42 protein-coding genes (1 of these 42 running past the window's edge) are annotated in these 57671 nt (G+C 38.2%); 11 read left to right on the top strand and 31 right to left on the bottom strand.

Going from position 1 to position 57671, the window contains the following annotated elements; genetic code table 11:
* The 3 genes from LUA86_RS18885 to LUA86_RS18875 all read left to right on the top strand — a co-directional run.
* Positions 1-446: the final stretch of an ABC transporter permease gene (locus LUA86_RS18885; RefSeq protein ID WP_231465698.1), read on the top strand. Its footprint begins 2092 nt before the window's first position; 446 of the gene's 2538 nt are visible here — the last part of the coding sequence; its start codon lies off the left edge, out of view; its stop codon occupies positions 444-446.
* Between the two features lie 91 nt (positions 447-537).
* The gene (locus LUA86_RS18880) at positions 538-1779 is read left to right on the top strand and encodes a PQQ-dependent sugar dehydrogenase (protein WP_231465696.1); all 1242 of its coding nucleotides are present in this window, start codon (positions 538-540) and stop codon (positions 1777-1779) included.
* A gap of 163 nt (positions 1780-1942) precedes the next feature.
* Positions 1943-3208, top strand: a complete 1266-nt coding sequence (locus LUA86_RS18875; protein WP_231465694.1) for an Hsp70 family protein — start codon at positions 1943-1945, stop codon at positions 3206-3208.
* A gap of 231 nt (positions 3209-3439) precedes the next feature.
* On the opposite strand, the gene LUA86_RS18870 is transcribed toward LUA86_RS18875, so the two are convergent.
* Complete coding sequence (locus tag LUA86_RS18870; RefSeq protein ID WP_231465692.1) at positions 3440-4585, bottom strand: serine hydrolase; 1146 nt, start codon at positions 4583-4585, stop codon at positions 3440-3442.
* 107 nt (positions 4586-4692) lie between these two features.
* On the opposite strand from LUA86_RS18870, the gene LUA86_RS18865 reads away from it, so the two are divergent.
* Positions 4693-5601 carry a DNA adenine methylase gene (locus LUA86_RS18865; RefSeq protein ID WP_231465690.1) on the top strand — a complete coding sequence of 303 codons (909 nt, stop codon included), beginning with the start codon at positions 4693-4695 and terminating at the stop codon, positions 5599-5601.
* Between the two features lie 6 nt (positions 5602-5607).
* On the opposite strand, the gene LUA86_RS18860 is transcribed toward LUA86_RS18865, so the two are convergent.
* On the bottom strand, positions 5608-6093 hold the full coding sequence (locus LUA86_RS18860; protein WP_231465688.1) for a hypothetical protein: 486 nt from the start codon (positions 6091-6093) through the stop codon (positions 5608-5610).
* 98 nt (positions 6094-6191) lie between these two features.
* Positions 6192-7046 carry an NAD(P)-dependent oxidoreductase gene (locus LUA86_RS18855; protein ID WP_231465686.1) on the bottom strand — a complete coding sequence of 285 codons (855 nt, stop codon included), beginning with the start codon at positions 7044-7046 and terminating at the stop codon, positions 6192-6194.
* 94 nt (positions 7047-7140) lie between these two features.
* Between LUA86_RS18855 and LUA86_RS18850 the strand changes: the two genes are divergently transcribed.
* Entirely contained in the window at positions 7141-8241 is a 1101-nt protein-coding gene (locus LUA86_RS18850) for a DNA alkylation repair protein (RefSeq protein ID WP_231465684.1), read from the top strand.
* A gap of 3 nt (positions 8242-8244) precedes the next feature.
* On the opposite strand, the gene LUA86_RS18845 is transcribed toward LUA86_RS18850, so the two are convergent.
* From LUA86_RS18845 to LUA86_RS18825, 5 genes are all read right to left on the bottom strand, one after another.
* Positions 8245-8700: an NUDIX domain-containing protein gene (locus LUA86_RS18845; RefSeq protein ID WP_231465682.1), complete on the bottom strand. Its 456-nt coding sequence runs from the start codon at positions 8698-8700 to the stop codon at positions 8245-8247.
* A gap of 366 nt (positions 8701-9066) precedes the next feature.
* Positions 9067-11145: a glycoside hydrolase domain-containing protein gene (locus LUA86_RS18840; protein ID WP_231465680.1), complete on the bottom strand. Its 2079-nt coding sequence runs from the start codon at positions 11143-11145 to the stop codon at positions 9067-9069.
* Positions 11146-11300: 155 nt separating this feature from the next.
* The gene (locus tag LUA86_RS18835) at positions 11301-11819 is read right to left on the bottom strand and encodes a DUF2911 domain-containing protein (RefSeq protein WP_231465677.1); all 519 of its coding nucleotides are present in this window, start codon (positions 11817-11819) and stop codon (positions 11301-11303) included.
* Positions 11820-11854: 35 nt separating this feature from the next.
* Positions 11855-13627: a sodium:solute symporter gene (locus LUA86_RS18830; protein ID WP_231465675.1), complete on the bottom strand. Its 1773-nt coding sequence runs from the start codon at positions 13625-13627 to the stop codon at positions 11855-11857.
* Positions 13628-13647: 20 nt separating this feature from the next.
* Complete coding sequence (locus tag LUA86_RS18825; protein ID WP_231465674.1) at positions 13648-16116, bottom strand: PIG-L family deacetylase; 2469 nt, start codon at positions 16114-16116, stop codon at positions 13648-13650.
* Between the two features lie 496 nt (positions 16117-16612).
* Between LUA86_RS18825 and LUA86_RS18820 the strand changes: the two genes are divergently transcribed.
* The gene (locus tag LUA86_RS18820; protein ID WP_231465672.1) at positions 16613-18196 is read left to right on the top strand and encodes a M1 family metallopeptidase; all 1584 of its coding nucleotides are present in this window, start codon (positions 16613-16615) and stop codon (positions 18194-18196) included.
* A 226-nt stretch (positions 18197-18422) separates the two neighbouring features.
* Here LUA86_RS18820 and LUA86_RS18815 read toward each other — a convergent pair whose 3' ends face one another.
* From LUA86_RS18815 to LUA86_RS18800, 4 genes are all read right to left on the bottom strand, one after another.
* The gene (locus LUA86_RS18815; protein ID WP_231465670.1) at positions 18423-18899 is read right to left on the bottom strand and encodes an acyl-CoA thioesterase; all 477 of its coding nucleotides are present in this window, start codon (positions 18897-18899) and stop codon (positions 18423-18425) included.
* A gap of 307 nt (positions 18900-19206) precedes the next feature.
* Entirely contained in the window at positions 19207-21339 is a 2133-nt protein-coding gene (locus LUA86_RS18810; protein WP_231465668.1) for a glycoside hydrolase family 97 protein, read from the bottom strand.
* A 137-nt stretch (positions 21340-21476) separates the two neighbouring features.
* Positions 21477-22730, bottom strand: a complete 1254-nt coding sequence (locus tag LUA86_RS18805; RefSeq protein WP_231465666.1) for a DUF2130 domain-containing protein — start codon at positions 22728-22730, stop codon at positions 21477-21479.
* Between the two features lie 251 nt (positions 22731-22981).
* Positions 22982-23362: an OsmC family protein gene (locus LUA86_RS18800; RefSeq protein WP_231465664.1), complete on the bottom strand. Its 381-nt coding sequence runs from the start codon at positions 23360-23362 to the stop codon at positions 22982-22984.
* A 474-nt stretch (positions 23363-23836) separates the two neighbouring features.
* Here LUA86_RS18800 and LUA86_RS18795 point away from each other — a divergent pair, with 474 nt between their 5' ends.
* A complete protein-coding gene (locus LUA86_RS18795) occupies positions 23837-24202 on the top strand; it encodes a YtxH domain-containing protein (RefSeq protein ID WP_231465662.1) in 366 nt (121 codons plus the stop codon).
* A gap of 49 nt (positions 24203-24251) precedes the next feature.
* A complete protein-coding gene (locus tag LUA86_RS18790; protein WP_231465660.1) occupies positions 24252-25001 on the top strand; it encodes a YdcF family protein in 750 nt (249 codons plus the stop codon).
* Between the two features lie 82 nt (positions 25002-25083).
* Here LUA86_RS18790 and obgE read toward each other — a convergent pair whose 3' ends face one another.
* The 3 genes from obgE to LUA86_RS18775 form a co-directional block, all read right to left on the bottom strand.
* Complete coding sequence (gene obgE / locus LUA86_RS18785; RefSeq protein WP_231465658.1) at positions 25084-26079, bottom strand: GTPase ObgE; 996 nt, start codon at positions 26077-26079, stop codon at positions 25084-25086.
* A 178-nt stretch (positions 26080-26257) separates the two neighbouring features.
* Positions 26258-26827 (bottom strand): adenylate kinase, encoded by a 570-nt coding sequence (locus LUA86_RS18780; RefSeq protein WP_231465656.1) that lies wholly within the window; start codon positions 26825-26827, stop codon positions 26258-26260.
* A 323-nt stretch (positions 26828-27150) separates the two neighbouring features.
* A complete protein-coding gene (locus LUA86_RS18775; RefSeq protein WP_231465654.1) occupies positions 27151-28218 on the bottom strand; it encodes an SDR family oxidoreductase in 1068 nt (355 codons plus the stop codon).
* Between the two features lie 147 nt (positions 28219-28365).
* On the opposite strand from LUA86_RS18775, the gene LUA86_RS18770 reads away from it, so the two are divergent.
* From LUA86_RS18770 to LUA86_RS18760, 3 genes are all read left to right on the top strand, one after another.
* Complete coding sequence (locus LUA86_RS18770; RefSeq protein WP_231465652.1) at positions 28366-28947, top strand: Crp/Fnr family transcriptional regulator; 582 nt, start codon at positions 28366-28368, stop codon at positions 28945-28947.
* A gap of 578 nt (positions 28948-29525) precedes the next feature.
* Complete coding sequence (locus LUA86_RS18765; RefSeq protein WP_231465650.1) at positions 29526-29819, top strand: putative quinol monooxygenase; 294 nt, start codon at positions 29526-29528, stop codon at positions 29817-29819.
* 1338 nt (positions 29820-31157) lie between these two features.
* Entirely contained in the window at positions 31158-31547 is a 390-nt protein-coding gene (locus LUA86_RS18760; protein WP_231465648.1) for a hypothetical protein, read from the top strand.
* 181 nt (positions 31548-31728) lie between these two features.
* On the opposite strand, the gene LUA86_RS18755 is transcribed toward LUA86_RS18760, so the two are convergent.
* The 16 genes from LUA86_RS18755 to LUA86_RS18680 form a co-directional block, all read right to left on the bottom strand.
* Entirely contained in the window at positions 31729-34104 is a 2376-nt protein-coding gene (locus tag LUA86_RS18755; protein WP_231465646.1) for an alpha-L-rhamnosidase C-terminal domain-containing protein, read from the bottom strand.
* A gap of 13 nt (positions 34105-34117) precedes the next feature.
* Positions 34118-35392: a right-handed parallel beta-helix repeat-containing protein gene (locus LUA86_RS18750; protein WP_231465644.1), complete on the bottom strand. Its 1275-nt coding sequence runs from the start codon at positions 35390-35392 to the stop codon at positions 34118-34120.
* A gap of 6 nt (positions 35393-35398) precedes the next feature.
* Positions 35399-36037: a ChbG/HpnK family deacetylase gene (locus tag LUA86_RS18745; RefSeq protein ID WP_231465643.1), complete on the bottom strand. Its 639-nt coding sequence runs from the start codon at positions 36035-36037 to the stop codon at positions 35399-35401.
* Between the two features lie 25 nt (positions 36038-36062).
* Entirely contained in the window at positions 36063-36992 is a 930-nt protein-coding gene (locus LUA86_RS18740) for an alpha/beta hydrolase (protein WP_231465642.1), read from the bottom strand.
* A complete protein-coding gene (locus LUA86_RS18735) occupies positions 36989-38995 on the bottom strand; it encodes a polysaccharide lyase family 8 super-sandwich domain-containing protein (protein ID WP_231465641.1) in 2007 nt (668 codons plus the stop codon). The genes LUA86_RS18740 and LUA86_RS18735 overlap by 4 nt, the downstream gene beginning before the upstream one ends.
* On the bottom strand, positions 38996-39964 hold the full coding sequence (locus tag LUA86_RS18730; protein ID WP_231465640.1) for a glycoside hydrolase family 105 protein: 969 nt from the start codon (positions 39962-39964) through the stop codon (positions 38996-38998).
* Between the two features lie 123 nt (positions 39965-40087).
* Positions 40088-40984, bottom strand: a complete 897-nt coding sequence (locus LUA86_RS18725) for a DUF5017 domain-containing protein (RefSeq protein ID WP_231465639.1) — start codon at positions 40982-40984, stop codon at positions 40088-40090.
* A gap of 27 nt (positions 40985-41011) precedes the next feature.
* Positions 41012-42817, bottom strand: coding sequence for a RagB/SusD family nutrient uptake outer membrane protein (locus LUA86_RS18720; protein ID WP_231465638.1), 1806 nt, complete (start codon positions 42815-42817; stop codon positions 41012-41014).
* Positions 42818-42838: 21 nt separating this feature from the next.
* Positions 42839-45967, bottom strand: a complete 3129-nt coding sequence (locus LUA86_RS18715; RefSeq protein WP_231465637.1) for a TonB-dependent receptor — start codon at positions 45965-45967, stop codon at positions 42839-42841.
* Between the two features lie 559 nt (positions 45968-46526).
* On the bottom strand, positions 46527-47444 hold the full coding sequence (locus LUA86_RS18710; protein ID WP_231465636.1) for a DUF4886 domain-containing protein: 918 nt from the start codon (positions 47442-47444) through the stop codon (positions 46527-46529).
* Positions 47445-48377: 933 nt separating this feature from the next.
* Entirely contained in the window at positions 48378-49112 is a 735-nt protein-coding gene (locus LUA86_RS18705; RefSeq protein WP_231465635.1) for an IclR family transcriptional regulator, read from the bottom strand.
* Between the two features lie 696 nt (positions 49113-49808).
* The gene (locus LUA86_RS18700) at positions 49809-51287 is read right to left on the bottom strand and encodes a RagB/SusD family nutrient uptake outer membrane protein (protein ID WP_231465634.1); all 1479 of its coding nucleotides are present in this window, start codon (positions 51285-51287) and stop codon (positions 49809-49811) included.
* A 37-nt stretch (positions 51288-51324) separates the two neighbouring features.
* On the bottom strand, positions 51325-54327 hold the full coding sequence (locus tag LUA86_RS18695; RefSeq protein ID WP_231465633.1) for a TonB-dependent receptor: 3003 nt from the start codon (positions 54325-54327) through the stop codon (positions 51325-51327).
* Positions 54328-54839: 512 nt separating this feature from the next.
* Entirely contained in the window at positions 54840-55589 is a 750-nt protein-coding gene (locus LUA86_RS18690; protein ID WP_231465632.1) for a LamG domain-containing protein, read from the bottom strand.
* Between the two features lie 7 nt (positions 55590-55596).
* Entirely contained in the window at positions 55597-56832 is a 1236-nt protein-coding gene (locus tag LUA86_RS18685) for an MFS transporter (RefSeq protein WP_231465631.1), read from the bottom strand.
* 43 nt (positions 56833-56875) lie between these two features.
* Complete coding sequence (locus LUA86_RS18680) at positions 56876-57556, bottom strand: hypothetical protein (protein WP_231465630.1); 681 nt, start codon at positions 57554-57556, stop codon at positions 56876-56878.
* Positions 57557-57671: the final 115 nt, after the last annotated feature.

The following is a 57671-nucleotide window of genomic DNA, read 5'->3' as shown; positions in this document are numbered from 1 at the left end:
TTTCTGTTATCGATTTAGGTTTGGTGCTAAAATTATTAGATGAGATACTAAGTAAAATTGGTTTTGTTATCCAATTTATGGCGGGTTTTAGTATGATTACCGGCTGGATAGTTCTTGTATCAGCTGTGCTAACCAGCAAAAACCAACGTATAAAAGAAAGTATTTTACTTAGAACAATGGGAGCAAGCAGGAAACAAATATTAGCCATAAATGTAATTGAATACTTTTTTCTGGGCTTATTGGCTGCATCAGCAGGATTAATGCTATCCTTAGCAGCAAGTTGGGGCTTAGCTAAATTTAGCTTCGATGCGAACTTCATTCCTCCGTTTTTGCCTACGGTTATATTATTTATCAGCGTAATTGCGTTAGTAGTTATAACAGGGTATTTAAGCAGCAGAAGCATATTAAATAAGCCACCACTCCAGATTTTAAGGAATGAAAGTTAATTAAACCGAAATAATTTCAAACTTAGAACCTTTTAGTAATCTGTGTGTTAGATAATTAACATCATTTATGTTAAACCTAAATTTGAAAAACATGATGAAATTTAAACTATACAGCTCATTGGTTGCAGGCGCTATGCTCATTTTTAGCTCTTGCTCTAAAGTAAGCGATGGCGGCGTTGAGGAAACCGGGCCAGAGCCAGCTCCCGGACCTGGTGTAGAAACCAGTGCACCCAACACAAACTACAAACCAGCATTTAGCGGACAAACAAGGGTTGGTAAAGTTGCCACCACCACAGCAATAAAGGGTACAGCAATAGCCACTACCCTATCTTCTCCATGGGGTATTACGGCTTTGCCTGATGGAAGATTATTGATTACAGAAAAAGGTGGAACGATGCGCATTGCAACTACCACCGGCACAATCAGTGCAGCCATCACCGGGCTTCCGGCTGTTAATGCTTCTGGGCAAGGCGGTTTATTGGGCTTATGCATCGACCCACAGTTTAGCACCAACAGAATGGTTTATTGGGTATTTTCGCTTAGTTCAACCGGCGGAAATCAAACAGCGGTAGCCAAAGGCCGGCTTGCCGATAACGAAAAAACCATAGAAAATGCTACCATCATCTATCGTGCAAACCCGGCTTATAATGGAACATTGCATTATGGCGGCCGCATTTTGTTTGATAGAAACGGAAATTTATTAGTTAGCACCGGTGAACGTTCTGATTTGGCAACCCGACCGCTTGCGCAATCTGTTTCGGCTGCCTTAGGTAAAATTGTTAGAATTACTACCAGTGGCGCTGCTGCAGCAGGAAACCCAACATTTTCAGGCTCGGGTGCATTACCAGAACTATATAGTATTGGTCATAGAAATCCGCAAGGCTTGGCTATACACCCTACAAGCGGCGATTTGTGGCAAAGTGAACATGGGCCACGAGGAGGCGACGAATTAAACCGGATTGTACCAGGCAGCAATTATGGCTGGCCAACCATTACTTATGGTATTGAATATAGTGGAGCAGCAATTGGCTCTGCAATACAACAACAAGATGGATTACAACAACCTGCATATTATTGGGACCCGGTAATTTCGCCCAGTGGAATGACTTTTTACAAAGGAAACCGCGTACCTGAATGGCAAAACAATCTTTTTATAGGCTCTTTAAGTGGTACACACATTGCCAGACTTGTAATTGAAAATAATCGGGTAATTAGTGAAGAAAGGTTATTGAGCAGCGAAGGTCAGCGTTTTAGGGATATTGCCCAAGGCACAGATGAAGCGCTTTATGCCATAACAGATGGCGGAAGATTATATAAAATTGATAAGCAATAAAGTTTATTTAATTTTCTTTTAAGGATTTTTTACAGCTGTCCAATGCCGGGCGGCTGTTTTTATTTACAAGCTTCTACAAAACAAAATTAGGTTTGAGAATCGCTCAATTTTTCATACTTTCGCAACCCCCGCCGAAAAATCTGTAAAACAAACCTTCTACACAATGAGCAAATACCTGTATGGAATCGACTTTGGAACAACGAATTCCGCTTTATCTATTTACGATGAACAAAAGGCAGAAATTATTGATACCATAATAATTCCTTCGCTCATTTACTTCCCGGAAAATCATGCATTGGCAGGAGAACAAAAATATGTTGTAGGCGAAAAAGCCATAGAAACCTATCTAGAGGACGGTATGAAGGGTCGTTTCATCAAATCCATAAAGCAGATTTTATCAAGAAGCAGTTTTACAGAAACCCTAATTCAGAATAAGCGTTACAATGCTTCTGACCTGGTTGCTATTATCCTCACTGAATTAAAATCCAGAGCCGATAAAATTACAGCAACAGATTGTAAAAAGGCAGTTATCGGCAGACCTGTATTTTTTGATGATGATAACACCCAAAAAGATACGCTTGCCCAAAGCCGGCTAAATAAAGCTGCTGAAAAGGCTGGTTTTGAAGAACTTCGTTTTCAGTTTGAACCGATTGGCGCTGCATTTGCCTATGAGAAAACCATTCAACACAAAGAAAATGTTTTGGTAGCCGATATTGGTGGTGGAACAACAGATTTTACTTACCTGGTTTTAGACCCGGCAAAAGTTGGTAGCCAGGATAGAAAAAACGACATGATGGCTACGGGCGGTATTTATATCGGCGGTGATAGTTTTGATTCGGCATTTATGTGGGAACAAGGAACACCACACTTCGGTAAGAATACACAGTATGAGGCCAGTCCGGGGAAAAAATTGCTGGTTCCAAAATCGCTGTTTGCCAATATTTGTACCTGGGATAAAATGAACTTTTTTAATGGTTTAAGAATAAAAAAAGACATTGAAAATTATTACTACTATTCTGGCAATAACCCGGAATTTAAAAATCTGATTACCTTGGTTGATAACAATCTAGGCTATTCTGTATTTCAAGCTATTGAACGTACCAAGATTGAACTTTCCTCGCAAGACAAAAGCAATTTCAACTATAAAAACTTAGGGATTTCTATTGATGATTGGATTACTTCATCAGATTATAATGCAATTATTGATAAAGATTTGAACCGGATTAATACATACCTCGACGAGTTCTTAAGCAAAAACAACATTAATCCAACCGAAATAAATAGTTTGTTTTTAACGGGCGGAACATCACTCGTTCCGGCGGTACAAAATTTATTTAAAACTCGTTTCCCGCATATTAATTTAAACTCTGGCGATAACTTTAAAAGCGTTGCCAAAGGTTTGGCCTACAGTGGTTACCTTTTTAATTAGGTTAGAGTTGCTTTCGTTATTCTGAACTTGCTTCAGAATCTCTTTTTAAGTATTACGTTTAGTTTTTGGAAATGTAAGCGCCGTTCTAATAGCGACCATCATTCCCGCCAAACCCGCCTACAGCTGGCAGGCACTTTACTTCTCCCGATGAAGTATGGGGATTCGTGTTCGCTTACATCGGGTTTAGCGACTAAGGTTGGTGAATAAAACCTTTCAATATGTCGTTGAGCGCTATTTAACCAAATTACTATATACACAGTTTATTGCTTCCCTACTAAAATCTGGTATTCCATCGGTGTAAAGTGGGTTGCAGCCATTGGTAATAATCACAATACCGAAATCATTCTTTTTCGAAAAAAACATGGTGCTGTATAAGCCATAAGCAGAGCCTGTATGACCGGTAAGTTCTATACCTGGAATCAGCGTGCTGGTTTTTCTTAGGGCTAATCCGTATTCTTCTGGTTCGGAAACTTTGGTTTGCATTAATTTTGAACTCTTTCTGGAGATAATGGTAACCCCATCCGATTTTCCAAAATTCATATGCATTTTCATGTATTTCGCTAAATCAAGGGCCGATATTTTCATTCCGCCAGTTGGCGAAAAAATAGGCGTTGAATAACCCATAACATACTGGCTGATTTCGGTTCTTCGCGGCGCATAAGCTTGTGTAGCTTCTGTAAATACATTTGTTGCTGCATTGTATTCGTACAAGCTTGCAAAGCGAGTATTATCCAGTGAATCTACGCAGTAACCGCCATATAATTTCAGTGGGTTTGAAATATGCTTTTTAACATATTGGTCGAAACGTTCGCCTGAAATTTTTTCAATCAACGTACCAATCATATTATAATTTAGATTGCAATAATCATAAGTGCTTCCAGGTTCGTTATTGCTATAACATTTAGCCCAATCAGGGTTTTTATCCGGATTAATAACATTTAAACTCAAATATCCCTGACTATCATTAATACCTGATGTATGCGACATGACCATTTTAAGCGTAATTACTTTATCCGGGTACTTAGGATTTCTAATTTTAATACCCATCAAATCACCAAAATCATCAGATAATTTTACCTTGCCAGCCTCAACCAATTGCATAATGGAGGTTGCAGAAAATGATTTTGAAATGGATGCAATGCGAAATATGCTCTGCTCATTCAATAATTCGTTTCTTTCAATATTTTTTAACCCATAAGATTTACTGAAAGCAATTTCATTATGTTTCACTATTGCGATGGAAACACCAACAGCTTTATATTTATCCATAATATCTTTGAATTCGGCTTCAAATTTTGGATTTTGAGCCGATGCCATTTTCGCAGTGAGCAGGCAAAATAAAATCAGGTTTAAGAAACGAATCAACTTTGTTTTCATTAGAACAGGTTTTAAAGATTTAATTGTGGTAAAAAAGCTTCTATTATGGAAAGCCCGGATCAATCTATTTTTATAACTTGCGAGATAATTAAGCAGCATTTACAGCTTTGCCAAACGAAATTAAATCTATAACAGCCAAACCATTTTTAAAATGGGCAGGAGGAAAAACGCAATTAATTCCTGCTATTGAAAGCCTGTTACCCGAAAATATAAAAACTTTACAGGATTTAACCTACGTTGAGCCATTTATTGGCAGCGGTGCAGTATTTTTTTGGTTTATTCAGAAATTTAAAATCAAACACGCCATCATTAACGATGTTAATACCGATTTGATTAATGTTTACAAAGTGATAAAGCACACAGCGGCAAAGCTTATTAAGCAACTCGAAAACATACAAACTCAATACTATTCGTTTTTTAATGAATCAGAAAAAAAAGCATTTTACCTAGATAAAAGAGCAATTTTTAATTCGAGAGCCACAACAGATATTGAGCATGCCGCCTTATTTATTTTCCTAAATAGAACTTGTTTTAATGGCTTGTACAGAGTTAATAAAAAGAATGAGTTTAACGTGCCTTTCGGTAGATATGCCAAGCCAAAAATATGTGATGGCGCAAACATTTTGACCATAAGCGGTTTGTTGCAGGAGGTTACCATTTTGAATGGCGATTACGAAAACACGCTGAGTTTTGCCGGCAAAAATGCCTTTTACTATTTCGACCCGCCCTATAAACCCATCAGTAAAACAGCTTCTTTTAATGCCTACGCTAACGGCGGCTTTGATGATGCGGAACAAATAAGACTGGCAGAGTTTACAGAAAAGCTCACTACAGATAATAAATATTGGTTGTTGAGCAACTCTGATCCTAAAAACATTAATCTGGATGATGTTTTTTTTGATCAGCTTTATGACAGACCATCAAATACAATTGTTAGGGTACAAGCCAAAAGAATGATTAATTCGAATGCCGCGAAACGTGGTGCAATAAATGAAATTTTAATTGTGAATTATTAATCGCAGTTAAAATCCATGCGCTTCCATTATCACGTCCAAATCTCTCCATTTTTTGCCTTTCGAAAAGTTTGCTGCATAAGCTGGTGTATGATTCTGAATTAAAACCTGGTGCATACCCAAACGTTTAACACGCTTCTTTAGAATGGCGTTGGCTTTGTTTTCTTCAGCAATCATGCCTGCATAAATTACGGTAAACCAAATATTTATTTCCAGCTCATCGGCAGGGTATTCTTTTGCAATCGCATCAATTAACCTTAAAATTACCTGACTAATATTTTTATCCGTGAGCGTGTAAAACTTTATAAAATCGCTGTAGATTTTTTGAGTTGTGTATTTCCTACCCAAAACCTGCAATCGCTCAAAATACTCCGTATCCAGAGGTGCGTACCTACGTTCAATTGGTTTAGAAAGGTACACGCACCAATCATCAAAAGTTCCTTTATCAAATTCGATGCGTGTAGTATTGTTAATTTGTTTAATTAGCCTGGTCATTTCCCGAACGATTTTTATGTAATATCGGGATGCAGAATAAAGCTAATTATTTTTATAAAGTTTTCAATACTTATTTAATTATTTCTGAGGCACTTAAGTTATGATTTCATTGCTTTAAAAACAGCGATAATATCCTCATTTTCATATTCCGGAGCTGCTTTTTCAAATGTATTTAAAGCTGTTTTTGCTAAAGGTGTATTTAAACCTTCATTTTTAGCCAGATTTAAATCTTTAACAATGTGCTTTAAAGCAAAAGCGGCATTATAATTATCGTTTAAAATTGCTTCACCTTTTATTTTACTAAAGATATTCCCTATTGCACTATTTTCTATCAATGTAAGTAAGCTTTGAGTATCTATATTTTTAGATTGAGCGAACAAAACTGCTTCCGCCAAACCTTGAGCATGTAGTGCTAATAAACCGTTAATGGCAAGTTTTGCATTATTCCCAGCGCTTGTTTCCCCAACCAACATTGCTAGTTTTCCTAGTTTATCAAATATTGGTTTTACCTCATTAAATGCTGCTTCATCGCCGCCAACCATAATAACCAAAGTACCGGTTTCAGCTTGCTTCACACTTCCAGATACTGGCGCATCCAGATAAGTGCCATTTTTTGCTTTACAAAGCAAAGCCATTTCCTTGCTTATGCCAGGCGAAACCGTACTCATATTTACAATAATTTTATTGCTTAAATCCTGCTCCAATAAGCCCTCGGCTCCTGTAAAAATTTGTTTAATTGCTTCATCATCAGAAACCATTAAAAAAACAATATCGTTTAGTTTTAATAAATCAGCTGGACTTGCAGACACTTCCACACCCATATCTAAAAGGCTTTGTGCTTTATCTTTATTACGATTAAACACCGTAAGTTTATAACCTGCCTTAATCAATTGTGCCGACATTGGTTTACCCATATTGCCTAAACCAATCCATCCGATATTTAATTTTTCCATCTCACAAATATCAACAAAAACTCCATTGATTGTGCAAAAGCTTTTTTAAACCTGAGTAAAATTATAAGTTACTTTGTGGCATATTTATTTAACAATGAGCTACCTTTTAAAAGATTTATATTCTCCTAATTTCTACGAAAAGTTATCAAATGTTTTAAGCAAAACATTGCCTGGTTTTGATAAAAATAAGTTTATAAAAGCAATCTATAGTCCGGATTTTGAATCGAAAGAATTAAAGGAACGGATGAAGCATACAACAAAGGTTTTGCATCATTTTATGCCGGAAAGATTTGCCGAAAGCAGATTATTTTTAGAAGCCATCATTAAACAGTTGAGAATGGAAGGCATTGGAGAAGATTCATTAACTTATATGTTTTTGCCTGATTACATTGAAAGCTATGGTTTGGAAGATTTTGAAAATGCAGTGAAAGCTCTGGAATTTACCACCCAATTTACAAGTTGCGAATTTGCCGTTCGTCCGTTTATTTTGAAATATGGGGATGCGATGCTTGATGAAATGCTAAGATGGTCTGAACACGATAACCATAAGGTTAGGCGATTGGCAAGCGAAGGCAGCAGACCGCGTTTACCCTGGGCGATGGGTATTCCGTTCTTAAAAAAAGATGTTTCAAAGGTATTGCCCATCCTCGAAAATCTTAAAGCTGATGCTTCAGAATACGTTCGCCGAAGTGTTGCAAATAACCTGAACGACATTGCAAAAGATAATCCTGATATTGTTTTAGAAGTTGCCAAAAGATGGACGGGTTTAAGTAAAGAAACTGATGCCATTATAAAACATGGTTGCCGTACATTATTAAAACAAGGACATACCGAAATTTTAAAACATTATGGTTTGAGCGATAAGGGCATAAATCTTTCAGATTTTAAAGTGCTAACGCCGGTGGTAAATATTGGTGGTAGTTTGGAATTTACTTTTAACATCGCTAACGCAAACAAAACTCCACAAAAAATAAGATTGGAATACGGCGTTTATTATATGAAACAAAATGGGCAGCTCAGCAAAAAAGTTTTTAAAATTTCTGAACGCGAATATTTGCCTGAAAAAAGTTTAATGGTAAACAGGAAACAAAATTTTGTATTAATTACCACCAGGAAATTTTATCCAGGCAAACATCAAATTTCCATTATTATTAATGGTATAGAGAAAGAAGTTTCCACTTTCGAACTGGTTTAATGCTTAACTAAATTGTTCCATAACTTCATCAAGAAAGGGTACTTGCCTTTCATTAATTTTTAATTTCGCCTCCGCGTAGCTAAACCATTCTCCTTTATCTATTTCGGGCATCTGTTGCTTTTTTCCGCTTCGCGGAGGCCATTCCATTTCAAAAGTATTACTTATAATTTTTGAAGCATCAAAATCAGATTGAATTGCCCAACAAGAAACTTTCTTTCCGGCTTTTTGCGTAATCTGTTTTAATGGTGTAAAATGACCTTTCAATTTGATGGATGTTTCTTCTTCAAATTCGCGTATCGCAGCACTGAGCATTTCTTCATCTTCCTGCAATTCGCCCTTGGGTATGGTCCACACGCCTAAATCTTTTTTAGAGAAGAATGGTCCGCCAGGATGTACCAGAAAAAATTCTAACGTTTTTCCAATCATCCTGAAAGCTAATATGCCTGCGCTTTGTTTCAAAACTAAAATTATAAATTAAATAAAAAAGCAACCTGGTTTTTCAGATTGCTTTCAAGCTTCAAATCGTTTAACGATTAAAGTAATCCGTATATTCCGTGAGCATAAGTACGTAATGACTCTGAAACCGTTTTCATTTTTTCTGGAGACGGTCCTTTTACCTTATATGCCTCTGGATGCATTTCTTGTTGATTTTGATTGTTTTGTTCTACTACACTTGTACGTGTTAATGTGTCGTTCTTAATCTCGTCTATATTTAAAGGGGCCATGGGATGTAATATATTTTACAGGAAGAACATCCCTCAAATCCTTTTTGTTTTGCGCTCAAACAAATAAAAAGCAAACTGACTATAAATCAACAAATCAAAATTATTTCTCCAGACTTGAAATCCAGTTTTCGGTTTGCGAAGTAATAACTGGCGTAGCCGAAGCCACGATTTTTAAAATGCCACCACCATTTATTTCATCTTGTGTGATGTAATTCTTATTAAATTTTTTTCCGTTGAGATAAACCTCTTTGATGTATTTATTTTTAAGGCTAAAATGCTCTACCTCTACTTTGAAAGTTTTGTTCGCCTTTACTTTATAAGTTACAGATTTAAACAGCGGAACATTTAAATAATAAACTGGCCAGCCCACACAAGGCGGCGAAAAACCACTTGCTGTAAACACGTACCAGGCAGACATTGCGCCAGCGTCGTCATCCATTGTACGTACGTAAGCTTGTGGTTTATTCTGATAGATTTTACCAATAAATGAACCAATGCCTCTGCTGTTATCGTTAAAATAATTTTGAATTACCGTATCAGCGGCTAACTGGTGCATCCAATCCTGCGATTTATAACCCGATTTAGTCACGTTGTACATTAATGGTGCTTGCAAATCAGGTTCATTGGCATGGTTGTACAAATCGCGTTCAAAGAATTGACCTAAGTTTTTTAAGTAATTTTCTTCACCGCCATCCAGTTCAATCAAACCCTTAAAATCGTATGGTACAAACCATCGGTACTGCCAGATTGTACCTTGATATAAGCCTCTGGCCTGCATTCTATCGACATCGTTTTTTGTTAAATCTTTAAAATCCTTATTCCAGTACGTTTTATACTCTAATGCTTTATTTAGATAATGCTGCGTTTTTTCTTTATTATTCTGGATTTTAAAAATTTCAGAAAACGCCCAATTGTCGTAACTTGATTCTAAAGCTTTATCAGGAGATTTATAATCTAAACCATCTACTTCTTTAATTAAAGAATCGGTAATGCTTTTAAAATCAACTTTGTAACCCTTGCGATAAGCATCCAGTAAAACCACGATAGCGTGTTCGGTCCTAACAGTATTTGAAGGCTCTGTTTGGCCTGCATAATCCTTCTTTCCCGAATTATATAAATCGGCAATTGAGGTAACAATCCCCTGATAACGTTCGGGTGCAATGATAGAAAGTAAAGGCAATTGCGTACGGTAATTGTCCCAAATGGCCCAACCATTATACCTGGTTGCTGTATCTTTCTTTAATTCGCCTTTGGTGCTTCGATATTGTCCATCAGTTTCAGAAATTACATAAGGCGATTGCATGGTTCGATACAGCAAAGAGTAAAAAAGCTTTGCATTTTCGAGGTTTCCCTCAACTGCTATCTTACCTAAATTAGTATTCCAATCCCTACTGCTCTGTGTTTTCATCTGTTCAAAAGAACCCTTTTTAATGGATTGCTTTGCAGCTTCTACACTTACAGAAGAAAAGGCAATGTTAATTCCTGCCGTTGTAGAAGTATTATTTAACATGGCAATTAATTTATGGTTGCCTTGTTCTTGCCATTTTGCATTTTCATTAAGCTCCAAATAGTAATACAATCGATATTTACCAACGTTACAAGTGGTTTTTGAAACTAGTGTTCCGCTGACCACATTAGCTTTAACGCCATGCTCTTCAGAAACAAAAGCGCCGTTAAAAGCATAAGCCAAATCAAGGTAAAATCCTTTTTCTCCTGTTGGAAATTGATAAGCATGTTTGCCGGCATTTCCTAAAACCGTAAATTCTGCTTGTATTTTATTTTCAAATTCTACTGCATAATAGCCCGGTGAAGCTTTTTCTGCCGATTTTAACAAAACTGATTTCATGGGCTCTGTACCCAAAAATGGTTTGATAAAAATATTCCCACCCGATCCCTGGCAACCCACACCTTCAAAACGATTGTGGGTAAAACCTTCAAACTTCCTGGCTAAATGCTCGTATCCGGTATGCGTTTTTGGATAGGTTTGCGGACAAATACTGAGCATGCTAAATGGGTATGAGGCAGCCGGCGACATTTGACCATGATCGCCAGAAGAACCTAAAAACACATTAACTAAATCTACCGGGCGATTGGTAGAAATTGAAAAACTAGCTGATTTGCTTTGAGCTAAAACGTTTAAGGAGATTAGAAAGCAAATGGAGGTTAAAATTCTTCTCATGTGTTATCAATAATTTTTTGGAGGATTTGTGCCGGCTAAATTATAGATTTTAAGGTTAATCCTCTATTATATTTTATCCTCTTTAAGCGATAAAAAAACCAAAAAAAAAACCATTCTGAATAAACAGAATGGCCTAAATATTTTAAATACTAAATTTATTTAATGGATACTGGCACAGATATTTTATCCCACTCCATAGTAAAACCACCTTTATTAACTTTGTAGACCAATGTTTCTTGTGTAGCTTTTAATGCTTTAACTTTAACATCAACACGTAAAGCATCTTTAGCTTCTTCGTATTTGTAAGCACCCCATTGTTTTGGTTCTTTATTAAAAATTGCTGTCCATGTACCACTTTCTCTTGGAATTAAAAAGAAACTGTATTTTCCTGCTGGTAAAGCTTTACCTTGTACAGTGATGTTTTTATCTGTTTCGAAAGTAGTTGCATCATTTGCTCCTGCACGCCAAACAACGTCGTATTTCTCTAAGCCGCCCCAAATTTTACGACCTTTTACTGATGGGCTACTGTAAGCAATCGTAATAGTTGCATCTTTAATTTTTCCCATAGCTGTTGCCGCCGGACTTGCTGGTTTTTTAGCATCCTGAGCCATAGCACTTGCCGAGATGGTAATTGCTGCAAAAAGCAGCGCAATAGATTTAATTGTGGTTTTCATAGTAATATAATTATCTGTTTTTGTTGTTTTGTATTTTACGAATTTAGTGCTTTAGGTCGATAAAATAATAATCCTAAAGTCGAAAATGCAATTACTGCCGCCGCTCCAATTACATTTAACCATAAAAAGGAAACGACATCGAATTCATAAACGGCAATAACAGCAATTTCTGATAATATGGCTGAAATAAAAACCAGTTTACCGTCAATCTTTTTAAAATAGAAAGCGACCAGAAAAATTCCCAAAATCGGACCATAAAACAGTGAGCCTAAAACATTCACGGCTTCGATTAACGAACCCATTTGCGTAGCAAACATGGCGACAGCGATTGAGAAAATACCCCAACCAAGCGTATGTACCCGGCTATATTTTAATTCTGTTGCATCATCAATTTGCCTTTTACTAAAAATTAAGTGAACATCTTTTAAAGAACAAGCTGCAAGAGAATTTAATGCAGCAGAAATGGAACCCCAGCTCGCCAGAAAGATTACGGCAAAAAGTAATCCAACCATCCCAACGGGAAGTGTATTCCTTACAAAATAGAGAAAGATATAATTCGTGTCCGTTTTTTCAGCATTGAAATTTGAACTGTTAATAGCGGTTTCTACCCTGCTGTGTAAATCCTTTACTTGATTTTGCGTAGCCTTAAAACCTGCAATTGTATTGCTTAGTTCGGGAGATTCTTTATCCTTTTGAGCTAAAATTGCTGCAGATTGAGCATTAAATTTAGCTTGTAATAATTGATGTTCCTTTTCAAAAGCCAGAGCCAGCTGAGGTTGTTTATCTTTCAAAAACTGATAAGAACGCTCATTAAAATAAATTGGCGCTGGTTTTAAAGAGAAAAATGCAAAAAGTAAAGCACCAATTAACAGAATTGCGAATTGCATGGGAATTTTGACTAAGCCATTTAAAAGCAAACCCATTTTAGCATTTGTATTATCTTTTGCAGTTATGTATCGGCCTACCTGACTTTGGTCTGTACCGAAATAGGAAAGTGCCAGAAAAAAACCACCGATTAAGCCACTCCAAATGTTGTATTTATCTTTCCAATCAAAATCAGTAGTAATTACATTAAGCTTTCCTGATTTACCTGCAAGGTATAATGCATCACTAAAACCAATACCGTTTGGCATGTTTTGCACCAACAAATACCCTGCGAAGGTCATTGTTCCCAAAATAATTAAGAACTGTAGCTTTTGAGTATGCGCAATAGCTTTTGCGCCACCAACATAAGTATAAATTAAAAGTATTCCGCCGGTTAAAATATTGGTTAAATAAATATTCCAGTTTAAAACGCTTGATAAAATTATACTTGGTGCATAAATGCTGATTCCGGTAGATAAGCCTCTCGAAAAAAGAAATAATAAAGAGGTTAATACCCTCGTTTTCTTATCAAATCGATTTTCTAAATATTCGTAAGCCGTGTATACATTTAATCGCTGAAATATTGGAATAAAGGTGATGCAGATTACAATCATCGCCAATGGCAAACCAAAATAATACTGTACGAAACGCATACCATCGGTATAAGCTTGCCCCGGCGCTGATAAAAATGTTATCGCACTCGCTTGTGTAGCCATAATGCCAAGCAACACAATATACCAGGGCATTTTGTTATCGGCCTTTAGGTATGATTCGTTGCTTTTTTGCCCACGGCCGATAAAAATGCCGTAAACCACAACAGCCAGCAAGGTAATGATGAGTACAATCCAATCTATATTACTCATGCCCAAAATTTTGTAAACAGATAATAAAATACCAGCTGAAACACCAGGGCTAGCGCCAAAAGAATATACCAGGTTCTCCAACTTTTAAAATTATTTTTCATCTACTTCCCTGCTGATATAAAGTTAAAGAACAACCTTGCTGCCCCAACATTGGCTGCCGGCAACTGCCTAAAGAATGCTAAAGGTGTGTAAATGAAGTTTCCTTTGCCAAATTGTGCATAAAGTGTAGAGCCCTTTAATTGTTCTTCGCCTGTATCATTCATTTCAAAAAGCGGTTCATATTTTTCATCCCATTGGTCGGGAAAATAAGCGCCACGCTCCTGTACCCAATCATTAAAATCATCAGCCGTAATTTTGTTAGGGTAATTTAAAAGCTTGTGTTTTGGATTTAGAAACTTAACCGCAGCGTTTTCTTCAGTAACCCGTTTGCCGCTGATATTGAAAGGATAAACACCGAAATTTTGCAAAGCCATATCTTGCGTAGTGTTATATTGCATTACAATTGTACCCCCATTTTCAACGTAGCTTTTTAGTGCAACTTGCCAGTTTTTAATCCTTTTTTCTGTGTTGATAACCCTAACGCCAGTAACTACAGCATCATAACTGGCCAATTTTACAGGATTTAAAATATCTGCTTCGTTTAAAACATCAACTTGTAAACCAGCCTGGCGTAAAAATTCAGGTATCAAATCGCCAGCGCCTTGTATGTAGCCTACTTTTTTAGCCAATACCTTAACATCATCTTTTAACAGCCAGGTTGTAGCCGGTACAAAGTATTGCAAAGATGGCAAATGCGGATATTGAATAAGCACCTGACCTTTGGTAAATTCATTTGTTTCTGAAGAAAAAACAGCTTCGAGCTTATTCTGACTAGTTTTAATCTTTGCCAAATCTTCTGCAGGAATTAAAAAATCTTTAATGGTAACCGTGTTTTCTGCCAGGTTTACACCTGTAAAAGTTTTTACGATGGTGTTTCCAATTTTGAAGCTAACCTTCCCGTAGTTAATATTTTTATTGGCTTTTAATTTTAAGGTAATCGCTAAGCCTTCTTTATCCTTTGCAAAATAGACCGGTTCGGTGAAGGCTAAATCTAAAGCCGGAACAATCCGCAATTGCTCTACAACATCTCCTTTAACCGGGTCTAACTTTTTATAAGATAGCGGCAGCTTTACCGCAAATTTATTAGTGCCTATTTTTAATACAACACTTACATTAAGCGCTGCTTCATTTTCTGCTAAACCAATTAAAGTATCATTTGCAACGCTAAAGGTTGCTGCATTTTTTGCCGCCTTTTCTAACCAATAGGGTTCAGTTATTTTTGCATCTGCAGGTACTTGTATTTTACGTTCGATGGTGACTAACGAATCGCCAGAGATTCTTCGGTTCAAATTATCGGTTTGATTTATCCAGTTTACCTGTTCCAAAATAACCGGACTGTCTGACCTTGAAATCACATTTAATTTAAAATTGTAACTATTTCCGGCAATAGCCTCAGGTTGGTTGGTCACTATCTCGCCCATAAAACCCGTACAACTTAAAATAATCTTATCAATTGCCTTAAGTTTATCTTTTCTTAAATCTGCGTCTTGCAGTTCTACAATCCTTTTACGCAGCATTAACAAGCCGTGTAAACTTTTATCAGGATGATTGTAATCAAAAGAAAGTAAAAGCACATCAATCAAATCGTCTACATCATCAATCCCTTTTTCAGACCAGTTCAAAGGGATTTTATCAAACAATGTAGCTTTTGCAGGTTCACCCAAAACATGACTAAAATATTCAGTTCTAACACCAGCAACAGATTGCGTACCGGCGCCCTGGCTTTTATGCAAACTTCTGCTTAAACCTGCAAGTTCGCCGTAGCCCATACCCAACTGCGCATCATATTGCCCAACATCAGCTTTCAATTGGCTTTCAGATGTTGTGTTTACACCACCAAACCTAAATGTATTCCACAATAATCTTTTCGGCTGCCAAACGCTTACATATTTTAACTGACCAGGGAATGCATTTTTATCTCCCGCCAGTTTAAATGCCTTTTCGGCCACAACCGCCGATGCAGCATGTTGCCCGTGCCCTGCCGCCGCCGTTGGAGGGAAACGGCAAATAATCACATCCGGACGAAATTTTCTGATTACCCAAACTACATCTGCTGTAATGCTGTCGGCGTCCCATTGCTTAAAGGTATCATCCGTATTTTTTGAGAAACCAAAATCAATAGCTCTGGTAAAAAATTGTTGCGCACCATCAAGCCTTCTGGCCTCTAAAAGTTCATGCGTTCTAATTAGGCCCAAGGCTGCACCTTGTTCTGTACCAAGCAAATTTTGCCCACCATCACCTCTGGTTAACGATAAATAACCTGTTTCTACATTTTGCTCATTAATTAGCCAGGAAAGTAAGCCTGTATTTTCATCATCTGGGTGCGCTGCTAAATAAAGTACTTTAGGCATTCGTTTAAGCGTTTTTAAATCTCTGTAAATTTCAGCAGATTTAGCCGGGCGAACTTGTTGAGCCGAACATATAGCGGAAAAGAAACCCAACCCGAGTACGGCAATTATAACTTTAAACATAGAATTTGCTTTGTGTTGTTTCAAAGATGCTAAAATGCTTTTTATTTTAATGCGCAGGTATTGAAAAATTACAAACCGAAATACTTGAGTATTTATTTTTTGGAGCGCAAAGTCTTGTAATCTTTGGGTTGCACCAGTCCCGCTTTTGCTTCAAAGCCCGAAAAAAACGGGCGTTTTACGCGTCAATCGGGGCTAATAACTCAATATTGTGCAAATGGATAGCGTTTAATGCACCGCCATTCGTTTATAATCCCCTGCCTGCTGCAGGCAAAGGGTAGTAGCGGCACCCTTTTTGTAGCACTAATTAATATTTTATCACAACGTTAACAAAAAAATATAGCGAATAACGGGACTACAAACCGCCAAAGAATTGAAACTTTCATTTTCTAACAAAAATTTAAAGAGCTGAAAAATTGTAAAAATTTATTGTAAATAATTTCGTTCTTTTTAAAATTCATTTGCTTTATTAGCCGATTAAATATTTCACACAAAACTTATGCGTAAAAGCTTTCTAACCATTATAATATCCTTTTTAACTTTTTCAATTTTTGCTCAGCAGAACTATTTCCAACAGCACTTAACGTATAAAATTGATGTTTTGTTAAACGATAAAGAGAAATCTTTAAAGGGTTTTGAAACCATTGTTTACAAAAATAATTCGCCTTCAAATCTGGATTTTATATGGTTTCATATTTGGCCAAATGCGTACAAGAATGAATCTACAGCACTTTTTCAGCAGATAAAAACGGATACATCTCGTAAAGAAAAACTCAAAAATGTAACTTATGGAAGTATTGACGGGCTAAATTTTAAAGTTGGCGGTAAAACGGCTAAAACCGAAGCACACCCAAACCCGCAGTATATAGATGTGATTAAAGTTTTGCTTCCTGAACCATTAAAACCTGGTGATTCTGTTACGATTTCGACAGATTTTAATGTAAAACTGCCTAATTATTTTTCCCGATCGGGCTTTGCAGATACCCAATTTATGATTACGCAATGGTACCCAAAACCTGCCGTATTTGATAGAGATGGCTGGCATGAATTTCCTTATTTGGATATGGGCGAATTTTACAGCGAATATGCCGATTACAAAGTAAATATCACTTTACCTTCAAGTTATGTTGTAGGCGCAACGGGTGTTTTAGAAAACGCTGATGAACTAAAAGCTTATAAAACTATAGGTGCAAAAAACACAGCTAACAGAGGCAACAAACCCGAACTTTATAAAAATGATGGGAAATCTGAAACTAAAAAGTTAACCTATTCAATAAAAAATGTTCCTGATTTTGCCTGGTTCGCAGATAAAGATTTGGTTGTGCAATATGATACAGTTCAATTGGCATCGGGAAAAGTTATAGATGCTTTTAGTTTTTACCACAATAAAAAAAATACACTATGGGTAAATAGTATCGATTACATAAAAGATGCAACCAAAAAATACAGTAAATGGGTTGGTGAATACGAATACCCTACGGTTCAGGCCATTGAAGGACCAAAAAACAATGCCAGTGGCGGAATGGAATATCCAACCATTACTTTAATAACAAGTCCGGATGCTAAAAAAGAAACTTTAGATGGTGTAATTACGCATGAAGTTGGCCACAATTGGTTTATGAGTATGCTTGGCAGCAACGAAAGAATGCACACCTGGCAAGATGAAGGTTTTAATACGTTTTATCAATTTAGATATGAGGCGGAAAAGTATCGTTCAAATTCTATTTTTGGCGATGTAATTCCTGCAAATGTTAAAGAGTTGCCAGCAGATAAGTTTCAGGCCAGCATTTATGGTGCACTGGCAAACGTTCCGATGGAATCGGCTATTGAAACACCGGCTGCAGATTTTAAAACTTCTGAAGAATATGGTTTAATTTCTTATGCTAAAACAGCACTTTGGCTTTACATTTTAGAGGCTGAAATCGGACAAGAAAAATTCGATAAAGCCTTTCAAGCTTATTTTAGCGAGTGGAAGAATAAACATCCTACACCAGCCGATTTTAAGGCTTCATTTGAGAAATCGTTAGGGGTAAATTTAGACAGGTATTTCTCCTTGCTGAATCAAAAAGGAAAGTTCAAATAATAGGAAAGAGGCTGTATTAAAATTGATTTTAATAGGTTACTAACGAATAATGTTCAATGGTTCGTCATGCTCAGCTTGACTGGGCACCCTAATGCGTATTATATTTAATTTCTTCCGCTTTAAGATTCCCGCTTTCACGGGAATGATGAAACTACCTAATTAAATCGTTAAAATTTTAGAATTCCTAGGTGTTTCTACAGCCTTATTTTTATTCCGTTATTTACTTCTATGCTATATAAGGTTCCATTTCTTTATCAATGCTTTTTCGTAGCTCCATTAATTTGACGGCGTAGCCATGCATAGCGATTTCTTTTTCTGTTTTTGGGCTAAAAGATGGAATTTGCTTTGGTTGCCCTTCATCATTAACTGCTACAAAAACAATAATGCAATGTGTATTTTTTACGAAATCTGATTTTCCGACAGGTTTGGAATAGGCATCGACAGCAATGTGCATACTGGTTTTACCTGTATAAATAATTCTGGCTTCCATTTTTACCAAATGCCCAATATGTACAGGATGAAAAAACCTAATGCCACCAACATAAACCGTAACACAATAAGAATCGCTCCATTGCAAGGCACAGGCAAAAGCAGCCTGATCAATCCATTTCATCATCATGCCGCCATGTACTTTACCACCATAATTTACGTCAGATGGCTCACTTAAAAATTGTAATTCGATGTGGTTTTTTGTTCTGGCCATTTCGGTTGAGTTTGTTTTTAGTAACCGCAAAGTACGCAAAGTGAAAACGCAAAGAAAGAGAAGGTAGCTTTTTTTTAGGTAAAAAAATCGTCATTGCGAGGCACGAAGCAATCTCCTTTAATTAATGTTTTGAGATTGCTTCGTGCCTCGCAATGACGGCAAGTGTATGATAAAATGCAGAGAAAATTATATCTGCGTAAATCATTTAAATCTGCGGGAGCATTTTAAACAAAAAAGTCGTTCCAAAATGGAACGACTCCTTAAAAAGTTTTTGCAAAAAACGTTGCCTTCTTTGCGGTAAAAAAATTTATTTTGCCATAATGCTAATTGCATAACCTCCGCCAGGTGCGCAATTTAAAGTTAATTTTGTTTTATTGGTAACTTCCATTTTGCGAATGGTATAGGCTTTTGGATTTGTTTCATAGTGCGCATCCTTTGCATCTGCATAAATTGTTGCGGTGTATTTTTTTCCGGCATCTAAAAAGCTGAAATCTATCTTCGATGTGCGGGCAATTTCATCATTTGTTCTTCCAACAAACCAATCATTTTTGCCTTTTGCTTTACGTGCAAATGTGATGTAGTCACCTGGTTCAGCCTCCAAAACTTTAGTATCGTCCCAATCTACCGCTACATCTTTAATAAATTGAAAAGCATCTAAATATTTATTGTAAGTTTCTGGTAAATCTGCTGCCATTTGCAACGGACTGTACATGGTTACATACAAAGCCAACTGACGGGCAATGGTAGTATGTACAAATGAATTATTTTCTGGATTGTAAGCACTAACCTTGGTTTCAAAAATACCTGGTGTGTAATCCATTGGTCCGCCGATTAGGCGAGTAAAAGGTAGAATAGTGGTATGGTCTGCATTGTTACCACCAAAAGCTTCGTATTCTGTACCACGGGCAGATTCATTCCCAATTAAGTTTGGATAAGTACGAGCCAAACCCGTAGGGCGAACGGCCTCATGTGCGTTAACCATAATTTTATATTCAGCAGCTTTTTGAATGGCGTATAAATAATGGTTGTTTAACCACTGACCATAATGGTGTTCGCCACGAGGAATCATATTGCCAACATAACCACTTTTAACTGCATCGTATCCATTGGATTTCATAAATTTGTAAGCCGTATCTAAATGGCGTTCATAATTACGTACCGAAGAAGATGTTTCATGGTGCATTATCATTTTAACATTTTTACTAGCTGCATAGCGATGAAGTTCCTGAACATCAAAATCAGGATATGGCGTAACGAAATCGAAAACATAATCTTTCGTTTTACCGAACCAATCTTCCCAACCTTCATTCCATCCCTCAACTAAAACACCATCCAAACCATGCTTAGCTGCGAAATCTATATATTCTTTTACATGAGCAGTATTTGCAGCATGTTTTCCGTTAGGTTTGGTTTTAGAATAGTCTGTTACACCCAATTGAACGCTTGTTAAATCGTTATAAGCCCAGGTACTTTTGCCTGTAATCATTTCCCACCAAACGCCAACATATTTTGTAGGTTTTATCCACGATACATCTTTAAATTTAGTTGGTTCGTTTAAGTTATACGTCAACTTAGACGTTAAAATATCGCCGGCTTTATCGCTTACGATAATGGTTCTCCAAGGAGATAAGCATGGCGCCTGCATGTAACCCTTATCTCCTACCGCATCTGGTGTTAACCACGATTCTAGAACCATGTTTTTATCATCAAGATTTAACGACATTAAAGAATAATTGATTAATGCAGCCTCGTGAATATTGATGTACAAACCATCTTTACTCTTCATCATTAAAGGCGTTTGTAAACCAGTTGGTGAAAAGGTAGTTTGCGATGCATTTGGTGTAACCGCAGCTTTCATTTTACCACGCACTTCTGATAAGTTTGAAGTAATAGTGCTGTATTCCTGTGTATCATAATCGCCCGGTAACCAAAAAGCTTTATGGTCGCCGGCTAAAGCGAATTGCGTTTTTTCTTCTTTAATAACAAAATAATCTAAATTTTTTTGCTCAGGAAATTCATATCTGAAACCCAAACCATCATTAAATAAACGCAAACGAACAATAATAAAACGATTGGTTTCCTTTTGTGTTAAGGTTACTGCCAACTCGTTATAATGATTTACAATCTCTTTCACTTCGCCCCAAACGGGTTTCCAGGTTTCATTAAAAGTGCTAGTTTTGGTATCAGAAATAGCAAAGCCATTTTGCAAAGATTTACCTTCTTTTAGCTCCAAACCTAGCTTACTGGTTTTAATAACTTCTTTGCCCTTATACTTTAAACTATAGGTAGGCACACCACCATCGGCTAAAGAAAAGTTGGCCACCAAATTGGCGTCTGGCGATTTTAATTCCTGACCGGAAACGTTCCCGGAAAACAGGAAAAAGCAGAACAATACCAGAAATTTAGAGAGCTGTAGGGATTTGTTGAGGTTTTTATTCACTTTATTATAATTTTATTTGTATTCTGTTTTCAATTAGGTCGTCTTCGTTAGGCACGAAGCAATCTCTTTTCATTAATTATCTAGAAGATTGCTTCGTGCCTAGCAATGACGAATTCTTTTATCAATGTTACTTGTCCTTATTCCAACAATAAGGTTTCATCCTCATCATCAGTTAAACTTAATTGAATGCTATCACTACCTGCAATGCCTTCAATTGAGCCACGAATATGTGTAGCGTTTAACAATACTTTTTCGAGTTGTTTTTCGCGGGCTTTCCATAAACGTTCCATGGCATCACGTTCGCGTTGGATAGACAATTTCATGCTCATAAAACCCTCTCTTATCGCTTTCCACTGCTCAGAAAATTCTGCACCCATCAAATAATCGTAAAGCATGTGCATTTTTTCGCCACGGTTTTCCTGCGATTTCATGGCGCTCGATAAACGCAAAATTCCATCACGTAAAACGTATGCCACTGCGTTAACTTCCTCAAAAGAGCATATCCAAACGCCATCTCGCTGGCCAAAGCAATCCATGCCTTTTGGGTAACACTGACTTACAATTACCGCAACATCAACGCCCATGCTACGCATGTCTTTTTTCAGTTTTTCAATCCAGTCGCCACCAAAATCTTTTGTACGCTTGCTTTCATAAATGATTTTGCCGCATTCCTGCCCGAATTGATTACGCACTACCTGTACGCAATCGGCACCACGAACGCCCTTACCAACTTCATCAATTAAATCGAAAGGAAAATTGCTGCGTAGCAATTCCTCCAAAATTAATTCCTGCACTTCGCCTTGTAACTGCATGCTACCTTGTTCGGCTTTGCGCTTCATTTCTTCGGCAAGCTTTTTCTGGTCATCAAGTTGTTTTTCGAGTTCCTTTACTCGCAACTGATGCTCAGTTTCTTTAATACTATTTTTTTCGGCTTCCTGTTTGCGAATTTGTTCTGCCAATTCGTTACGCTGCTCTTGTATTTTACGCTGAAAAGCAAGCTCCATCTCCTCTTCTTTCACTTTTAAACTTTGCTCACGTCGCAAAAATTCAAGTTCCTTTTCGCGGGCAAGTTTTAGTTTTTCTTCATTCTCCTTTGCGTTGCCTTCAAGCATTTGCAATTTCATTTCGAAATCAGATGCAATGCTTTTACGCAAATTTTCTTCTAAATCGCCTTTTAACTTATTTTTTTCTTCAAGCAATTTGGCATCATAAATTTTCTGCTGCTGAAGTTTCTCATTTTCTAATAATGCAACTTTTTCCTGAAATTCCTTATCGCGTTGTTTCGTAAATGAAACCATTTTCTCTCGCAGTTCTTTCTTGTAATCTTCGGCCATTGCTTCTTCCATCGGAAAAACATGGGCACAGCTTGGGCATTTAATTTCAGTAGCCATAAATAATTATACTTCAGAAAAAACCGAAGTGAGACAAAGATATTAAGAAAGTGCTTAAACTCGACTGGTAAATTTTACGATTGCTTCACGTAGTTTTAAATAATTTCTAAAATTTACTAAACGTTGCATATCGTTATTGCCAGGCACGAAGCAATTTCTGTAGAAAGTATATTGAAAGGAGATTGCTTCAGCCGAGGAAAAATCGGCTTCAAAATAACGCCTAGCAAAACCAGAAATTTAAATTTACTGGTTTAAAGCACTTTCGAACGTACTTCGTTACCAGCTGTTAATATTTTACTTACGGGGCATTTCGCGGCAATGTCTTCTAGTCTTTGTTTTTGTTCTTCTGTCAAATTGCCGGTGCAGGTTATTTCTTCTAAGAAAATATTTTGTGCATTCTCGATACCCATGTTCACCTCAACCTCAATTTTATCAACCTCCCAGCCCTTTCTGTCTACATACATGCGCAAAGTTATGGCTACACATGATGCCAATGAGGCCATTAACAGGCCTTTTGGCGCAAAACCCTTATGTGTTCCACCTAACTCTACCGGTTCATCTACTATTATTTCGTGCGAACCGTTATTTACCGAGCAAGCGTAATGTTCTTTGTTTATTGTTGCTTTTACCATTATAAATTCGATTTAAAGAATTATAAACTTAGTTAAAATCAAATTGTTTTTTTTGAAAATGAACGGTTTTGTTAATATGGCTACTTCAGTCCTGCTTACCATTCCAAGTCCGCACTCGTTCCTCGTTTTCGGGCTTTCCATTAAAATCAGGTTTAAGAACAATGGTTAAGCGCCTTGCAAACCGTTAAAATGAAATACTGTTTTTGCTCTTTAGCCCCGATTGAAGCGGAAATACTTTTTGTTCGCAGCAACCTTAATAAATGGCCATGCAGACAACAGTTAGCAAAAAGATTGAAACGCCTGCCTGCCGAACAGGCAGGAAAAAGCGGGAGCAAATTTTGTTTCTTAAAATGGTATAGCGCTCCAAAATTTTATTGTTTACTATTTTAAAAACCTGAAACTTTATAACACATTCATTGTTCAATTAGCAGGCATTATTATGAATCTCAAGTAATTATAAAAAAAATTAAAAAGATGAAATACAGAAAATTAATTGGAAAATATTTAGAGCATAAATCTAACAATAATGCTCAAATTGCAATTGCGGTGGTAGCTGGTTTAGCTGCTGGGGCAATAATTAGTGTTTTATTTGCACCCGACAGTGGCGCAGGTACAAGAGGCAAAATTGCCGGTGGTGCCAAAAATCTTCGTTACAGCTTTCAAGATAAATACGACCTGTTAAAGGAAAAAGTATTTGGCGTTGAAGCGATTGAGGAAGAAATTGTAGAGCGTGAAGTGCCACATTTTAAACACAAAGTGGAGAAAAAACGTAAATCTGATGTTCAAGATATTTTAGATCAGGCTCATCAAAATCACCAGGTTCAAGAAGGGCAAGGATAACATAGAATTGGTAAAATAATCTTAGTTTTATGAGATTATTTTGCCAATTATGTTTTTTATTCTTTCCAAAATCCTTTTATTTCTTCTAAGACCATTTTTCTGGTTTTGTGCTTTTTTGTTTCTTGCATTTATTGCAAATAGTGAAAGGAGAAAGAAACTGTTTTTTGTTTCTGCAATATGTATTTTACTATTCTTTGCGAATATTTTTATTGTTAGCGAAATCCTCAATCTATATGAGCCAAGTTATCCCAAAGGAAACAAAAACTATGATGTTGGTGTCGTTCTTGGTGGCTTCTCCGGGCTTAACAAACGCAACAACGAAATTAAATTTGGAGGCGCGAGTGATAGATTACTCCAAGCAATATCCTTATATAAAAAAGGCCGCATTGGCAAAATACTTTTAAGTAGTGGAAATGCAAATTTGATTGATACAAAAGTAAAGGAAGCAGATTTAACCACTGAATATTTGAAACTTATAGGTATCCCGGATTCAGCTATTATAGTTGAAAATTTGAGCAGAAATACGGTTGAAAATGCAAAATTTAGTTTAAACAAAATCGAGGTACTGAAGCCCGGAGCATCAGTTTTGGTTATCACAAGTGCATGGCACATACCAAGAGCTAAGCTCATTTTTAATAAAAATTCGACAAAACAAATAGACTATTACCCTACGGATTTTAGAGGAGAAACTGACTACGAGCCTGCTGACTATTTCCTACCAAATTCCACTGCATTCGACAACTGGAATATACTACTAAAGGAATGGGTTGGTCTGGTAGTAGATAAAATTAGAAGCTAATGGAGAATGTTGGAAATATGGGTTTAAAAAACTCGTAAAAGATTCCCAACAAATTCAGATTTATATTATCAAAATTGAAAAGTTATCCTTCAATCGCTTTCCAAAGCAAATCTTTTAATTCTAAAAGATTTTTTTGTGCAACTGATGAAATAAATATCGACGGAATATTAGGTAAATCCTGCTTCATTTCTGCCATTAACTCCTCGTCTAACATATCTGATTTAGTAATAGCTAAAACGTGTGGCTTCTGCATTAATTCAGGATTGTAAGATTCTAATTCTCTTTTAAGGATTTCGTATTCCTCTTTAATGGTACGACTTGTATCTGCCGGAACCATAAAAAGTAAAACAGAATTACGCTCAATATGACGAAGGAAACGGTAGCCTAAACCTTTGCCTTTTGATGCCCCTTCAATAATCCCGGGAATATCGGCCATTACGAAAGATTTGCCACCACGATAGCTTACAATACCCAAATTAGGTACAATTGTGGTAAAAGGATAGTCGGCAATTTCTGGTTTAGCAGCAGATACGACAGAAAGCAAGGTAGATTTACCGGCATTTGGAAAGCCAACCAAACCAACATCAGCTAAAACTTTCAATTCTAAAATGTTCCAAACTTCTTTACCAGATTCACCAGGTTGTGCAAAACGTGGTGTTTGCTGTGTAGATGTTTTAAAATGTGCATTACCTAAACCACCGCGACCACCAGCTGTTAAAATTTTAGTTTCGCCATCTTTGGTAATCTCAAAAAGCACTTCACCGGTTTCTGCATCTTTTGCAATTGTTCCAAGCGGAACTTCTAAAATCTCATCTTGCCCTTGTTTACCAAATTTGTGAGAACTGCCACCAGCGCCACCATCTTGAGCAATAATGTGCTTACGGTATTTAAGGTGCAATAATGTCCAGATGTGGATACTTCCTTTAACAATGATATGGCCACCACGACCACCATCACCACCATCAGGTCCGCCCATTGATGTTAAAATATCACGATGTAAATGCGCTGAACCTGCTCCGCCTTTACCAGAACGGCAACAAATTTTTACATAATCTACGAAATTTGAACCCTGTGACATATTGATTGACGATTTTAGATTTACGATTTTGGATTGACAGTTTTGGATTTACAAAATTGCCGATAAAATATTGTGTTTTACTTTTACGATTCTGGATTTACAAAATTCGTTAAAAAACAAACATCCGCAAAAACAACTCCTGTTTTTCTGCGGATGTTCGTATTAAAAAAATGTGTTATTAAAATTTATCGATAACCGAACAAAGGTTATTATAAACTGTATCTATCTCGCCTATTCCGTTTACTTTTTCTAACTTTCCTTGTTCCTGGTAATATGGTAACACGTGGATGGTTTTATCGAAGTATTCAGAAATACGTTTTTTCAACTTTTCTGCATCATCATCCGGACGACCACTGATTTTATGGCGTTCGGCAATGCGCTTGGTTAATTCATCCTGATCTACATCTAAAGCAATAACACCAGCAATTTTGCTGCCTTTACGCTCTAAAAATAAATCGAGCTCAATTGCCTGAGGAACGGTACGAGGAAAACCATCAAACACAAATCCTTTTGCATCTGGGTTTTTATCAACTTCTTCTTCAAGCATTGCAATTGTAATCGCATCTGGCACCAACTCTCCATCTGCTAATAACTGGCTAACTCTTTTTCCTAATTCTGTCTCTCCTTTAACGTGCGCTCTAAAAAGGTCGCCTGTTGAAACATGTACTAATTGATATTTTTCAATCAATTTTGCTGATTGGGTGCCTTTACCCGCCCCCGGAGGGCCAAAGAGAACTAAATTAAGCATTAACGTGGTTTAGGTTGTCTTTAAAATTAAGAGCCGAATCCTTTGGCTCCACTAAAATTGAAAAAGCTCACAAAGTGTTGCCTTTCAAGGCTGCAAATATATAATTATTAATTTAGATGACTTTTATTATTCAATAATTAATTTGAAATTGATACTAGTTTAAAAACTATCTAAATTATTTTCTTAAAATTCAGCTGCTTCTGGTCAATATTTCTTAAAACATTAAATATTGAGCTGATTAATCAAGCTAAAAAACTGTTTCTATATTTATTCAGTTGAAGGCTTGGTAATAAATTAGCTTAACATTAAAGCTAGAAACTTTATTAAGGTATTAATTTGTCTTTCTTTAAGGTATCAAATAAGTTATAAAAAGCCTTTTCGGTATTATGATATACGAGAAAACCCTTTTCCCTGCTTTTCGACATATCAGTCATAACTTCGATTGGCCTTCCAAGATCTAAATCCGTATGCCATGCAGAAGCTAAACGATTTATATCGTCCTCTTTCAAACCAAACTTTTGCGAAATATTCTTCCAGATATCTGCATCATTTTTCATCGCTATTTCTAACGGCTCAATATTACCTTCAAAACCTATTGCATCAATTTTAAAGTAATCAGCAATGCGAAACCATAATCTACTCCACCTAAAAACATCACCATTAACCACATTGAAAGCTTCATTTTTTGCTTCTTTAGTGGTTGATGCCCAAATTAGTTGTTTCGCTAATACTTTCGCATCCGTTACATCAGATAGGCCATTCCATTGCGCTGCTGAGCCGGGCCATTTAAATTTCCTTCCTGTTTCTTTGCAAATTGTAGCATAAACGGCTAAAGTAGTTCCTAAATTCATGGCATTACCAACCGCTTTTCCAATAACCGTATGTGGCCTGTGAATACTCCACGTAAAGCCATCACGCTCAGCTGCTGCGTAAACTTCATCTTCCTGAGCATAATAAAAATTTTCAATATTCAGTCTTGGGTGTTCTTCTCTTAATGGTGTTTCTGGTAAAAAACCTTCTTTCGCGTATGCCTCAAACGGACCCAAATAATGTTTTAAACCTGTTACCAGAGCTACATGTTCAACTGATTTCTGTACAGACAAAACATTAAGAAGATTACGTACCATCATGCTGTTAACCCTAATATTTTCTGCTTCAGTATCATTGCGCATCCAGGTAGTGATGTAAACATGCGAGGGTTTTATATCAGCTAAACCTAATTTCAAACTATCAATATTCAAAAGATCAGCTGCTATCGGATTCAAATGCTCAATTTCCAGATTCGGCCTTCGAGCTAAGCCATAAGTTTTCCAACCATCGGCTATCAACTGTTCGGCAAGGTTACTCCCTGCTATTCCACTTGCGCCTACTACTAATGCTATTTTACTCATATGATATTTAAATAAATCCTAAATTTTATAATACACAAAATTACCTTTAGCAATACGAAACAGACTTGATATGGATCAACAAATACACTTGATGCAAATCAAAGCAAGCACATTAAAAACTCTATCTTTGATATAAAATTATTTCAGATGATTCAAGTACTTTTCAATCATATTGAAGAAAAAGTTGCGCTTACCGACAATGATAAACAACTAATTGAAGGTTTTTTTTCAGCCAGAAAATTACGAAGAAAACAATATTTATTGCAGGAGGGCGAAATTTGCAAGAACATGGTTTTTGTTGCTAAAGGCTTGCTCAGAACATATAATATTGATGAAAAAGGTATTGAGCACATGAACATATTTGGATGGGAAGGCTGGTGGTTATCAGATTTTAATAGTTTCTTGAATGGCGAACCCTCTGTTTTTAATATTGATGCCATTGAGCATTCTGAACTACTAACGCTTTCAAAAAGGGACTATGAAGCCTTAACTTTAACCGTACCTATTATGGATCGCTATTTTCGAATCCTTTACCAGAATAGCTTGGTAACGAAAGAACGTAGGTTAATGAGCAACATTACGCAAAGCGCCGAAGAACGCTATCTCGAATTATCAGCTTCTAATCCACAGATTATAGAACGCATACCACAAAATCTAATAGCTTCTTATTTAGGAATCGCTCCTGAAACATTGAGTAGGATTAAAAAGAATTTACTTTCTAGAAGATAATAAACGTTACGATTGGATTAGCATAGTGGTTCCTAATAAAAATTATCCAAAAAAAAAGAGCTAAACCTTTTAGTTTAACTCTTTTAGTGCTCCCCTTTTGAACTGAACTCAAAAAAATTCATAGAAGATTTGAAGAAAATTACTCGGCTAAGTGAGCTGTTTTCACAGGAACCTCTTCCCAAAGACTTTACGCTTAAATAAAAACGGACATGGAAGAAGAAAAAGGATTAAAAAATCTGTAAGTACACACATCAAAAACATAAATTTTTGTTTCTTATAAATTAAAAGCACTCCTGCAGATCAAATTCATGATAAGCTTTCTGCTGGAATGTCTAGTTTGGAGCTGAACATGTGGCCGCTTTTGGGATCATCCCATCCGCACCATAGCCTGTTGTTTTAAATTAAATTTTCTTTAGATTAAAAATTTAAACCCTTTCAGTCCCCCTATGGCACTTTATCGTTTGTATTCTTAATCGTCTGATTATTTGGAAGTTAAAATTAAAACGTGGCACCATTCATGCAGCATTGATGACGGTGGTAATTTTTGCAGCCAATAATCCCACTTAAATATAAACAAAATGGAAAAATTAGCATTGCTGGCCCGCCTGGTGGCCAAACCCGGTAAAGAGCAACAAGTTGCCGACTTTATCAAAAGTGCCTTGCCATTGGCCGAAGCCGAGTCCGGAACCATCCGTTGGTATGCACTGCAGATCGGACCGTCTGATTTTGGAATATTCGATACTTTTGCCGATGAAGCTGGTCGCGACGCACATCTGGGCGGAGAAATCCCCAAGGCTTTGATGGCCCATGCAGATGAGCTGCTCGCTGCGCCGCCGGTAATCGAAAAGGTAACCTTATTAGCCGTTAAATAAATGTAAATAAAAGCCAGATCTCCTATGCATGATGGCGGGGGATCTGAGCTTAGTTGAATGCATATTTATATTTCCGCCCCGAACTGAAATAAAAAAAACCTTATAAAAAGCTTAATCAATGAATTATATTGCCTGAATATGTCTGTATTATTCCACAGGAATATATCAAAATTAGACTAAATTCAACTTCTCCATTGTCTCCATCTATATTAGTAATTTTAGCTATTTTGATTAAATTTTTACTTGCTCTACCATTGTTGAAGTTGCTGGTTCGACTCCCTTTAACCCAACCCTTCCGGTAATTCGAACCCTTTTGAGAATTTCAATCCCACAAAAAAAATAAAAAACTATATATCAGCTGTTTAAACAAAAGAATATTTCAAAAGATCCAAAAAAACTAAAATTTTAGACTTTAAAAATCAAAAAATTTGAGGAAACCGTAAGAATCTGAATAATAGATATATAAACAAAAAAAAGGGCAATTTCTTTGTTGAAATTACCCCTTTCCATTGTGCACTAGAAGGGACTACAATCGAACAATTAATACCTTTGCTTACGTTATTTAATAACATGGGATGAAAGCAAAAATAACGATTAAGGCATATTATTGCACATTTTTCAGGATCAAAGCATATTAACAAAGATTCTGTAATTTGCAGTTTTATATGAGTTTCTCGGTTGTAAAAAACATCAAGATGTCTTAAGAGAGAAGTAGAAAGGAGTTTGATCGAACCCAGATAAATTTACTAAAAAAGTTTATCTGTTAAATATATTTACGCTAATTATATAGGACAGAAAACAGCTGTTTGATCTCATCATCCCTGAAATTACAGCTACATTAAATCATTAATTATTTTAAAATCACAGATTTGACGACTACTGAGCTGCTTTCAATCTATTTACGGCGAAATCGGAAATGAGTTTTCTAAAAAACACCAAAACCGCATACTGCATTTTTTTGACTTAAACAAACCATCCACAATCTTGCCTTAATAATGCTGTCAGAAAGCTATTGCCTATAAATAAATATATTGTACAAAGTTACTATATTTAAGAGCTGAAGCTATAATACGTAAACCAAACAATGGAAGGGACAGGACTCAAAATATTATTTAACCAGGATAAACATACCTAACCCCAGACCGCTCAATGACATTTGAACAGGTCGACCTTGAGCATGTAAAAGAAAAGATCTTTCGGTCCCCCGCATACTGAACTTTTAGGGTAAAAAAATATATTGAGAACGAACGGAAAATATTCTGTGAAATATTATCTTACAAGATTGGGGAAACAGAATTTGCAAATAACCAGCTGCAGCTTTCTGCTATCCTCAACACCTTGGAAACAGTAACTTTCAGCAGTATTGATACCGGAGGACTTCTCAACACCTTGGCAGGCGGTAGGACGGGTTCATTGTCCCATCCCCAAAGCACTACCACAAACAGGGCAGTACACTATCATAATTATGAACCGCTTCTAAGATCTCCCCAAAAACGGACTATTAAGGAACCGTTTTCCATCCCACTCAAAAATGTTCGATTCATCTCGGGCGGGGTATCCTTTGATAATAAAATACAACAGCTAGGTAAGTCCCTAGCATTCACCATTCCAAACCGGGATATCATAGCAGAATTTGATGCGGTAAAGAATTATTTTGCAAACGTTCTTAAGACAAAAAATATCGAAGTTAAGGTTAACATTGATGTATCTGACTGCATATACCAATAAATTTGACCCCTTTTCGCCAATTCTATAAAATGCAGACAAGCGAAACTTTGCAGCAAATTTATTTCCGGTGAGATGGGGTCAATATACTCTGGTTTGTCCAGCATCACACTAAAAAGATATAACTCATTAAAATTACTTAAATAAATTTGGTAGGATAGGCCATTTATATTTATTTATACAATCAATTAAAGCTTATTTGTTGCATCCCAGTTTTTAATTGCATTTCAATACCCTTCCAAACAAATCTTCCAGTAACATTCGGAGGTAGACTTACCGTGCCTTTTATTCCATCGCCAACTCTTTTTATTGAAACATCAATCGTTCCAAAAGGATGAGGCATATGGCCAGTGACTTGGTTGAGTTCACCTAAAGCAGGTTGAATCAATACTTTTTTGAAACCAGCAGCATCAGGCATAATGCCGCAGATGGTAGCCAGGAAATCATAATTGGGGCTGGCACTCCAAGCATGGCAATCTGAGCGGGTAGGATCGGGATTTTCAGCAAATGTAGTGAGACCATTCCGCAACATCTCCCGCCAAGGCTCCAACTGACTATAATATAGCTCGGCCATCCCAGCTTTTTTGAGGGCCTGGTTAAGGTAAAACCTGTAGTAAAAGGTTGCCTGACTTAATGTGGTATCTGTCAAAACCCTATTTAGTATCTCTTCTTCATCAGCTTCGGGAACGGCACCAGACAATACTGCCATAATGCTTGCATGTTGACTAAAACTATTCTTTAGCGGGGTATTAGCAACTACTCCTTTTTTTGCATCGTAACACAATTTGTATGAGCTTGCACCTAACTGATCGGCAAGTTTTGTATAATGCCTGGCTTGCTCAACCTTTCCATAGTGCTTAAATACATTTGCAGCCTGCCTTAAGGTGTAAACGTACTGAAAGGTAATAATGGATGAATTTCCATCATTGGCCCCATCGGGAACCCCAAAATCAAATGCTGTATTCCAATCGGTAAAATTCCACCACTTCATCGGTCCAAGCATTTGCTTCTGTGGATCAATGTTGTTTTCATACCATTTTAATACCTCTTCCATGGGCAACAGAAACTGTTCCAAAAAGGCATCATCATTTCGGTGCAGCCAATAATCATGAACCATGGATACCCAGTATAGCGAAAATGGTGGGATTACCTGCAACCTATTGCTTGGATACCGCCCCTGTGTTAATCCCTCTGGTACCCTTGAGTGATAAAAATTCAGCAATGCCTTGCGCATCAACCGGTCATCACCAGTAACATACAATGATATGAGTGCCTGAATGCGGGTATCTCCCTCATACTGCAGCTGTTCATAATATGGACAATCGTAATAGGTTTCTCCGGCACAAAGCTCAGCGGTTCTCCACCCTACTTTCCAAATCTCCTGCAGAGATTGATCATTGCTGCTAAAACTTGCCACAGCTTTAAAGGGGTAACCACTTTGCATCCCGTAAAAATCATTAACTACCAGGGGCTGCGCTGCAGTAACAATATCCAGTTGAATAAAGCGGTAGGTGCGAAGCCACAAGGGCCTGAACAGTCTTTTGTCTGCACCATCAGGATGAAAAACATCAAAGTTGCCCACAATTTCCTTTCCGGCAATATCATTTCGATTGCCTTTAATATCGTTTTTAAACAGTGCTTCGGCGTAAGTAAACTTTAACGAAGAACCTTTACCCTTACTTACAATCAGTTCGGGGTATGCCACCGTGTTAAAATTTTGATCGACCAAGATGCTGACCTTACTGTTTGGTGGTATGGTTAAGCTGGTTTTTCCTGATAAGAAGTTATTGGTGACTTTCAATCCTGATACCCTCGCAATTTTCGCCATTCTTTGCATCTTTTCGGTAATCAATGGAATGTTTCTGGGTACAAGTGTCCATAGGTTGTCGGTACCATAGCCAGCAGTAACGGGGTTTGCGATTTGCTGCGCCTTTAACCATTTTGCTATATTGTAATCAGCCCTTTCCCATCCCCATGGATATCGGCTACCCTCCACTTCGTCTCCAGGCCCAACCACCATATATGTTTTTAACCGTATGCCGTTATCGATAGAGCAAGGTTGGTAGGCCTTATTTTCGATTACCTTCCAGCTTGAATTGGTATTGACCAACGATTCTGCTTCCGTATCGCCCTGCAAAACAAATGCAGTTTGATTAGAAATTTGTGCCACCGGGGCCAGTGTGCCCATATTCCAAACCTGGGCGGCAATTACATTTTTACCAGTTTTTAAATAAGGTGCAATATCAATACTTTCAAAATACCAGTTGTACAAATCGCCTCGTGCAGGTCCATTACAAACATCTTTTCCATTTACAAACAAGCGGTATCTGTTATCAGCAGAAACATGGACAATAAATTTTTCGGCAAGTGTATTTAGGGTAAAATCTTTACGGAAATGGTAAATGCCATAATCTCTTTGCGCCACATTTGGGCAGGAAATCCAAAAAGCCGTCCATTGCTTTCTTAATAATTCAGGGTTAACCGGAACATCCTGTGCTCTGCTAAAAATAGCACAACAAATAAAAGAAAATATAAAAACCAATTTTTTGGATGACATCATACTTTAATGGTATTTATTTGGTACACTGGTACAATTGTAAATTAATTTTGGGCAATTTATGGATATCGGCCCCAACTTTATTGCCTCTTTTTATTTTTGATTTGATTCCAAATTTAAATGATCTCCAATTTTCAAAATATTCATTTAAGCGATTTGCATCAACTTTGATGTTCCCTGATTCCGTTGTTACACCATTCAATTCACTTATACCGGTGGTAAAATTATCCTTTACCGTATTACCAATCCCGGAGCCTAATTTTTTATGGTTATAAATCCCGATCCAAGGCGTGAACGGTTTACCGGCAAATGGGTTGCTCGCCACCGTATTGTTCAGGATCTTTACGTTTCTTGCGCCGTAAAACGAAATCCCATGCCACATATTGGTTATAATCACATTGTTTTCAATGGTCCAGTTTTCAAAAAAGCCATCGAAGCAACCAATGCCCTGCATACCTGTTTTTTGAGGAAACGGTTGGCGTGGATCGAGCTGACTGATAAAAATATTGTTTCTCAAAACCACATTTGAAACTTTTCCCATTCCCACTTTCCCCTCTTCATCGGTGCTCCAGCTTTGAAAGCCATCATCATGGTTGTCATCAATGCCATAAGAACCTGCCACCAGGTTAAACTCAAATTCCGAATCGTTGGATAAGCCTCTTATGCCATCGTGAAGGAAGCCATAGATAATATTTCCAAATACTTTAGTTCTGATGGCTGTTTTAGCAACCACAATACCAAAACTCACCTGCTTAAGCGAATTATTAATAAGTGAACAATCGGTACCTTCTACCCTGATCCCTAAGCCTGCCCTTGCCAGTATTTTTGCTGCCGACCAATTACTGACACAGCTATCTGTTGAGCTGATATCGAAGTTTTCAATGGTAATAAAACTAGCAGTAGGTTTGATGATGACACAATCTCGTTTTTCCAGCCAACCCGTATCGTCAGGACAAACCTTTAAACCAAAAATTTTCCAATGTTTTCCATCTGCTACCAGCAAGCTATTAACTCTGGGAAACTGCCCCTTTCCGGCCACAACCGTAACCGGCTGAACACCTTTTAAGTTTCCAGAGATGACTGGACTGAGATGATTACCAGACATTAAAACAATGCTGTCTCCTGCGTTTAGGCTTTTTTTGGTTAAAAAAACAGAATCCAAAGTGCTCCAAGGTGAATCAAAATTCCCCTTATTGCTCATTTTCCCTTTTAATGGGTTGCAGTAGTATTTAGCGGCAAAACCTTTATTTAGGCAGAACAGACAAAGGCACAACCAGATTATTCTTTTCATAGCATTTTATTTCAATTGATTGTAGCTCATTATTTTAAGGCCCAGCCTGTTGATCACCTGATGTGCCCATTCCAGTTTTTTACGGTCTTCTGCCCGTTCTTTATTTAAGGATGAGACCACATCTTCATCGTACATACCCAAATGGAATATCATTTCAAGCGTTTCATTCGATTTGATCACTTTTAAACGCTCTTCAATAGTATCCAGACTTTTTGTAGAGGCGATAAACATATCATCTGGTGCTTTGAGTTTCACCGTAGTCTCTTTGTATTTTCTAAACGCCACCTGTTTTTCTACACAAAAATCAGCGATCACATCATAGTAGTGTTTGAAAAGATGATCTTTATGAATATCAATATAATCGGGTTGAAGCCCAAGTATATCGGTAAATTTATTCCACTGATTGTGGCACATTTGCATAATATCTTTCTCATTAGCACCTATCTCCAAATGTAAACCTAAACTGATGTTTTTTTCCTGAGCAAGCAATTTTAACGAAAGCACCTGTTGCTCTTGCCTGGTAAGATGATTGTTTACCATAATCGATACTGATGTGAGCAGACCAGACTGTAGCGCCAGTAAAATTTCCCGATTGTATATCTTGCTTAAACCAAAGTCGTCTGAAGTGAGGATGATGTTGCCCATGTATCGATGTAAAGAGTGTTTTTGATTATTTTTTCTTTGTAATGATTTGATTTGAGTTCATCCAGCTTATAAGTCTTAGAAACCAATCGTCGTTATTTGTTTTGTTATTGAGGCCAAATCCATGTCCACCTGCCTGATAAATGTGCATTTCTGCAGGAATTTTGTTGTTAATCAAAGCCTGATAAAACAAGATGCTATGCTCAACCTTAACCACAGGATCATCAGTGGCATGAAGCAGGAATGTTTTAGGTGTATGTGCAGTAATCTGTTTATCTACCGAGAAAAAAGCCATTTTTTCGGCTTTAAATTCAGGTCCTACCAAGTTTTTTGCTGAACTTGATTCTACGCCTAATTCAAAGGATATTCGTGGATAAAGCAGCACCATAAAATCGGGTCTTAAATTTATCTTTGATGGATTGGGCACATACGATTGATCGAAATGAGTGCCCAGGGTTGCGGCCAAATGCCCACCTGCTGATGCGCCTAACACGCCGATCTTATTTTTATCCAAATGCCATTTTGCCGCTTGCTCCCTCACCAAAATCATGGCTTGTTGCGCATCCTGCAATGGCGCCATGCTCTTATCTGTCATGATGGCATCGTTTGGCAACCTGTATTTTACCACAAAAGCTGTTACCCCAAATTCATTAAACCTTTTGGCTAAATCCTCTCCTTCGTGTTCAACAGCCAATACCTGATAACCCCCACCTGGTAAAATGATTACCGCGGCGCCATTTTCGGTTCCTTTTTTGGCAGCAAAAACAGTTAAGCTTGGTTTGCTAACAAATGAAATATATCTTTTCCCGTCATCGCCAATGTGCTGTTTTTCTACATATTGATCATCTGTTTTTGAACCGGGAATTATGCCCTTATATAATGGAATGGTTTCTTGAGACCAACCCATAAACGACAGCATTAAAAATAGCAAGGATGTTATCGCAATAGTTTTTTTCATAAATTTTGATTTACGGTTGTTCCATCTGCAGGAAGATCAAGCGTTAGTTTTTTCCCGTTAATCCGGATTTCCAGTTTCCCTCCAGTTTTAAGCGGATCACTTGCGTATATTTTACCTGAATCAATCACAAGCAAACATTCCCTACCCACACTGATCGTACTTTTCGCAAATTTCAAAGTGCCTGCTTGATGAAATGAGGCCATCATCGTGCCATCGTTAAAATTGATGGCCTGACAAATTTTGGTGTTCTTTAATATCTGCCAATCAGGTTTATCAATCCGCTCCCGAACCCGATTAATGGGCGTAATGCCATCAACCAAATATGCTGAAGACGTGTTATTTTGATGATGAAGCACCACCTTGAAAACTTTTTCAATTTGGGTTTCTTTTGACCCTGATTTGGTCACATTGAACCAACTTCCACTAACACCACCAACGCTTAATTGCACCTTGTTCTTGCTTAACGGAATGTAAGAAAAGCCATGATGATGTATCCAATTCACCTCTTCAGTTGTACTATTGTCAAAAACATAATCAGCAGAATTTAAAAATACATCTCCCTGAATTCGGCTTTGCTCCAATGTGGTAAAAATGCTATCGGTAGCCCCTGTTAAAGCAACATCTCCGATAAGGCAAAATATGCTTCCCTGATGCATTGCCCAAAATTTACTTGCTGAAAATTTAGAGTTTAATCCAACGGTTTCAATATCCATTACCGTAAGGCCATTTCCGTTCGCATGTACGCCACCTGCATACTTAGATCGTGAAATGCTTTTAGCACCTGAAAAATTGGTAACACCTGGTAATTTATTCCAATCCCAAACGGGCATTAAGTCGGTATATTCCTTGCCATTTCGGATAAAGTAAGTATTGCCCAAATTTAAAAATGTGCCCTTTTGGTTTTCACTGTTAATCTGCTCGGTTGTTTCTGTGTGGGTGGAAATCGTTTTTAGGAAAAAACTAAAACAGGGTCGCTGGTAGGCTGCAAAATCAGAAAATGGAAAGTATTTAAAACCTTGCAAATTATGCGCCGTCCCCTGCTGTGATTTAAGCATCAACGCGAGCGCTTGATCGCGATATCCAGGATTTAATTCCATTAAATAGGGCATTAACCTGGAGATATCCTGCTTCAAAAAACCTTTACGGCTTACGGCTCGGTCAATACTGCCTGGGCTTAGGTAAATGCCACGTTCCATCCACTGCCATCCTTCCAATAAAAAATCCTTCAGTATAACAATTTTCTCAGCTGGGAATGCATAGGGCGTTCCTTTCAGTTCTTCACTCAACCTAATATTTTCTTTCAAAAAAGCAGCCCCATAGTGGTGGGTTTGCAAGCGGCTACCGTGTTGGTGATAACTATGATCGTTCTTGATGCCCTCGCCACTGCTAATCTTTATTTCCTTTGCCAGCAGTTTGCTTGCCTGGCTTACCAACGAATCATTTTTGGTAAACAGACCATAATGCAGGGAAAGATCAGCACTCCACGTTAGATTTGCACCGGTAAAATTGGGCCTGAGTTTGAACTGGTGCAAAATATTTAAGGCCTTTGTACGCTGTTGTTCATCCAGAATATTTCCATCCAAGGTGATGATATCCCGCCAGAACTGTGGCACACCTATTTCGTTATACCACCAGTTTGGATTGCGGTAAGCTTTGCTTAGCCAATGATCCAAGCCCCTGGTAATGGCAGCTCTTACCCTGTTATCCTGGTAATAGAGATTTCCACTTTTTTGATAGGCTACCGATATTTTAACCAACCGATTGAGGTGTTCGGTGGTTTTCCATGAAGATGAGTTTTGATCTCCGTAATCCACATCCGGCCATTTTCCACTTTCATCTGCAGTGGCTAACCAATTTTTAATATTTAAGGTAGAAGTGGTATCTAAATCGATTAAAAAATTTTTATATCTATTGATAACCTGATGATATGGCAGCTGACTTTGAGCGGATTGAATGCCCAAAGTCAGGATTACCAATAACCAACCAAGTTTTATTTTGTTCATTTACTTAAGCTTCAAAAGTTCGCTACCTGCCATTAAAAATGCTCCAGAGCCATATTCCTGGTTATCATCGCTTTTTACCGCTTCGGGTTTTGATCCAATTTTCTGCACCCAGGTAAGCTTTCCATCATCGGTCACCTGATCATTCAAACCCTTCCAGCCCTTTAAAATGATAGGCAGATATTTGCTCTTACTTAAATATCCGTTATTAATGCCCCAGGTAAGTGCAAATACATAAAATGCAGAACCACTTGTTTCCTTATTGGTATATTCTGCCGGATCAGCAAGGTTTGGCCTCCAGAGTCCGTCATCCTGTTGCAGCGAAGCTATTTTTACTGCCATCTTCATGTACAAGGCCTCAAACCTCTTATAGTTGGGATCGTCTTTTGGCAAATGTTCCAACACCTGAACCAAGCCTCCCATTACCCATCCATTACCCCTCGACCAGAAAATTTTCTTTCCATTGGGTGATCTGCGCTGGAAAAAGCTTTTATCTCTATAGTATAGATTTTCCTCTTTATCAAACAGGAAATCGGTGGTATCCCACCACATTTTGCTCATAAATTCATTGTACTTTTGGTTACCAGTAGCCTCTGCCAAACGCACCAATACCGGGGGCGACATAAACAGGGCGTCGCACCACCACCATTCTTCTCTGCCCGGTTTCGGGTTATTGATCAAGGAATCGTAAACCATTTTGGTATCCGCAATCGCTTTTGGATTTTTAGTTACGGCATAAATTCCCAGGTAGGTTTGCCCACGGGTATGATCATCGGCATGACGGTACCGCTCTGCCAACTTATAATTTAAACTCTCCGACCAATGAACAGCTTCATTGAAATAATTTTTATCTTTCGTGGTTTCGTACGCACGGATGATTCCGGCATAAAATACACCTCTTGCCCAATCATCATAGTTTTTAGCGTTACCCACAACAGGATTGGCCACTTGCCAATTAAAAACCTTTTGCATGGCGGTTTTTATTGATTTTTGGTTTGGTAGGTTTTTATCGCGCCTCTGGGCAGCACAAGCGGATAAAAAGACTAGTAAAATAAATAAGAATGGAATGTTGCTCTTTTTGGGCATGATTGTAAATTATGGTTCGATGGTCAACTTAATTTGTTTAACAATTTGGCTGCTTTCATCACGACTTGCATTTGCAGCGATAAAAGTAACAATATAGGTTCCGGGAGCCGTATAAGTATAAGTATAATTGCTTAAATAAGTGGTTGCAGTTTTCAAACCCAGACCAGTATCTGCAGAAACCGCCGATAAATTAAAAGGCCTGCTGATCACCCAATCTTCATTATCTTCATTGATGGCACCAGCTCCTGTGCCATCAATGGCTACCTGACCCGTGGTGGGCACACCCCAAACCACTGTTGGGTTTTTAACATCAACGCCAACCCAGCCCACCTGGCCAATAGCTGCAATAACAGCCGTTCGGCCTTCAGGTAAAACATTGTTAACGTTAAACGTGCGAAGAAACCAGGACGGTTGTTTAAGGGTTGGATGAAAATACCCCTGGTATTTGAAAGCCAGATATACAGGTTTACCTGCGGCCTTAAAATCAGATAGGTCAATTGTTCCGGAAGGCGTATTGTCTGTTCCTGTAGATAATGTGGCTCTCGAGGTAATGTCTGTCCAGGATGCAGCTGCAATACCAGCAGGATCATATTTACCAGTAAAGTTGGTTGAGGCCATCAATCTTAACGTATTGGTTTCACCTGTATTCTGAATCAATGTGGTGAAATTAAGTTGCGGTATTCCATCGGCTGTAATTCTGGTTCTAAAATCATAGTTCTCTCCGGGAATTCCACGGTAAACTGAAATCAAATCAGGGTTTCCGGTAAATTTGAAATTCACCTCCTCACCCACTTTATAGGTTGTTTTATCAGTGATCACCTCAAATTCAGGTTCTTCAACCAATAACTTCTTACAGCCTGCAAGGATAGTCAGCGCGATTAAACCAGTATAAATTTTATGTTTCATGTTTGTTCATTTAAAGTAAAAACTCGGTTATAGCCAACCCGGATTTTGAGTGAGTAATCTGTTCAATGAAATTTCTGATAATGGGATTGGTAAAAGATTGTGTTTTTCAGAAATGTTATCTCCGGGACGGGAAGCGTATTTAAAGGCAGCAATATACCTTAATGTTGCCACTGATGCTGCATTTTTCATCCGTTCCATAAATATCCCCCATCTGATCAAATCTCCCCGGCGAAGACCTTCATAACATAATTCACGCGATCTTTCATCAATAATGCTCGATCTGAATGCCGTTTGATCTGCGGTTTCTGCGGGAAGTAAATTGGCATCGGTAGCGATTGACAAAGCTACGTTCGCTGTAGCACCAGTTCCGGTAGTTCCTGCTATGGTAACCGTTGGTACTGATGTATAAAATGCGCCAGGTGTAACCACAGTGATAGCACTTACCCTGCCATTGGCTATGGCAGCAGTGGCAGTGGCCTGGGTGGTAAAACTACCTCCGTTGATGGTAACGTTTGGAACTGTTGTATACCCCGAACCGCCGTTCACTACATTTACGGTAAATACATTGGTTCCGTTTAACTCTTTTCCTGCGCCACGTTGCCTTACCAAATTCACATAATTGATACTCTCGGCATCCGGACCGGATATTTCATTTTTTGCCTCGGCATACATTAACAGTACATCAGCATACCGCAACAATGGGAAATTGGCGCCGTTGTAATTTCTGTTTTTTGGGGTCAGCAGTTCGTATTCCCGACGCCATTTCCCAACACTTTTGGCTTCTGCCACGGTTTGGAAAACTTTCGTTTTTGTTGCGCCACTGTAGTAATACGAACCTATGTTCCAATCGCGACGTAAATCCTGCTGTTTATAGATGTCGTACAGTACACGGGTTCCGTTCCATTGCCCATAACTGTTTCCAATTTCATCATTAGTTCCGGCCAATCCGCCTAAAACGCCAAGCCTGCCCGTTTCATTTACGCCCGACTGTAATAAATTCCCTGTGAACTCCACTTCCCAGATACCTTCTTTAATATCGTATTTATCCTGCATATGGTTGATAAATATTTGTTCGTATGAAGGGTTTAGGCTGTGAATTCCTGAATTGATCACCATTTTTGCCCATTTAGCGGCATCAGCATATTTCGTTTTATCGTTTAATGGATTTCCAGCCATTTTTAAACAAACACGAGCCAATATGCCCTGAACCGCACTTTTACTTACACGACCAGCAAAGTTATAGGCGGTGATCGGTTTTACCAACCCTTCAGCAGTAGTCATATCTGATAAAATCTGTGCATAAACCTCTTTAAGAGGTGTACGGGCAATTTCAGGATTATTAACAGATTTTGTCGGTTCTAAAATCAATGGTACATCACCAAAGTTGGAAGTCAACAAATAATAATAGTAGGCCCTCAGGAAAAGCGCTTCTCCCATAACTACACTTCTATTCGCTTCTGGCATTGCAGGTTTATTAATATTTGCCAACAGAATATTTGCTCTTTCAATACCGGCATAAAGTGCTTTCCATACACCCGCAACGGAGCTATTGTTGGAATCATAGTTGTAAACCTGTACACCTATGGTTGTGGTTGATTGCCTGAAGAAACTTTCATCAGTGGCCACTTCAAATTGCGACCATAGGATTTCTCCGTAAAGGGCTGCGCTACCCATAATATCATAAACCCCAACCAAAGCGGTATTGAGTTCTGTTTCATTGTTGAAGTAATTTTCAGGAGATACAAAATCCTTTGGAAGCACCTCTAAATATTTTTTGCAAGAACTTATACTGAATACCAATAAAAGTAAAAGCAGTGATAATTTTATTTTCATCTTTCTGACTTAATATGTAAACTAAAAAGTTGCGTTGATTCCGAATGTTAATGTTCTGGCCCGGGGATAGGCAGAGTAATCAAATCCTGGTGTAAGCGTAGAGTTTTTGACCGACACTTCGGGGTCAGGACCACTGTAACCGGTGATGGTAAAAATATTCTGCGCCGATAAGTAAGCCCTCAATGATCTCACCTTAATGTTTTTTAACACTTCAGACCCCAGGCTATAACCCAGTGATATTGTTTTCAACCTCAAATAAGAACCATCCTCAATTATTCTTGAAGAATAATAAGCCGGACCTTGGCCACCAACACGGTTAAGTGTATTACTTGGATTGGTAGGTGTCCAACGATCAGCATAGCTCGCATACTGGTTAAGGCCTACCGCACCGGTTGCATTTCCTTCAAAAACCAATCGGTTCGCATTCACAATATCATTGCCATAAGACCATTGCAAAAAGACATTCAAATCGAAGTTTTTATAGTTGAAGTTATTTGAAAATCCACCCACATGAATAGGATATGCCCGGCCAATTTGAGTTTGATCCAAAGTATTTACCACCCCATCACCATTCAAATCTTTGTACTTGATATCTCCAGGTTGAACTGCGGTACGAGCGCTTCCATTATTAACTACATCGGGCCTTAACGAATACCTACCATCTGGCAACTGGTCAAAATCACTGAACTGATAAATGCCATCAAAAACAAATCCATACATAGCAGCAATGGGATTGTTTAATTTAGCCACATATAACGGAACGCCAGTATATCTTCTCTCCCATACAATAGGCGTTTGCAGAGATTCCTGGTTATCTGCCAGTCCGAGCAATTTATTATCATTAAAACTGATGTTTAAATTGGATGACCAGGTAAAGGTTTTAGTTGTGATGTTTACCGTATTTAGCGTAAACTCCAAACCCTGGTTGCGCACTTTACCAATATTTTTAAACGCATTGGCATAACCGGTTGTAGTTGGTAAACTTGCATTTAACAATAAATCAAAAGTAGTTTTGCGGTAAGCATCAAAGGTAAACTGGATCCTATCTTTAAATAAGGAAAGATCGTAACCTATATTGGTAGTTGCTGTGGTTTCCCATTTAAGCCCTGGATTACCAATGGCCATCGGGATAATTCCTTTAACAATGTTGTTGTTAAACGCATAAGCCGCCATTGGCTCGATGATGAACGTAGAATAGGTAGAAAATTCACCTATCCTGTTGTTTCCGGTTTCTCCATAACTGATCCTTAACTTCGCATCGCTGATGAATTTAATATTTTTCATAAACGGCTCATCGCTCATTCTCCAGGCAAATGCGCCCGATGTGAATACACTCCATTTATTATCATCTCTAAATTTAGACGATCCATCGGCCCTAACCGTAGCAGTGAACAAGTACCTCGATTTGTAATTGTAGTTTATACGGGCCAGTCCTGAAGCCAAAGTTGATCCTGTAGCTGTTGAGGTGATGGTTCTGGGCATTCCTTCATCCAGGCCATTAATTCCTAAGCTTTCATTTGGAACCGCTATTGCCGTGTAGCCATAGCCGGTGGCGTTGATTCCTTGTAATGTGGCCCCTAAAAGCACATTTAGGCTATGATTTTTATTAAAAGTATTGTTGTAGGTTAATGTATTTTCGTTTACCCAGTTATTTACCTGCCGGTAAGCAATACCGCCGTTTACACCCGAAGCACCCAAGGGACCAAACGGACTTCCTGAACGGGTAAGGGTATTGTTAAAACTTTCGCTCCTATTCTGATTGTTGTTCAAACCTCCAGTTACCCTCAGTTTCAGTTTAGTGGTAATGGCATAATCAATATAGGCATTGGCAATAATACTGTTGTTTACATTTTTGCGGTATTCGTTATTTACCGATGAGATAGGATTGAAACGATAGTTTACATTTTCATCGATCTCTGGATCGAAAAGTTCGTTTAAGAGATCGGCATTGCTACCACTAACCGGCCTGTAACCCCAAACACTATACATCAAATTAGTACTGGCATTAATTTGCGAAGTGGACGATGATGGCGTGGTACCGGTAGTGTTGATACTGCTATAATTGGCGTTAATTCCAATCTTGATTTTTGAGCTCAACTCCTGGTCTAGTGTTACCCGGCCTTGGTAACGTGAAAATCCGGAATTAATGATGACCCCTCCCTGACCGAGCGCCGAAGCGGAAACGCTGTATCGTGTTTTAGGAGTTCCGCCACTGACTGAAATATTATTGCTATGCATTAATGCATCTCTGTAGAGTTCATTTTGAAAATCAATACCCTGAACATTGCGATATGAATCTAGGTTTCTGCCATTGCTGAAATAAACCGCGGCTGTAGTAATTGGATCTAGGTCATTTTGCAGGCGTACAAATTCATATGGCCCCATCATTTCCTCCCTTTCTGATACCCGCTGTACCGCAGCGTAGCCATTATATTTTACCACAGGCTCACCAATAGCACCCCTTTTTGTTGTAATTACGATAACACCATTAGCACCCCTCGAACCATATATAGCTGTGGAGGATGCATCTTTTAACACCGTAATGGTTTCAATCTCCTCTGGGTTGATCACATTATTGTTTGGATTATCAATTGGAAATCCATCAATTACATATAAAGGGGTATTGTCTTGCGTAACGGAGTTGTTTCCCCTAATCACAATATTATTGGATATCCCGGGTTGCCCTTCGTTTGAAGAAACCTCAACGCCAGCAACACGTCCTGCCAGCGCATCATCGAAAGATTTTACCGGCGCCTTCTGCATGTCTGTAACATTTACCTGCGCTACCGAGCCGGTTAAATCTTGTTTCTTTACTGCGCCGTAGCCAACCACTACAACTTCATCCAGCCCTTGAGAGATACTGATCAGGCGGACATTAATCTCGTTCCGAGATCCGATCTGGATGGTTTGTGGGATATAGCCCACGTACGACACCGATAGTGCACCTGCATTTGAGTTGGGAATGCTGATGGAAAAATTACCATTCTGATCACTCACAGCCCTGATGTTATCGCCAGCTTTCAGGTTTACTCCAGGTAGCGACTCCCCGGTTTTTTCATCTGTTATTTTTCCCTTAAGCTGCCTGGTTTGGGCATCAGCATAATGAATAATCATTAAGGGAAGCAGTAACAATAATAGAAATTTTCTCATACGCTTTCAGGATTATAATTTGGTTATAATTTCTTGACCAATACATATGGTCATTTTTTAATGCTATAAAAAGAAGGAAAACCATCGATTGAAACAACCAGAAATCCAGACTTACAATAACAGTTTATATTGGTTAATTTTATAATATAAAACTATATTTTACATTATTACATAAAATTAGAGCAATTTTTTAGATATGCAAACTTTTTTATTCTTTTTCATTTAAAATTCTTGCGAGAAGTTACCTCAGCACATGGAAGGTGGAACAAGGCTTGGCGTGAATTGCGGTATCTTAACAAAGGCAGCATAAAAGTCAGATTGCTTCAGCTTACTCTCAATCATAGCTTCACAATAACGACCTCAATACCGTGATTGCGAGAAACGAAGCAATCTATTAAAAGGGAAAGATTCCTTTAGCCCGTTCAAGTTCGGCTTTGCGATAACAGCCATTATTCAAAACTCACATTTACTTATTATCGAACTTAGGCTTCTACAATAATTTAAACTACTGTATTTAGGCATATTGCACTGAGTTAAAATGGTTATGAAGCATTCACAATCACAATTTATTTTCCACTTTATCTTTCAATAACCCGGCAAACTCTTTTGAAATTCCCTTTGGCATGAATTTTACTTTTTTTACAGACTTCTTGAATAATATTTTATACCAAACCAATCCGCCCAGATATTTTCCTGCATCGTTTGCATGATGGGTATCAAAAACCAACTTATTATCCACCCATACCCAGCCTATATTTAATGAATTTTTCTGATCTGGTAAAGCAGGGTAAATAGCAGTTTCGGGATTAAAATTTTCGTCTTTTTTATAAGCAGATGCGGGATCGCTACTAATCAGCCAAAAGGCGTCTCCTGTAGGTATAAGCGAAATATTATTCTCTTTTGCTATTTGTTGATAGGCGGCACGGGAGCGTTCATACATTTCTTTCTCCGACTTTGCAGGAACACCTGGCGCAACTTCGCCAAAAGATCTAGAGTCAGATCGGTACGCCCATGTTTGATGTAAAAGTATGCGGGCTTTAGGCTGTAGCTGCTTGATTAAGTTGTACAACATCTTTGCATAAGGCCTGTAACTTTCTATATTACCGGATAATCCAGAATATTGTTGAAAGGTTACAACATCCCATATTCCCTTCGTTAATAGCATGCGCAGGGATTTATTGCCTAAGTAGGGTTTCCCCTTAGGATTGTTAGGTTCAGTTATGTCTAATTCAGCCAATTCCCAATGCTTTTGCAGCGAGCAGCCTCCTATTTCGGCACGTCCGATAACTAACTCATGTCCTCCTTCCCTGGCAATTTGAGGCAGGTAGGTCGTGGCATTTTGTGAAAAGCTATTTCCGATGACGAGTACACGAAGCGGACGATTCTGACCTGCATGGGCCTGGCAATATCCGTTATGAACGAATAAAAGGACGGTTAAGATGGTGAGAAAATATTTCTTTAGGCTTATGTTTTTCATAGTCGTAATTTATACGTTCAATAGCATTTTTGGAATTTTTTCTAACTAATGTGGGTGATGGGTTTAAAAATTATTCATGTTTCTAAAATTGTATTTCTGTACTAATTGAGTATGTGTTTTATGCGCTGGGAGATGGGTTTATTCATTTTTCCATTAGTTATGTTTAAAGGCTTTGAGCTTGCTTCGCAATTTTTACATCACAAAGAAAGAATAAAGCGCCGGCAGAGAGTTTTTCTATTAACCTGATTTCGATTATTGCTTCTTCAAAAGAATAGCATAAATACCATTCCCGTCGTTGCAAGGAACGAAGCAATCCCATTTAGAAATTCAGCGTGCTTCAGCCCGCTCGAGTCGGCTCCGCAATGACGATCCTCAATACCGTCATTGCGAGGCACGAAGCAATCTCATTGGCAACTCCGCCCAGCGTATCAATTTAAGCAGTTTCGATATCCACTAAAGAAGATCTGATTGCATCTCCTGGCGAAATCGGATTGCTTTGCTACATCAGCTCATAATGATTATCTATATATCTGGTTATTTGTTATTTTACTATATAAAATAGTGTTTTGTATTATTACATAAATTTATATTTTTAATTATTTAATACAAATATTTTTTTTATATAATAATTTAGAAATCTAATGATCCCATTCAAATTTCAGTAAGATCTTGATGAAGTCTAAAGGTACTATCTCAAAAACGCATTTTTTAAGCAAAAACTCTCAAAATTATATTTTAGAGTCTGATATGCTGAGTTCGTAGAAGCATTAAAAGGTTTTCGACAAGTTCAGACTTACAAAATTTCAAAATAAAAACGTTAACTAATTTTTTAAAAATTTTAACGCAATATTAATTTTGTTTTCGTCACTTGATTTTACTTTTGATACTCTTCAATATGGTAAAATTCATCATGTTGCTTTTAGGATGCTTAGGCTATTTAAGATTTTGGTTAATCAATTTACCGGTTTTAATAATCTCATTAAGTGTTGCCTTTTTATTTGCGGTATCATACCTGAACACAGGCATATATACACCTAATGCAGCGATCACCATTCCATCTTTAAATATTGGTACTGCTATGCCTACAATATTATCTTTTGTTTTCCGGATAGCGTAATTGTCTTTCTTAATTTGAGCCATCTCGGCATAGAATGAATCTTCTTCCACTGGCGAATCCCATTCATCATCATCAGGCAGACCATAAGTGTTTACAAACTTCTTGAGGTCATTGTCGGGCAAACAAGCCAGCATAATAATACCAGATGCGGTTCCATAAGCACGCTTCTCAGAGGCGGCACGTACCTGCAGATCGTGACTGCTGAATACGCGGAGCAGTACAATACGCAGGTCGTTGTTTAGTACCGTAATCTCAGAATTTTCGTTCAGGGTTTCGGTTAATGCATTAAGCTCCTGGCGAGTGAGGCTAACCAATTCCTTATTGTAACCATCACTACCCGTTAGTTTAAAGGCCGCTGAACCTAGAATGTAACCTTTTTTATTATCGATTTTCTGGACAAACCGCCTGCTGGTCATGGTTTTAATAATATTGGCACAAGTACCTGCGTTCAAGTTCAGCGTATTTGCAATTTCGCTGAGTGTTTTGGGTTTGTCGGCATCCTTGCCAATAAATTCGAGAATATCTAAAGCTCTATGAATTACCTGAATCATAAATTTGAGTTACTTAACAATTACGAAAGTATAAATTTTAACCTTAAAAACGATTTTCATTTTATTATATAAAGTTATACGGGATTTTATTTTATAAAGTTGAAAGGAAGGGGTCGTGAATTATATGTTACTAATATCATTCCGTTATTGCGGGCACGTAGCAATCTGGGTTAAGTTAAAAGTAAAAAATACAAACAGGCGGTAATATCGTCATTGCGAGGCACCGAGCAATCACATTAGAAAAGTGAGATTGCTTCAGCCCGCTCAAACCCGGCTTCGCAATGACGACCGCAAGACCCGCTCGCTCAAGCCCGGCTTCGAAATGAGGATCCGCAATACCGTCATTGCGAGGTACGAAGCAATCCCATTTTAGAAAAGTCAGATTGCTTCAGCTCGCTCATGCCCGGCTTCGCAATGAAGACAGCAAGCCCCGCTCGCTCAAGCCCTGCTTCGAAATGAGGATCAGCATTACCGTCATTGCAAGGCATGAAGCAATCACATTACAAAAGTGAGATTGTTTCAGCCCGCTCAGCCTTACTTCACAATGACGACAGCAAGACCGTCATTGCGAAGTACGAAACAATCCCATTAGCAATTCAGATGGCTTCAGCCCGGCTTCGCAATGACGACCATTTTTGTTAAATCACATGTTGTTACTCGAACTCAGGTTAAAATAGTTGTTAAGCAAGCATTTAACTAATAACCCGGGTTCTGATCTTTTACCGGATCAAGAGCGGGGTTAAAGCTCATTTCAGAAATGGGAATAGGCCATAAATAATGCTTCTGGGCAATGGTTTTTCCAACCGCAGCTTTAATAATTTCGGCTGCCTTACCTGTTCGCTTCAATTCAAGCCACCGTTTTCCTTCATACTGAAATTCATAGCCACGCTCCTTGATAATTAAATCAACAAATGTACTTGCATTATAATTTCCAAGAACAAAATCGACCGTTGAAACAGCGGTTGGTATTTTACCATAGGCACGGCGGTGAACCTGATTAAGTGCTTCCAGCCCTTCGGCAGTTGGCGCATTTGCTGCACGACAGGATGCTTCGGCATAAATAAGGAGTAAATCGGCATAACGATACCAGGGCATATCGTTGCCTGCAGCCGTAGTAGTGGTTGCCAGTGGATCGATAAACTTCTTACTCAGTAGAGAGGTAGTTCCCAAACCAATATTATAACTATACCATTGTGCTTTTCTTAAATCTGCATTATCCTGATTTTTATACACAAGGTTGTTGGCATCACTATAATTAGCAAAAAAACCCCCGGCGCCAAATAGTTTTGTGCCCGGATGATTGGGGAATGCTACCCAGAAATTACCTAAAAGTGTCTGCCGGGTGTATTTGGTGTAAAAAATTTCCTCAGTTGTTGTTACTACCTCGGGGCCAAAGATCTTTTGAAAATCATCGGTTGAGGCGATGCTTACCAAAGAATATCTACGCGACTTCATCACTTCATCGCTTTTATCGCGGGCTTCGTTATAGTTTGCCGTTTGCAGATATATATCTGCAAGCAAGGTTTTTGCAGCCCATTTGTTAGGCCGGCCAATTTGGGCAGACACATCCGGCAAAACGCTTTCAGCTACCTTAAGATCGGCAATAATCAGATTATAAACCTCTTGCGAAGTATTGCGTTTAGCCGCAATATCGTTCATGTTGGCCTCAGTACGGATGGGCACACCATCCCAGTTGCGTACAAGCTGAAAGTAATTAAAGGCCCTTAAAAATTTTGCCTCAGCGACATATTTATCTGCATCGGCTTTACTTATAGCATTACCATTTGGTGCATTTTTTATCACCAGGTTGGCATTACGGATACTGAGGTAAAATAGATCCCAAATACTTTGAATACGGGTAATATTGGTGGTATTTAACCCTTGGAAATCGCTCAATTGGGCATAAGTACCGCGACCGTAGCAGTAATCGGTGTAAGATTCGTGTTGCGCAACAAGTAACGGTAATCCATCCCGGTAAGGTATATAAATAGCATTTGTAGCGGCTTCCACTTCGGCGCCAGTATTGTAAAAGTTTTCTACGGCAAGGGAACGCGGGTTTTCTACCAGTTCTTTAGTGCACGATGTAAAAATTAACGATATTAAAAGCAGGCTGCTCATTTGTTGCCATAACCTTAATGCCAACTGCTGTTTATTTTTATTAAGTATAGTCATCATGATGTGATTAAGATATTAAACATTTGTAAATTAAAAATTAGAATCCTGCCCTAAAACCGAAGGTAAGGGCCTTATATGTTGGATAACCATAATTATCAAACCCTTGGGATGTGGAATTTGCACCTCCGTTTGAATTGATCTCTGGGTCCCACCACGAGTATTTGGTAAAGGTGAGCAGGTTTTGCCCACTGCCGTAAACCTGTAAACTTTTAATCCAAGTAAGCTTTGTTTTATTAACAGGGATATTGTAGGCCAGCTGTATATTACGCAAACGTAAATACGATCCGTTTTCTACCATTCTATCTGAAATATTGACCGAGGTATTTCTGCTCGGAACGGGATATTTGGCATTGGTATTGGAAGGCATCCAGTGATTGTAATAAACATCCTTGATCATGTTTAAGCCAGCACTATAATCAAGGGTATTACCTATTCCGCTAACATTAAACAGATCATTACCCTGGGTACCCTGCAAAAACAGGGTAAGTTCAAAATTCTTATAATTCATGGTTGAGTTAAAACCATATATGAAATCAGGATTTGGGTCTCCAATGTATGTTTTGTCGTTAGACGATATTACCCCATCAGCATTTGTATCTTTGTACTTAATTTTACCTGTGGCATCATAGCCATCTTCAAGATAGCCAAAAAACTGCCCTAATGGCCTGCCTTCCCGTAAAATATTGGCATTATCGTTAATTACCCCCACGGCTACTTCGCCACCTAAAATATCTACGCCACCATACAATTTAAGCACCTTATTACGGTTTATGCCGATGTTGGCATTAACATCCCACTTAAACGCTCCATTGAATATGCTGCCATTAATTCCAAGCTCAAAGCCTTTGTTTTGGATTTCACCTACATTTTGTATCGTGCTGGTGAAACCTAATGAAGATGGAAGTTTAACCGTGTTGAGCAGATCCCTTGTGTTTTTAATGTAGAAATCCATGGTAAAAGATAAGCGGTTGTTCAGTATCCCGACATCCAGGCCTACGTCTTTTTGCACCGTAGTTTCCCATTTTAAATTTCCGGGTAACTGTGCTCCCGGTGCATAAGCTGTAAATAAGGCATCATTAAATACAGTACGGCCAGATTGTAATTGGTTTAGGGTAGTGTAAGGTTCAATGGCCTGGCTGCCGGTATTGCCCCATCCCAATCTCAACTTCAGGTCCGATATAAAAGTAACTGATTTAAAAAAGCTTTCGTTTGATATGCGCCACGCAAAAGCTGCCGATGGAAAGTAGCCCCATTTTTGACCAACGCTATATCTGGAAGAACCATCGGCACGCATACTGGCTGTAAGTAGGTACCGGTTATCGAAACTATAGTTTACCCGGGCCAGATAAGATAGCAGAGCCGAGCGAACGTAACCCGATGTTGAAGTACTGGGCGTGGTAGCTGCACCTAAATCATAAGTGCCGCTTTGATCGCTGATAAAGCCCGTACCAGAGCCGTTAAGTGTGGTACGATTAAACGATTGATAAGTAAAACCGGCCAATGCATTGATACTGTGTAATTCATTAATGGTTTTGTTATAGCTAATGGTGTTCTCACTGAGCAGGCTCAAATTTTGAGAAGTACCAACATTAGCAACTCCTGCCGAATTTAGAAAATTACGTGTACGATAAGAATCGCCGCGGTCGTCGGCATTATCTATTCCTCCTAATATTTTTATGGTAAGTTCGGGTATAGGTTTAAAGTTAATGGCCGCATTGGTAAGGATTCGGTTAGACCTTGTTTCATTGGTTTCTTCGTTTAAATAATAAATGGGACTGGTTAACACACTCGACACAAATGCATGACCAGGTGCAGTGGCCAGATCGCGGTAAGTACCATTATCGTTAAATGGCGTAAGGGTTGGCGGTGCAGATATGGCAGCAGAAATCATAGTACGCCCACGTGCCCCCCCGGTGCTGTTCTTTGTGGCGCTATTAATGCGTGTTAGCACACTCGAAACATTCACACTGAATAACTTGCTGATCTCATGGTTGATATTAGTGCGTAAAGAGTAACGGTCATAATTACTGCCTTTGATAATACCATCTTGGCCGAAAAAGCTTCCTGAGATAGAGAACTGTGTTTTATCGTTACCGCCACTGATGTTGAGTGATAACGTTTTGATGGGCGCCTTGGTAAAAACAAGATCCTGCCAATCATAACTATTGCCGGAATAGTTATCAATTTGTTGCTGGGTAAAATATGGTGGCAATTTATCGTTAGCAGCCTGCTCGTTGTAAAATGAAGCAAATTCCTGTGCGTTCATCAGCTCGAGTTTTTTGCGTAAGCTTTGGGTGCTGTAGCTCGATTCCAGGTTAACAGCCGTTTTGCCGGCCTTGCCTTTTTTAGTGGTAATAATCACTACGCCATTTGCTCCCCTCGATCCATAAATGGCGGTAGCCGAGGCATCTTTCAAAACCTCCATTGATTCGATATCGGCATTATTAATAGTGCTGGGATTTGTGCCCGATATTGGAAATCCATCAATCACGTACAGTGGTTCGTTGCTGCCCTGCACAGAATTTGTACCCCTTATGCGCACACTCACACTTCCACCAGGCGACCCACCATTTTGCAATACCTGAACTCCGGCAGCCCTGCCAGACAAAGCTTGTAATGGGTTGGTAGCTGGAAATGAATTAAGCTCTTTGGATTTTACCTGAGATACCGAGCCGGTGAGATCGCTTTTTTTTACCGTGCCGTACCCCACTACAACCACATCGTTTAGTTCATTGTTGCTGATCACCAAATTAACATTTAGTACCGTATTGGCACCCGTAAAAATTTCTTGGTCTTGGTAACCAACGTAAGAAAAAACAAGTACAGCATTTGGTGCCGGAACATTAATTTTAAATGCTCCATTGCCATCAGTAACTGTACCGGTGGTTCCGCCTTTAAGCTTAACACTCACACCAGGCAAGCTGAGTTTATTATTTGCATCAACTACCTTTCCGGTAATGGCGATGTTCTGGGCCATGGCGCTTTGCAACAAGAAGATGCAAAACAATGTTCCCAACATTAAGGATACTGTAGATTTCATAAATTTGAATTGGTTAGAAAATGTAATAGGATACTTTATTATTTTATATTATAAAATAAGACTTTACAATATAAATCTAATTTACATTTAATTATTTTGGATGCAAATAATTTTTTCCTTATTTGATACATTAATTGGAATGGGCCGGTAGGTAGGGTTTAATTATTTAACGTGAATTATGGATGTTTTCACGTTACAACAATTTAAGAAACAATCTTATGAGTAGATTATGGAGGATTCAAGGCAAAAGAAATTGTTTCAGCCCGCTCCATTCCTGATTCGCAATCACGATTATCTATCATCACCTATGTAACAGACTGGTAATCAAAAACCAATACCTATAATTTCCATTAGTTTAAGCAACTAAAAAAACCGCCCTAAAGTGGTTTTGGTTTAAATAACCTGAATTAAGGTCTTTTCCCGTCAACGACTTTCAAACAATACTCTTGCTATTAATTGATAATCAATTTAAAACATTTATCACTCCCGTTCAATCATAATCATAAAGGAGATTACATCAAGGTTTTTTGATGAATAGCTAGAATCTCCTCAGCAGATAAAGCCTTGCTATATATGGCTAAACCAGCTAACTGTCCGACAAAAAAATTTCCCATTTCACCTAAGCGATGTACAGCGCCAACTGTAAAATCTGATCCGCTTATGCCACCATCAAAGATACCCCGCTGATATTCATAAGGATTAGTATCAGGCCTCAAATCTGGGATTCCGTTTATGAATGAAGTGATAGAATTTCCATCATAAATAAAGGCTACAAAGTTCCATTCGTGGTACAAAACTGGCGTGGCGCCTATTGATGCATCAATACACCATTTTTGATTGGGCGTAGGGCCGCCTAGGCCAGATATATGGCCGCAAACCTGATCGGCACTGTCATTTAACCGAAGGTTTAAAAACAGACAATATTGTCGGAGCTTTTCGGTTTCATTCCACATCCCTGCTATCGCCTCGCATTGAACATAGCTTTTGGGCATGCGTTTAACCCAGGCTATTACCGTAACCTGAGCTTGGTGGCCACAAATATTCAATTCAGGGCATTCACTTCGTTTGATATACAGATATTGCCCTTCTTTAATCTCCACTGAAGAACCAGACAAAGGCCCATCGTTCCGTATTACCATATCGCCATTGCCTTCTGTTAATCTGTAGGCATGGTTACCTTTGGAAAGGTATGGATCTGTTGCGTTGAAATCCCAATAGCACACTAAATCATCCCGATTAGCGATATTATTAAATTTTGTCATATATCATTTATTTTTCGGTTACAGTGTTAAATTCGGTATGCACTATTCTGTCTTTCCTGAAAAAACGCACAATGGCAATCATAATAAATACACCACCTAAAAAATAACTTACCCATAAACTTGATATGCCCACACTTAAGCCCAGCGTTGGTTTTAATACACCCAATAGCAAAGGGGAAAACGCACCTGTTATAAAGGCAAACATGATCATGATTCCAGTTGCTGACGATTTTATTGAGGGTGGTACAACCTCATAAATAGACGCATAAATGTTGGCATCATAGATCCCCCGAAAAATACCAAAGAGAAAAAGCGCTAGGCAAGATATGGTTAAGGTATCACTCATACCAACCCAATAAATAAATGGTGCACCGGCAAACAACGCCACACTTTGCACCAGCAGGCGATAAATAGGTTTGGTTTTCGCGAATCTATCAGCCAATTGGCCGCCAAAGATTACCCCTAAAAAAGCCCCTGCATGGTGGTAAAACAAAGCTGAAAAACCTGCCCGGCTGAGTGATAAATGAAATTTTTCAACCATGAGAGATGGCATCCAGGTTAGGTATCCGATATTTACAAAAACCATACAGCCGAAGGCCAGTGTCAGCAATATAAAAGTTGATTTCTTGACCAATACTTTTCCAACCGAAAATACGCTAAGCGGTTGAGTAGCCCGAACCGGAATATCATTTTTAAAATAGAAAAATATGATGACCGATATCAGTACACCAAATATGCCAAATAGATAGAAAGCACTTCGCCATCCATAAGTCTCAGCAATGTAACCGGCAATTAGCCCTGATAATATGATACCGCAATAAACAGCCGTTTGGTGTATAGCCAAACCTAATGACTTGTTTTTTTGATGCTCGTCACTAATGAGCGAATTGGCTGCCGGTGCATAAAAAGCTTCTCCGCCACCAGTGGCTACCCCTCTTAAAAATATGAATTGAAGCAGTGTGCTACAAAAACCAGTGAATATCGTGGCTAAACTCCAGAATAAAAGGCTAAAGCCAATCATTTTCTTGCGACTCACTTTATCGCCTATAAAACCAGCCACAGGCACCAGCAAGCCGAACGTCCAGCTAAGAATAGAGGCGATTAAACCCAGTTGAGTATCGGTTAAATGCAGCTCTGCCTTAATCTGCGGTAATACTATACTAAATAATTGCCGGTCGGCTTGGTTTAAGAAATAGGCCCACCACAGCAAAAATAATATTAACCATTTGTAACCTATCTTCATATACAATTTTATATTATAAAGTTTTATTTTACAATAATATTAATTAAGTTTTACAACTCCAAATTTGAAATAACATTTGGGTAATTTGCGAAAACCAGTTCACTTGACCCCTATCCGCTAATTCGCTAAAATACAGACAAGCAAAACTTTGCAGAAAATTTATTTCCGGCGAGAAGGGGTCAATGTCCTCTGGTTTATCCACTTTAGCCACCGAGTCTAGAATAATTGCATTACTATGTGACATTGCATCCCACCATTGCCAGTTGCTGTGAAAATCAGCCGGAAAGTGCGCAAAGGCCGGATGTTTAGGATTGCACAGTATACCAAGCGTGTTAGGCGGAGCTCCTTTAGTCCATGCGGTATTCCAAAAAATAGAAGAAAAGCCAACTGCAATGCTGCCACCCTTTTTTGCCGAGATGCTTCCTTTAGGTAAGGTTAATAAAACTTTTCCGCCTGAATTTAATACCCTGATCGCATCTTTGTTTAAGGAATTGGTTATCAAGACGGATGTAGAAAGGTTCGGCAGTTGTTTGGGGTAAACAAAAAAGTCCCAACTGTTTTCGAAGCTGTCTATTTTAACACTTAAAATTAATTTTTTTGCCTGGACGATGCTTTGCAATGATTGTTTGATTACTCCAATCTCAGCGATTTTGCCATTATCAATTGTTTGTTTGGAAAGTTTTCCATTAAAAACAACCTTACCGTGATCGTCTGCATATACCAATAAATTTGACCCCCTTTCGCCAATTTTAAATTGACCCCCAGAGTTGTTGCTTGAAAAAAGCAGAAGTTGTTGTACTAAATGGCATTTTAGAATTGATCTTTCAAGTCCTGTTTAA

The sequence above is a fragment of the Pedobacter sp. Leaf132 genome, from assembly GCF_920984695.1.
Taxonomy (GTDB): domain Bacteria; phylum Bacteroidota; class Bacteroidia; order Sphingobacteriales; family Sphingobacteriaceae; genus Pedobacter.
The sequence above is the reverse complement of the archived record's forward strand: the minus strand, read 5'-3'. Positions and strand labels throughout refer to the sequence as shown.

Coding starts and splice junctions, on each gene's coding strand:
- LUA86_RS18875 (WP_231465694.1), top strand. CDS start 1,943: ATGAGCAAATACCTGTATGGAATCGACTTTGGAACAACGAATTCCGCT.
- LUA86_RS18775 (WP_231465654.1), bottom strand. CDS start 28,218: ATGAGTAAAATAGCATTAGTAGTAGGCGCAAGTGGAATAGCAGGGAGT.
- LUA86_RS18790 (WP_231465660.1), top strand. CDS start 24,252: ATGTTTTTTATTCTTTCCAAAATCCTTTTATTTCTTCTAAGACCATTT.
- LUA86_RS18755 (WP_231465646.1), bottom strand. CDS start 34,104: ATGATGTCATCCAAAAAATTGGTTTTTATATTTTCTTTTATTTGTTGT.
- LUA86_RS18855 (WP_231465686.1), bottom strand. CDS start 7,046: ATGGAAAAATTAAATATCGGATGGATTGGTTTAGGCAATATGGGTAAA.
- LUA86_RS18795 (WP_231465662.1), top strand. CDS start 23,837: ATGAAATACAGAAAATTAATTGGAAAATATTTAGAGCATAAATCTAAC.
- LUA86_RS18840 (WP_231465680.1), bottom strand. CDS start 11,145: ATGAGAAGAATTTTAACCTCCATTTGCTTTCTAATCTCCTTAAACGTT.
- LUA86_RS18820 (WP_231465672.1), top strand. CDS start 16,613: ATGCGTAAAAGCTTTCTAACCATTATAATATCCTTTTTAACTTTTTCA.
- LUA86_RS18770 (WP_231465652.1), top strand. CDS start 28,366: ATGATTCAAGTACTTTTCAATCATATTGAAGAAAAAGTTGCGCTTACC.
- LUA86_RS18710 (WP_231465636.1), bottom strand. CDS start 47,444: ATGAAAAACATAAGCCTAAAGAAATATTTTCTCACCATCTTAACCGTC.
- LUA86_RS18880 (WP_231465696.1), top strand. CDS start 538: ATGATGAAATTTAAACTATACAGCTCATTGGTTGCAGGCGCTATGCTC.
- LUA86_RS18735 (WP_231465641.1), bottom strand. CDS start 38,995: ATGAACAAAATAAAACTTGGTTGGTTATTGGTAATCCTGACTTTGGGC.
- LUA86_RS18725 (WP_231465639.1), bottom strand. CDS start 40,984: ATGAAACATAAAATTTATACTGGTTTAATCGCGCTGACTATCCTTGCA.
- LUA86_RS18805 (WP_231465666.1), bottom strand. CDS start 22,730: ATGGCTACTGAAATTAAATGCCCAAGCTGTGCCCATGTTTTTCCGATG.
- LUA86_RS18750 (WP_231465644.1), bottom strand. CDS start 35,392: ATGAAAAGAATAATCTGGTTGTGCCTTTGTCTGTTCTGCCTAAATAAA.
- LUA86_RS18695 (WP_231465633.1), bottom strand. CDS start 54,327: ATGAAATCTACAGTATCCTTAATGTTGGGAACATTGTTTTGCATCTTC.
- obgE (WP_231465658.1), bottom strand. CDS start 26,079: ATGTCACAGGGTTCAAATTTCGTAGATTATGTAAAAATTTGTTGCCGT.
- LUA86_RS18850 (WP_231465684.1), top strand. CDS start 7,141: ATGAGCTACCTTTTAAAAGATTTATATTCTCCTAATTTCTACGAAAAG.
- LUA86_RS18690 (WP_231465632.1), bottom strand. CDS start 55,589: ATGACAAAATTTAATAATATCGCTAATCGGGATGATTTAGTGTGCTAT.
- LUA86_RS18730 (WP_231465640.1), bottom strand. CDS start 39,964: ATGCAAAAGGTTTTTAATTGGCAAGTGGCCAATCCTGTTGTGGGTAAC.
- LUA86_RS18700 (WP_231465634.1), bottom strand. CDS start 51,287: ATGATGACTATACTTAATAAAAATAAACAGCAGTTGGCATTAAGGTTA.
- LUA86_RS18800 (WP_231465664.1), bottom strand. CDS start 23,362: ATGGTAAAAGCAACAATAAACAAAGAACATTACGCTTGCTCGGTAAAT.
- LUA86_RS18825 (WP_231465674.1), bottom strand. CDS start 16,116: ATGTTTAAAGTTATAATTGCCGTACTCGGGTTGGGTTTCTTTTCCGCT.
- LUA86_RS18740 (WP_231465642.1), bottom strand. CDS start 36,992: ATGAAAAAAACTATTGCGATAACATCCTTGCTATTTTTAATGCTGTCG.
- LUA86_RS18835 (WP_231465677.1), bottom strand. CDS start 11,819: ATGAAAACCACAATTAAATCTATTGCGCTGCTTTTTGCAGCAATTACC.
- LUA86_RS18685 (WP_231465631.1), bottom strand. CDS start 56,832: ATGAAGATAGGTTACAAATGGTTAATATTATTTTTGCTGTGGTGGGCC.
- LUA86_RS18870 (WP_231465692.1), bottom strand. CDS start 4,585: ATGAAAACAAAGTTGATTCGTTTCTTAAACCTGATTTTATTTTGCCTG.
- LUA86_RS18815 (WP_231465670.1), bottom strand. CDS start 18,899: ATGGCCAGAACAAAAAACCACATCGAATTACAATTTTTAAGTGAGCCA.
- LUA86_RS18780 (WP_231465656.1), bottom strand. CDS start 26,827: ATGCTTAATTTAGTTCTCTTTGGCCCTCCGGGGGCGGGTAAAGGCACC.
- LUA86_RS18745 (WP_231465643.1), bottom strand. CDS start 36,037: ATGGGCAACATCATCCTCACTTCAGACGACTTTGGTTTAAGCAAGATA.
- LUA86_RS18765 (WP_231465650.1), top strand. CDS start 29,526: ATGGAAAAATTAGCATTGCTGGCCCGCCTGGTGGCCAAACCCGGTAAA.
- LUA86_RS18705 (WP_231465635.1), bottom strand. CDS start 49,112: ATGATTCAGGTAATTCATAGAGCTTTAGATATTCTCGAATTTATTGGC.
- LUA86_RS18715 (WP_231465637.1), bottom strand. CDS start 45,967: ATGAGAAAATTTCTATTATTGTTACTGCTTCCCTTAATGATTATTCAT.
- LUA86_RS18720 (WP_231465638.1), bottom strand. CDS start 42,817: ATGAAAATAAAATTATCACTGCTTTTACTTTTATTGGTATTCAGTATA.
- LUA86_RS18860 (WP_231465688.1), bottom strand. CDS start 6,093: ATGACCAGGCTAATTAAACAAATTAACAATACTACACGCATCGAATTT.